The organism is Alteromonas sp. CNT1-28, from assembly GCF_022348345.1.
Classification (GTDB): domain Bacteria; phylum Pseudomonadota; class Gammaproteobacteria; order Enterobacterales; family Alteromonadaceae; genus Alteromonas; species Alteromonas macleodii.
On sequence record NZ_JAKREZ010000023.1, the window covers coordinates 1 to 57,671 of the forward strand.

General features: G+C 42.9%; 49 protein-coding genes (1 of these 49 running past the window's edge). 28 read left to right on the forward strand and 21 right to left on the reverse strand.

From position 1 onward, the window contains the following. Positions 1-141 precede the first annotated feature (141 nt). From secF to MHN02_RS14210, 6 genes are all read right to left on the reverse strand, one after another. A complete protein-coding gene (gene secF, locus MHN02_RS14185) occupies positions 142-1,083 on the reverse strand; it encodes a protein translocase subunit SecF (protein ID WP_014977044.1) in 942 nt (313 codons plus the stop codon). Between the two features lie 9 nt (positions 1,084-1,092). Further along, on the reverse strand, positions 1,093-2,937 hold the full coding sequence (secD, locus tag MHN02_RS14190) for a protein translocase subunit SecD (protein ID WP_239246790.1): 1,845 nt from the start codon (positions 2,935-2,937) through the stop codon (positions 1,093-1,095). 55 nt (positions 2,938-2,992) lie between these two features. Further along, complete coding sequence (gene yajC, locus MHN02_RS14195; protein ID WP_014999069.1) at positions 2,993-3,328, reverse strand: preprotein translocase subunit YajC; 336 nt, start codon at positions 3,326-3,328, stop codon at positions 2,993-2,995. A 24-nt stretch (positions 3,329-3,352) separates the two neighbouring features. After that, positions 3,353-4,465: a tRNA guanosine(34) transglycosylase Tgt gene (tgt, locus tag MHN02_RS14200; RefSeq protein ID WP_014950189.1), complete on the reverse strand. Its 1,113-nt coding sequence runs from the start codon at positions 4,463-4,465 to the stop codon at positions 3,353-3,355. Between the two features lie 172 nt (positions 4,466-4,637). Beyond that, on the reverse strand, positions 4,638-5,684 hold the full coding sequence (gene queA / locus MHN02_RS14205; RefSeq protein WP_239246793.1) for a tRNA preQ1(34) S-adenosylmethionine ribosyltransferase-isomerase QueA: 1,047 nt from the start codon (positions 5,682-5,684) through the stop codon (positions 4,638-4,640). Between the two features lie 434 nt (positions 5,685-6,118). Further along, positions 6,119-6,394: a DUF6471 domain-containing protein gene (locus MHN02_RS14210; protein ID WP_014950191.1), complete on the reverse strand. Its 276-nt coding sequence runs from the start codon at positions 6,392-6,394 to the stop codon at positions 6,119-6,121. Between the two features lie 268 nt (positions 6,395-6,662). Between MHN02_RS14210 and MHN02_RS14215 the strand changes: the two genes are divergently transcribed. From MHN02_RS14215 to MHN02_RS14270, 12 genes are all read left to right on the forward strand, one after another. Continuing rightward, positions 6,663-7,052: a DUF2170 family protein gene (locus MHN02_RS14215; protein WP_014950192.1), complete on the forward strand. Its 390-nt coding sequence runs from the start codon at positions 6,663-6,665 to the stop codon at positions 7,050-7,052. Between the two features lie 23 nt (positions 7,053-7,075). Then, positions 7,076-7,756 (forward strand): PspA/IM30 family protein, encoded by a 681-nt coding sequence (locus tag MHN02_RS14220; RefSeq protein WP_014950193.1) that lies wholly within the window; start codon positions 7,076-7,078, stop codon positions 7,754-7,756. Between the two features lie 148 nt (positions 7,757-7,904). After that, positions 7,905-8,960 (forward strand): potassium channel family protein, encoded by a 1,056-nt coding sequence (locus MHN02_RS14225; protein ID WP_198286191.1) that lies wholly within the window; start codon positions 7,905-7,907, stop codon positions 8,958-8,960. Positions 8,961-8,971: 11 nt separating this feature from the next. Continuing rightward, entirely contained in the window at positions 8,972-9,616 is a 645-nt protein-coding gene (locus MHN02_RS14230) for a YjfK family protein (RefSeq protein WP_014979843.1), read from the forward strand. A 15-nt stretch (positions 9,617-9,631) separates the two neighbouring features. Next, positions 9,632-10,048: a DUF350 domain-containing protein gene (locus MHN02_RS14235; protein WP_014950196.1), complete on the forward strand. Its 417-nt coding sequence runs from the start codon at positions 9,632-9,634 to the stop codon at positions 10,046-10,048. A gap of 10 nt (positions 10,049-10,058) precedes the next feature. Then, positions 10,059-10,727, forward strand: coding sequence for a DUF1190 family protein (locus MHN02_RS14240; protein ID WP_239246796.1), 669 nt, complete (start codon positions 10,059-10,061; stop codon positions 10,725-10,727). Between the two features lie 2 nt (positions 10,728-10,729). After that, a complete protein-coding gene (locus MHN02_RS14245) occupies positions 10,730-11,896 on the forward strand; it encodes a glutathionylspermidine synthase family protein (protein ID WP_239246799.1) in 1,167 nt (388 codons plus the stop codon). 19 nt (positions 11,897-11,915) lie between these two features. Continuing rightward, positions 11,916-12,455 carry a rhomboid family intramembrane serine protease gene (locus tag MHN02_RS14250; RefSeq protein ID WP_014950199.1) on the forward strand — a complete coding sequence of 180 codons (540 nt, stop codon included), beginning with the start codon at positions 11,916-11,918 and terminating at the stop codon, positions 12,453-12,455. 46 nt (positions 12,456-12,501) lie between these two features. Further along, a complete protein-coding gene (locus MHN02_RS14255; RefSeq protein ID WP_014950200.1) occupies positions 12,502-13,203 on the forward strand; it encodes a VC0807 family protein in 702 nt (233 codons plus the stop codon). A gap of 329 nt (positions 13,204-13,532) precedes the next feature. Then, entirely contained in the window at positions 13,533-14,255 is a 723-nt protein-coding gene (locus tag MHN02_RS14260; protein WP_239246802.1) for an ABC transporter ATP-binding protein, read from the forward strand. Between the two features lie 71 nt (positions 14,256-14,326). Then, on the forward strand, positions 14,327-17,251 hold the full coding sequence (locus tag MHN02_RS14265) for an ABC transporter permease (RefSeq protein WP_239246805.1): 2,925 nt from the start codon (positions 14,327-14,329) through the stop codon (positions 17,249-17,251). Continuing rightward, positions 17,248-18,612 carry a lipocalin-like domain-containing protein gene (locus tag MHN02_RS14270; protein ID WP_239246808.1) on the forward strand — a complete coding sequence of 455 codons (1,365 nt, stop codon included), beginning with the start codon at positions 17,248-17,250 and terminating at the stop codon, positions 18,610-18,612. The genes MHN02_RS14265 and MHN02_RS14270 overlap by 4 nt, the downstream gene beginning before the upstream one ends. Positions 18,613-18,652: 40 nt before the next feature. Here the strand turns inward: MHN02_RS14270 and glsB are convergent, their stop codons facing one another. The 3 genes from glsB to MHN02_RS14285 all read right to left on the reverse strand — a co-directional run bounded on the left by glsB (position 18,653) and on the right by MHN02_RS14285 (position 22,338). Then, a complete protein-coding gene (glsB, locus tag MHN02_RS14275; protein WP_039219122.1) occupies positions 18,653-19,561 on the reverse strand; it encodes a glutaminase B in 909 nt (302 codons plus the stop codon). A gap of 102 nt (positions 19,562-19,663) precedes the next feature. Continuing rightward, entirely contained in the window at positions 19,664-21,142 is a 1,479-nt protein-coding gene (locus MHN02_RS14280; RefSeq protein WP_239246811.1) for an alkaline phosphatase, read from the reverse strand. 236 nt (positions 21,143-21,378) lie between these two features. Beyond that, positions 21,379-22,338, reverse strand: coding sequence for a chemotaxis protein CheV (locus MHN02_RS14285; protein ID WP_069944630.1), 960 nt, complete (start codon positions 22,336-22,338; stop codon positions 21,379-21,381). A gap of 437 nt (positions 22,339-22,775) precedes the next feature. Between MHN02_RS14285 and MHN02_RS14290 the strand changes: the two genes are divergently transcribed. The 4 genes from MHN02_RS14290 (at position 22,776) to MHN02_RS14305 (ending at position 29,174) form a co-directional block, all read left to right on the forward strand. Beyond that, positions 22,776-24,371: an isocitrate lyase gene (locus MHN02_RS14290; RefSeq protein WP_014979852.1), complete on the forward strand. Its 1,596-nt coding sequence runs from the start codon at positions 22,776-22,778 to the stop codon at positions 24,369-24,371. 282 nt (positions 24,372-24,653) lie between these two features. Beyond that, entirely contained in the window at positions 24,654-25,598 is a 945-nt protein-coding gene (locus tag MHN02_RS14295) for a LysR family transcriptional regulator (RefSeq protein ID WP_239246814.1), read from the forward strand. Positions 25,599-25,696: 98 nt separating this feature from the next. Continuing rightward, on the forward strand, positions 25,697-27,892 hold the full coding sequence (locus tag MHN02_RS14300; protein ID WP_239246817.1) for a malate synthase G: 2,196 nt from the start codon (positions 25,697-25,699) through the stop codon (positions 27,890-27,892). A gap of 397 nt (positions 27,893-28,289) precedes the next feature. After that, positions 28,290-29,174, forward strand: a complete 885-nt coding sequence (locus MHN02_RS14305; protein ID WP_014979855.1) for a patatin-like phospholipase family protein — start codon at positions 28,290-28,292, stop codon at positions 29,172-29,174. Positions 29,175-29,207: 33 nt separating this feature from the next. On the opposite strand, the gene MHN02_RS14310 is transcribed toward MHN02_RS14305, so the two are convergent. From MHN02_RS14310 to MHN02_RS14330, 5 genes are read right to left on the reverse strand one after another with little or no spacing between them, the layout of a single operon-like run. Continuing rightward, positions 29,208-30,224 (reverse strand): NAD-dependent epimerase, encoded by a 1,017-nt coding sequence (locus tag MHN02_RS14310; RefSeq protein ID WP_239246820.1) that lies wholly within the window; start codon positions 30,222-30,224, stop codon positions 29,208-29,210. Between the two features lie 12 nt (positions 30,225-30,236). Next, positions 30,237-31,337, reverse strand: a complete 1,101-nt coding sequence (locus MHN02_RS14315; RefSeq protein WP_239246823.1) for a nucleotidyltransferase family protein — start codon at positions 31,335-31,337, stop codon at positions 30,237-30,239. Continuing rightward, positions 31,334-32,182 (reverse strand): HprK-related kinase A, encoded by an 849-nt coding sequence (locus MHN02_RS14320; RefSeq protein ID WP_239246826.1) that lies wholly within the window; start codon positions 32,180-32,182, stop codon positions 31,334-31,336. Before MHN02_RS14320 ends, MHN02_RS14315 begins: the two co-directional genes overlap by 4 nt. Beyond that, positions 32,172-32,414 carry a hypothetical protein gene (locus tag MHN02_RS14325; protein WP_239246829.1) on the reverse strand — a complete coding sequence of 81 codons (243 nt, stop codon included), beginning with the start codon at positions 32,412-32,414 and terminating at the stop codon, positions 32,172-32,174. The genes MHN02_RS14320 and MHN02_RS14325 overlap by 11 nt, the downstream gene beginning before the upstream one ends. 17 nt (positions 32,415-32,431) lie before the next feature. Continuing rightward, on the reverse strand, positions 32,432-33,130 hold the full coding sequence (locus MHN02_RS14330) for a hypothetical protein (protein WP_239246832.1): 699 nt from the start codon (positions 33,128-33,130) through the stop codon (positions 32,432-32,434). A 237-nt stretch (positions 33,131-33,367) separates the two neighbouring features. Between MHN02_RS14330 and MHN02_RS14335 the strand changes: the two genes are divergently transcribed. After that, positions 33,368-35,002, forward strand: coding sequence for an FAD-binding protein (locus MHN02_RS14335; protein WP_239246835.1), 1,635 nt, complete (start codon positions 33,368-33,370; stop codon positions 35,000-35,002). Here the strand turns inward: MHN02_RS14335 and MHN02_RS14340 are convergent. Then, on the reverse strand, positions 34,999-35,784 hold the full coding sequence (locus tag MHN02_RS14340) for a serine protease (protein WP_239246837.1): 786 nt from the start codon (positions 35,782-35,784) through the stop codon (positions 34,999-35,001). The two genes, MHN02_RS14335 and MHN02_RS14340, sit on opposite strands and share 4 nt — an antisense overlap. Positions 35,785-35,818: 34 nt before the next feature. Here MHN02_RS14340 and MHN02_RS14345 point away from each other — a divergent pair, with 34 nt between their 5' ends. Both MHN02_RS14345 and MHN02_RS14350 read left to right on the forward strand, forming a co-directional pair. After that, the gene (locus tag MHN02_RS14345; protein ID WP_239246839.1) at positions 35,819-36,580 is read left to right on the forward strand and encodes a YdcF family protein; all 762 of its coding nucleotides are present in this window, start codon (positions 35,819-35,821) and stop codon (positions 36,578-36,580) included. 78 nt (positions 36,581-36,658) lie between these two features. Next, positions 36,659-37,489, forward strand: a complete 831-nt coding sequence (locus MHN02_RS14350) for a PEP-CTERM/exosortase system-associated acyltransferase (protein ID WP_239246842.1) — start codon at positions 36,659-36,661, stop codon at positions 37,487-37,489. A gap of 435 nt (positions 37,490-37,924) precedes the next feature. On the opposite strand, the gene MHN02_RS14355 is transcribed toward MHN02_RS14350, so the two are convergent. Beyond that, on the reverse strand, positions 37,925-38,818 hold the full coding sequence (locus MHN02_RS14355) for a PEP-CTERM sorting domain-containing protein (protein WP_239246845.1): 894 nt from the start codon (positions 38,816-38,818) through the stop codon (positions 37,925-37,927). Positions 38,819-38,955: 137 nt separating this feature from the next. Beyond that, positions 38,956-41,700: a tetratricopeptide repeat protein gene (locus MHN02_RS14360; RefSeq protein ID WP_239246848.1), complete on the reverse strand. Its 2,745-nt coding sequence runs from the start codon at positions 41,698-41,700 to the stop codon at positions 38,956-38,958. Between the two features lie 164 nt (positions 41,701-41,864). On the opposite strand from MHN02_RS14360, the gene MHN02_RS14365 reads away from it, so the two are divergent. Further along, positions 41,865-42,944, forward strand: a complete 1,080-nt coding sequence (locus tag MHN02_RS14365; protein WP_239246851.1) for a GNAT family N-acetyltransferase — start codon at positions 41,865-41,867, stop codon at positions 42,942-42,944. Here the strand turns inward: MHN02_RS14365 and MHN02_RS14370 are convergent. Further along, a complete protein-coding gene (locus MHN02_RS14370) occupies positions 42,922-43,500 on the reverse strand; it encodes an acyltransferase (RefSeq protein ID WP_239246854.1) in 579 nt (192 codons plus the stop codon). The genes MHN02_RS14365 and MHN02_RS14370 overlap by 23 nt on opposite strands. Beyond that, a complete protein-coding gene (locus MHN02_RS14375) occupies positions 43,497-44,708 on the reverse strand; it encodes a TIGR03087 family PEP-CTERM/XrtA system glycosyltransferase (RefSeq protein WP_239246857.1) in 1,212 nt (403 codons plus the stop codon). Before MHN02_RS14375 ends, MHN02_RS14370 begins: the two co-directional genes overlap by 4 nt. Positions 44,709-44,896: 188 nt before the next feature. On the opposite strand from MHN02_RS14375, the gene MHN02_RS14380 reads away from it, so the two are divergent. Genes MHN02_RS14380 through MHN02_RS14415 form a run of 8 tightly spaced genes read left to right on the forward strand, consistent with a single transcriptional unit; the run spans position 44,897 to position 55,628 of the window. Beyond that, positions 44,897-47,434 carry a hypothetical protein gene (locus tag MHN02_RS14380; protein ID WP_239246860.1) on the forward strand — a complete coding sequence of 846 codons (2,538 nt, stop codon included), beginning with the start codon at positions 44,897-44,899 and terminating at the stop codon, positions 47,432-47,434. Next, positions 47,431-48,396, forward strand: coding sequence for a glycosyltransferase family A protein (locus MHN02_RS14385; RefSeq protein WP_239246863.1), 966 nt, complete (start codon positions 47,431-47,433; stop codon positions 48,394-48,396). The genes MHN02_RS14380 and MHN02_RS14385 overlap by 4 nt, the downstream gene beginning before the upstream one ends. A 2-nt stretch (positions 48,397-48,398) precedes the next feature. Further along, on the forward strand, positions 48,399-49,508 hold the full coding sequence (locus MHN02_RS14390; RefSeq protein ID WP_239246866.1) for a glycosyltransferase: 1,110 nt from the start codon (positions 48,399-48,401) through the stop codon (positions 49,506-49,508). Continuing rightward, complete coding sequence (locus tag MHN02_RS14395) at positions 49,501-50,517, forward strand: polysaccharide deacetylase family protein (RefSeq protein WP_039228426.1); 1,017 nt, start codon at positions 49,501-49,503, stop codon at positions 50,515-50,517. The genes MHN02_RS14390 and MHN02_RS14395 overlap by 8 nt, the downstream gene beginning before the upstream one ends. Further along, entirely contained in the window at positions 50,517-51,590 is a 1,074-nt protein-coding gene (locus MHN02_RS14400; protein ID WP_239246869.1) for a GNAT family N-acetyltransferase, read from the forward strand. Before MHN02_RS14395 ends, MHN02_RS14400 begins: the two co-directional genes overlap by 1 nt. Positions 51,591-51,602: 12 nt before the next feature. After that, positions 51,603-53,504 (forward strand): asparagine synthase (glutamine-hydrolyzing), encoded by a 1,902-nt coding sequence (asnB, locus tag MHN02_RS14405; protein ID WP_239246872.1) that lies wholly within the window; start codon positions 51,603-51,605, stop codon positions 53,502-53,504. 5 nt (positions 53,505-53,509) lie between these two features. Then, the gene (locus MHN02_RS14410; RefSeq protein ID WP_239246874.1) at positions 53,510-54,607 is read left to right on the forward strand and encodes a glycosyltransferase; all 1,098 of its coding nucleotides are present in this window, start codon (positions 53,510-53,512) and stop codon (positions 54,605-54,607) included. A gap of 1 nt (position 54,608) precedes the next feature. Continuing rightward, the gene (locus tag MHN02_RS14415; RefSeq protein WP_239246876.1) at positions 54,609-55,628 is read left to right on the forward strand and encodes a sulfotransferase; all 1,020 of its coding nucleotides are present in this window, start codon (positions 54,609-54,611) and stop codon (positions 55,626-55,628) included. Between the two features lie 5 nt (positions 55,629-55,633). Here MHN02_RS14415 and MHN02_RS14420 read toward each other — a convergent pair whose 3' ends face one another. Both MHN02_RS14420 and MHN02_RS14425 read right to left on the reverse strand, forming a co-directional pair. Beyond that, the gene (locus tag MHN02_RS14420; RefSeq protein ID WP_239246878.1) at positions 55,634-56,944 is read right to left on the reverse strand and encodes an O-antigen ligase family protein; all 1,311 of its coding nucleotides are present in this window, start codon (positions 56,942-56,944) and stop codon (positions 55,634-55,636) included. Then, positions 56,937-57,671: the 3' portion of a sulfotransferase gene (locus MHN02_RS14425; RefSeq protein ID WP_239246880.1), read on the reverse strand. Its footprint extends 129 nt past the window's final position; only the last 735 of its 864 coding nucleotides appear in the window; the start codon falls outside the window, past its right edge — the gene reads right to left on this strand; its stop codon occupies positions 56,937-56,939. Before MHN02_RS14425 ends, MHN02_RS14420 begins: the two co-directional genes overlap by 8 nt.

Consider the following 57,671-nt stretch of genomic DNA (forward strand, 5'->3'; position numbering starts at 1 on the left):
AAAACAAAAACGCCTTATTAAAAAATATCGCGATCGCAGCCTTCGGCTGCTAGAAAAAATAAACCCCTCCGAAAAAAGAGGGGTTTATCATCAATCTGCCGCATCGTAGATGCGGTTTTTGTGCGTTTCAAGCGTGTAAAACTAAGGCATAGGATCTAAATCTGCGCCTTCCTTTTCCACTTGTGGTGGCATTAGGTCTTCTTTACTAATACCCAATGCAAGTGCCACTGAACTTGCGATATACACCGATGAATAAGTACCAACCACTACACCGAACAATAAGGCGGTGGCAAATCCGTGAATAAGCGCACCACCCTTGTAAAATAATGCAACCAATACCAACACCGTGGTTAATGAGGTGATGATAGTACGGTTTAGGGTTTGCGTTAGCGAGATGTTGATAATCTCAACAGGCTCACCTTTACGAATTTTGCGGAAGTTCTCACGAATACGGTCACACACAACGATGGTATCGTTAAGTGAATAACCAATTACCGCTAGTACCGCTGCAAGTACCGTAAGGTCAAATTCGATTTGAAGTACTGAAAACAAACCTAGCGTAAGTATAACGTCGTGAGCTAGTGCCGAAACTGACCCTAGAGCGAATCGCCATTCAAATCGCATTGCGACATAAACGAGAATACACAACAGTGCGACTAGCATCGCAAGGCCGCCCTGCTCTGTAAGCTCTTCACCTACGTTAGGACCTACGAACTCGATACGACGCATATCAACCTCAGTACCGTCAGCGCGCAAGGCAGCTAGTACCTGTTCACCAATAGTCACGGCTTTAACGCCATCACGAGGCGCGATGCGGATAAGTACATCTTGGCTGCTGCCAAAATTCTGTACTATGGCATCTTCAAAATTTGCTTCGTTTAGCTGGGCGCGAATGCCTTCTAAATTAGCGGCATCTTCATAGCCAACCTCAATTAGCGTACCGCCAGTGAAGTCTAGCCCCCAGTTAAGGCTATTAACGCCTAGCGACACGAACGAACCTAAAATGAGTACCGTTGATAACACCATCGCAGGAATGCGAAGGCGCATAAAATTGACAGTATCGGATAGTTTTAATAATTGCATGTTACTTCCTTAAATCGCCAATTTCTCTACGCGTCGACCGCCCCATGCTGCGTTAACAATAACGCGCGTAACTAGGATTGCGGTAAACATCGAGGTTGCTATACCAATCATCAGTGTAATCGAGAAGCCTTTAATTGGGCCTGTGCCCACGGCAAAGAGGATTAAGCCTGCAATGAAGGTGGTAATGTTAGCATCTAGAATGGTAGAAAATGCACTGTCGTAACCTTGGTGGATCGCCTGCTGAGGGCTGCGGCCGTCACGTATCTCTTCTCGTATACGCTCAAAGATAAGCACGTTTGCATCTACCGCCATACCAACGGTCAGTACAATACCTGCCATACCCGGTAGCGTTAGCGTTGCACCAGGGATCATCGACATTATGCCCACAATCATAACCAGGTTTGTAATCAGAGCGATGTTCGCTACCACACCAAACGCTTTGTAGTAAATCAACATGAAAACAAGTACCGCTGCCAGACCATACATAATAGCCTGCATGCCCAGCTCAATGTTTTCTTTACCCAAGCTTGGTCCAACCGTACGCTCTTCAACAATTTGAATTGGCGCAATCAGTGCACCTGCGCGAAGTAGCAACGCTAAGTCACGGGCTTCTTTCGGTGAATCAAGACCTGTGATTTGGAACTTGCTACCCAGTTGCGCACGAATAGTCGCAACCGAGATAACTTGCTCGTGTTTTTCAAACACCAGCTTGCCGTCTTTGTTACGTTCGCCAGTCGACTTGTATTCGATAAACACCGTAGCCATTGGTTTACCAATATTGCCACGGGTTGAGCGAGACATCTTATTACCGCCTTCAGAATCCAGCGATATGTTTACATTCGGAAGCCCATATTCATCAACACCGCTATTCGCATCAATAATATGGCTACCGGTAAGCATAATACGCTTTTCAAGCAGCTGAGGAATGCCTTGCTGATCTTCAATCACTTGAGAGCCAGGAGGAACGCGGCCGTTCAATGCATCACGGATGTCGTTCTTCTGGTCCACCATGCGAAATTCTAGTGTTGCTGTGGCATTAAGAATCTCTTTCGCACGGGCGGTGTCTTGAATACCTGGAAGCTGCACAACAATGCGATCAGCACCTTGCTTTTGTACAAGCGGCTCAGCCACACCAAGTTGGTTTACACGATTACGAATAATGGTAATGTTTTGCTTAACCGCGTTGTCGCGAATTTCCTGAAGCTTGCTTTCAGCAAAAATAGCGCGAAGTGTTAAGTCATCCACCTGGTTAAAGGTAAGGTCGCGACTTTGGTTACGCAAAAAGAACTCTGCCTTGTCTAGCGCATCTTCATCACGGAACGTAATGTCGATATGATCGTCAACCTGTTTTACACCGCGATAACGAATGCCTTCTTCACGCAGTGAAGTACGGAAACCACCCTCTGCGTCTTCTAGCGACTTAGCAATCACTTCGGTCATATCCACTTCCATCAAGAAGTGAACACCACCGCGAAGGTCAAGACCTAGCTTCATTGGCGCGCCACCTAGGCCTTCAAGCCATTCTGGCGTGTCGGGGGCAAGGTTCATAGCCACGTAGTAGTCATCACCAAGCGCCTTTTCAAGCGTTTCGCGCGTAACAAGCTGGGTGTCAGAATCCGAAACGCGAACTAATATTTGTTCGTTCTCAAACTCAACACGTTTTGGAGAGATATTCTTTTCTCTTAGCGAGGCTTTTACTTGTTCCACAGTGGCGTCAGTTACCACAGCGTCACGGCCTGCTGAGATTTGTACGGCGTGATCTTCACCGTAAATGTTAGGAAGCGCATAAAGTGCACACATTGCAACCACAATGAGTGCACTCAGTACTTTCCAAATAGAGTTTTTGTTTAGCACTGGATAATCCTTTCGTGCCAGTACCGGGAAGCGTCCCGGCCCCGGCTATTGTTACTTACAGTGACTTCATCGTGCCTTTAGGCAGCACAGCAGTTACTGAAGACTTCTGAACAACGATGTTGTTTGAATCGTTAAGTGCAACTTCAATGAAGTCTTTTTCTTCTGACACTTTAGTGATTTTTCCAACCAAACCACCTTGTGTTAACACTTCATCGCCTTTGCTTAGTGACGATACTAGGTTTTTATGCTCTTTTACACGCTTAGCCTGTGGACGGTAAAGCAAGAAGTAAAAGATTAAACCAAATACAGCTAGCATGATGATCATTTCCATGCCGCCACCTTGCGGCGCACCAGCAGACTGTGCGTAAGCGTTAGAGATAAATAGGCTCATAAAATTCCCCAAATATTATCGTTGTTATAGTGCCGGAACCGGCAACCCTTTTTGTTCATAAAATTCTTGTACAAACTCATCAAGCGTACCTGCGTCAATCGCATCGCGAAGACCCTGCATCACACGCTGATAGTAGCGAAGGTTATGGATGGTGTTTAAGCGCGCACCCAAGATTTCGTTACACTTGTCCAAATGATGTAGATAAGAGCGAGAATAGTTTTTACAAGTGTAGCAATCACAATTCTCATCTAATGGCGAGGTGTCGTTTCTGTGTTTCGCATTGCGAATCTTCACTACGCCTTCAGTCACGAACAGGTGACCGTTTCGGGCGTTGCGCGTGGGCATTACACAGTCAAACATATCGATGCCGCGACGCACAGACTCTACCAAATCTTCAGGTTTACCCACGCCCATTAAATAGCGAGGTTTATCTTCCGGAATTTTAGGCGCGGTATGATCGATAATGCGGATCATATCTTCTTTCGGCTCACCTACTGAAAGACCACCAATGGCGTAACCGTCGAAGCCAATAGCTTCAAGGCCAGCAAGTGAAACGTCGCGCAGACCTTCGTACATACCGCCTTGAATGATACCAAACAGTGCCGCTGGGTTATCGCCATGGGCTTCTTTACTACGTTTGGCCCAACGTAGTGACATTTCCATTGAAACGCGCGCTTCTTGTTCAGTAGCGGGGTACGGCGTGCACTCATCAAAAATCATCACGATGTCAGAGCCCAAATCGCGCTGAACTTCCATCGATTTTTCAGGCGTAAGTAAAATCTTTTCGCCGTTTATCGGAGAGCGGAATGTTACACCTTCTTCAGTAATTTTACGCAAATCACCCAAGCTAAACACTTGGAAGCCGCCCGAATCCGTAAGGATTGGCTTATCCCAATTCATGAAGTCGTGCAGGTCGCCATGCTGGCGAATAATGCCTGTACCAGGACGAAGCATCAGGTGAAACGTGTTTCCAAGACAGATGTGTGCACCGCTGTCTTTTAATTCTTCAGGGGTCATTCCCTTAACAGTACCGTATGTACCTACGGGCATGAACGCAGGGGTTTCAACAACACCGCGTTCAAACACCAAACGACCGCGTCGTGCTCGGCCTTCGGTTTTTAACAACTCAAATTGCATGTGAAAGCATTCCCACTTTGGTGCGCTTTTGCGCTGGGTATAAAAATAAATTGGCGGCGATTATACCAGTAATTCGGCTGAGATCATGCCCCGTATCTATGTTTATCTGTAACTAAGCTAGAAAGGCCTGCAAAATACCGATTTACATGCCTTGTATCGTGGTCGAATGTGTTTAGGCGCGCTCAATAAACATTGAATCACCGTAGCTAAAGAATCGATATTCTTTCTCTATCGCTTCTTGGTAGGCATTCATCACGTTGTCTTTACCGGCAAATGCACTGATTAACATCATTAGCGTGGACTCTGGAAGGTGAAAGTTAGTGAACATTGCGTCTACCACTTTAAACTCAAAACCAGGGTAGATAAAAATCTCAGTATCTTCGTTAAATGGCGCAATAACTTCCTCGTCACCGCGCTCTGCACTTGCCTTTGCCGCTGACTCCAAAGAGCGTACAGAGGTTGTACCCACTGCAATAACACGTTTACCGTTGGCCTTTGTGGTTAGAACTGCGTCAACAACGTCTTGTGGTACTTCGGCGAACTCTGCGTGCATTTTGTGCTCTTGAATATTATCAACGCGCACAGGCTGGAATGTACCCGCGCCAACGTGCAAAGTTACAAAGGCCAAATTCACACCTTTTTCTTTTAACGCAGCCAGTATTGCATCGTCAAAGTGTAGCCCTGCAGTAGGCGCCGCAACCGCGCCCGGCTTTTGATTGTAAACGGTTTGATAGCGCTCTTTGTCTGAACTTTCATCGGGACGGTCGATGTAAGGAGGTAGCGGCATGTGGCCATGGGCTTCTAGCAGCGTTAATACGGTCTCATCGTGGTCAAACTGTAAAATAAATAGCGCATCGTCTCGCCCTGTCACCGTAACATTCACTTTTTCTTCAAGAATAAGCGTAGTTCCAGGTTTAGGTGCCTTGCTCGCGCGAACATGCGCTAACGCTGTATTGTCTGACGTTATACGTTCGATCAGCACTTCAACCTGCCCGCCCGTTTCCTTTTTGCCCAGTAAACGTGCAGGAATAACCCGCGTATTGTTGAACACCAAGAGGTCGCCTGGCTCTACAAATTTCAGCATGTCAGCGAACATCGTGTGCGCTACATTGCCAGTTTTCCCATCTAAATGTAACAAGCGACTCGCTGTACGTTGCTGAGTTGGGTATTTGGCGATAAGTTTTTCGGGTAGCTCGAAGCTAAAATCTGATAGTTTCATAAATACGACTAAATTACGGCATAAAAGTTAGACAAAAGTGGAATATTAAGTGTTATTTAAGTTGCAACTAAAGGCTAATAAAAATAGATTCACAGATGAAGCCAAAGTCAAAATAAAAACAAAAAACATTAATTATCAACAAATTAAAAATTAACGTATATTATAAAATAACTTTATATTGAACACTATACGTACAATTCAATTTATTAAATAGCACTTAACCCCTTAAACGGTTAAGATACCTACAGATAGTGATGATGTTCTCCCATAAACATTCCTTATCATTCGTACCCAGCACTTGCTGGGTATTTTTTTATCTGCTTATTTTCCCTGCCTACCGTCACTCATCGCAACGTAATTGCGAAGCTTCGATTCCTCTGCGCGGCAGGTTAGTTGAATATCGATATCTTATAAACGGCGGTATTTTACGCTGTTTATTGCTGAAGATCAGTTAAGATTTCCTCTAAAAGCGCCGCATCTAATGGACGCGCCTTCAACACGTACAAAATCTGCAGAAGTAAATCGGCGCCCATAATACCTTTATTTACCTTATTTCTAAGGTTATCTGCGCTTTGCTCCACGCCAATCTCTTCCAGCCTTTGGCTTAACGCTTGATATTTTACGCCGCGCACAGACATCTCAGATTTGACAACTCTTGCTACCGTTTGCCGCCACGCATTTTTAGCACCTTGCGTATTTCCAGTGTTCACACAGCCTCCAAAAATCACACAAATGTGATATATATTTTACAAAAACACACTTTTTTACACTTATAGCATGTATTTAATGTTGACGATTATGGCACAACAGGTCTACACTGCAAGTCTAGATATTGGCGAAGATGAAAATAGTCGTTACAGTAACTTCGGTGGTTAATACAGCAAAGTATCTGTTTTTAATAAAGTGCAGTTGTATAACACACCACTTACACGACATTCATTTTCACAACTATCGCTTCAATAATTAAAGGAGAAAGGTATGAGCTGGGAACTGGAAAGCATCGAAGCCTTATTTAAAGAGCATGATGACTTTGTGGTAACACGTGAGGAAAACTGCTTACTTATTGCTAATCAAGACGGCATAGATGCCTGGCTTGCTATCAGCGGAGAGCAGATCTTAGTAGAGAGTCTTTTGTTTGCAGCGTCGGAAGTAAAAGATAAGCCAGCGCTAGATCATGAAATATTGTCTACTCATATGGTGTTCCCTTTGACCACGGTAGGCATTTCAAACATTGGTGGTGAAGAATACTACACTGCCTTTGGAGCGCTAAGTGCCCAGTCAAAAGCCGAAAGTATCGTTATTGAAGTGGAAACCCTGTTTCAGAATGTTGCATCTTTCTTAGATGCCTACGAAACACACCTTAACTAAAATTTACTTCTAAGGAGAAGCGAATGTCAGTGTGGAAAAAATTAGTAACTGCAGTAAAAGGTGGTGCAACCGAAGCTGCTCAATCTGTCGTAGACAGTCAGGCTATTCGAATTCTGGAACAAGAAATTAGAGAAGCCAAAGAAGAATTGCGTAAGTCAGATCATGCACGTACCCAAATTTTGGCAAAGTGCAAACTTTCTCAGCAAAAAGTGGATAGCTTCAATTCATCAATTGCGGAATACGAAGCTCACGCGCGCAAGGCCATCGATAGCGACCGCCAACTCGCGCTAGACTGTGCTCAAAAGGTGTCTGAACTTAAAGAAGAACGAGACCAAGAACAAACATATCTTGATCAGTTCCAGCAGTCAGAAAAGCAACTGGCACAAAATATCCAACAGGCGAAAGCGAATTTACGCCGCTTAGAGCAGCAAGTGGATATGGTAAAAGCCACCGAAAGCGTTCAGAAGGCGCAAGTAGCGGTTTCTTCACGCCACATGGGTGCGAATAGCAAAATGAAAACGGCGACAGAGTCACTGTCACGTATTCAAGATAAGCAAAAGATGCGCAATGCTGAGCTACAAGCTGCAGAAGAGTTAGCAAACAATGAATCGAGCAGCGATCTAGAAAAACGTCTAGCCGAAGCGGGCATTAAAGGGGGTAAAACCTCGGCCGATGACGAGCTAGCGCGAATTCTAGGCAAGTAAGTTAGAAAAATGGGAGCTACGCGCTCCCATTTTTAATTCTTGTTACAATAATTTCCTGCGTAAATTACCGTTAAGTAAAGCGCTAACCTAGACAAATCAAGTACTTCAAGGCAGAGTAAAGGCACGCATAACAAGGGCTGTTTCTTTTATGTCTCCATGGATAAAACTGCGAAAAATCATGCTGCAATATTTTGCAGAATCACGCTGGTACACTATTGTCGGTGCCACCGCCTTTTACGCAGTAACAAGCTATTGGCTACTTTACGCTGCAGACGAGCACGATTTAATTGCCAACGCCGATTTTATTTACTGGCTGGCGGTCACCGCCTCTACAGTGGGCTATGGTGATTTATCTCCCGTCACGCCAGCGGGAAAACTGGTTGTAGCGCTTTACGTCATACCGCTTGGTTTGAGTATCTTCGCCATGGTAATTGGCCGGATTGCAGCTTGGGTTTCATTAACGTGGAAGAAAGGATTGTTGGGTATGAACAGCTTGATGCTAGATGGACATATCTTAGTAATTGGGTGGAATGAGCAGCGTACTATGCTGCTGCTTGATTTAATACTTCAAGAACGCGATGCCATGCCAGAGCGCCCCGATATTGTGCTGTGCGTGAAGGCCGATATCACTAATCCCATGCCTGGCGTGATTGAGTTCGTGAAGGTAGATTCGTTTAACAAAGACGAAGATATGGATCGCGCTTGCGTGTCCACCGCCCGAACTATTCTTATCGATAACCCACAAGACGATGTCACCATGACTACCGCGCTGTATTGTACTAAGCGTAATCCTGATGCACATCAGGTGGCTTATTTTGATGATGATAGCCTAGTCAGCTTACTTCAGGATCACTGCCCTAAAGTGGAGTGTACACCGAGCGTGGCAATAGAAATGTTAGTTAAAGCCGCTTTTGATCCTGGTTCAAGTATGCTTCATCACGACTTGCTGAGTATTGAAGAAGGCCAGGCGCAATTTTCAGTAAAAATCCCAGAAAGTAGCCACGCCATCTCTGTTGCTAAGTTATTTATTAATTTGAAACGTAAACACGATGCCATCTTTATTGGTTATGCGCCAAATGGTCTTGTGAAAGAAATGGTGGTAAACCCACCGTTGGACGTTACGTTAAACCCGGGCGACACTTTGTTTTACATTGCTGAGCGCCGCATTAACGCAATTAACTGGTCTTCCCTAGACGCTGATTAAGAGGCGTAAACATGTTTAGTAAATTATTTAAAAAATCAGAACCTAAAAAACCTAAGTCGCCAGAAATAATGGGGCTTTATTTAGGTGGCTCTTTCGAGTTAGATAACTTGAAACTTTCGCTATTAGAACCGGAGCTCACTATTGAAGGTGCAGCCCGTTCTCAATTAATTCAAGCGGTAGGAGAAGCGCCCTTAGATACAGGTGGCACCCTACTTCGCTTTTACACCGACGACGATGGATTTTTACAGGTAGTCACCGACGGCGGCTTGTCTGAGAATCACATTACCGATGTTAAGCTGTGGCACTTTTATGAAACGAAAACCATTGGTAATACTGCTCAGTGGAACGAATGCTTGAAAAACGTTATCAGCCAGCCCACCTATGAGCTTGACGGTAAGGTTTATACCCGCGTGTGGGGGGCAGTGGGCGATGAGTCACCGCCTGTTGCCGTCACTGAAACTACCTATGAAGAAGATGGTGATGTGAGTACTACTGATCAGTTTATGATGCTGTATGAACGCCCAATCAGTAATGACAGAGTTGAGACCCTGCTTGTTGTGGGTGAAGAAAAGCAAGTAGGTAATAATTTAGATAGATGTTTGGTGATTTCAACGGGGTTTGATGTTGAACCAGCAGATATCACTATAAACGGTTAATAAAAGGGAATAACTATGGATACGATCATGCAATCTTTGGCTGGCCTGGATAACTTTGCGCTTTACTTCGGCTTGTCGATTGTCTTTTTGTTTATCTTCAAATTGGTGTACGCCTTGGTCACACCTCACGATGAATGGAAGCTGGTAAAAGAAGAGAAAAACGTTGCCGCTGCCATCGGCTTTGGTGGCGCTATAATCGGTTTTGCTATCGCTCTTGGCAGCGCAGCTTCAAACTCGGTTGCTGTAGTAGATTTTGCTATTTGGGCGCTTGTTGCTGTGATTGCACAATCCCTAGCGTTTGCCATTTTGCGTTTCAGCTTTATGCCGAAAATCGCTGAGCGCATAAACAATAACGAAGTTTCTGCGGGTGTTATGCTTGCCAGCATGTCTATTGCCGTAGGCTTACTCAATGCCGCTTGCATGACCTATTAAGGGGGCAGCGATGACTGATAAACGAAACACTCAGCTTGATGTTGTTGATAGCGTGCAAGGTGAGAAGCACGCATTAAAACGCACCAAACATATTGACCTTGGTCGCATGCGCAAAGGTTTTAGCGTGAAGCCTTTAGCATTGGGTGTGGCCAGCGTTATTTTAAGTGGTTGTGGCGGCGAAAAAGAAGACGCCACCATTTACACCTCGCTAGAAGACTGTAAGCAGGATTTTCCTGATGCAGTAGAGCGTTGTGAAGCTGCCTACCAGACAGCGGTCGACGAGGCCATGCGCACCAGTCCGCGCTTTAGCTCTGAGTACGACTGCGAACATGAATTTGGCCCTAACCAGTGCCAATATGTGAATAATAGTAGCGGCAGCTTTTTCATGCCGTTCATGGCAGGCTATATGGTGAGCTCTCTGCTATCGCCAAATCGCTATTACTCACAGCCCTTATATACTTCCTATTCATATAATTCACCGTTTCGTTCACGCTGGATAACGGCAGACGGCTATGTGTTCGACGGTGACATTCGCAAAAGAAAATATCGCGTAAACAAAGACGTTTATAAGCCCAAACCTACCGTGAACCGCACAATGAAACGAGGCGGGTTTGGTAGCAGCGTTCGTGCAAAATCGTCTTGGGGTAGCAGCAGCCGTAAAGGCGGCTGGGGCGGATAACTATGTTTAGAATGCCTTGCCAGCCTCGCAAGGGCTGGCAGCAGTTGGCTAACGAGTTTGGTTTTCATTTCCACACCATGTATGGCGAGCCGTATTGGGATGAAAGTGCCTACTACCAATTCACGCTAGCGCAAATTGAAAACGACATTGAAGACCCCACAGCCGAGCTACATCAAATGTGCTTGGCAGTGACCGAAGATGTGGTTAATAGTGAGGAATTACTTACTCGTTTTCGAATTCCAGAGCAACGTTGGGACTTAGTAAGAAACAGCTGGCAGGAAAGAGCCCCCAGTTTGTATTCACGCCTTGACCTTGTCTACAACGGCAAAGGGCCAGCTAAGCTGCTAGAAAATAATGCAGATACGCCCACCAGCTTATATGAGTCTGGTTTCTGGCAGTGGCTGTGGCTTTCACAAAATGTGGATGCCGGCAAACTCGCCTTGCACGCTGATCAGTTCAATAGCTTGCAAGAAAAGTTAGTTCATCGCTTTCGCGAAATAGCATTGCACTACAACATTAATCAACTGCACATGGCGTGTTGTAAAGATACCGTAGAAGACCGCGGAACAGTGCAGTACCTACAAGACTGCGCTACAGAGGCCGGGCTTTTAGCTGACTTCGTTTTTATTGAAGACATTGGGTTAGCGGACACGGGCGTTTTTACCGATCTTCAAGACGCGCCAATTACAGACTGCTTCAAGCTTTATCCTTGGGAGTTTATGCTGCGCGAAGAGTTTGGCGACGTGTTAGAAGATGCCCAAGTTAATTGGATAGAGCCCCCATGGAAATCGATAATTTCCAATAAAGCCTTGCTTCCTCAGCTTTGGAAGAAATTTGAAGGCCACCCTAACCTGCTTCCCGCTTATTTTTCAGATGAAATAAACACACACACACTATCAGGAAAGTGGATTAAAAAGCCTCTGTTTTCTAGGGAAGGCGCGAATGTTTCTATCATTGAAGGTGGAATTGAGAATAGGCTTAGCGATGGTCCTTACGGCGAAGAAGGCTATATTGTTCAAGCATTTGAACCTTTACCCGTTTTTGAAGGTAACCATACACTCATAGGTAGTTGGTTGGTAGATGACATGCCAGCAGGTATTTCAGTAAGAGAAGATGCATCTGCTATTACCCAAGATCTCTCTCGTTACCTTCCTCATATTATTTTGTAATCTACTTTAGGGCCTTTCGATGAAGCCGCTTTCTTTCCAAATTCGCGTTCTGCTGACGCTAGGTGCATTGTTAATCGTAATAGAAGTAGCAAACTTACTTACCGGCAATGCACTTAATCAGTTTGGTGTAGTGCCTCGCACACTGTCAACCTTGCCATACATATTCACAGCCCCTTTCCTTCACGGTACACCCACGCATTTAATGGCTAACTTGGTGCCTCTTTTGCTGTTCATGTGGCTTACTATGCAGTGGGGAAAACGCACATTTCTCATCGCTACGCTAAGCGCACTGCTTATAGGTGGTTTGGGCGTGTGGCTGTTCGGTAGAAGCGCTACGCATATTGGCGCGAGCGGCATGGTATATGGCTACTTCGGCTTCCTCGTGCTGGCAGGGTTTAGAAGTAACAAAGTGCGGTATTTGCTTATTTCATTAGTAGTTGCAGCGCTATACGGAGGAATGCTGGTTGGTGTGCTTCCCACATCCAAATTTATTTCCTTTGAATATCATCTGTTTGGCTTTATTGGTGGCTTATTTGCCGCATGGCACTGGGCACGCTAATTAGTTTACGTATAATTAGCCTCAAGATAAGACGTTGTAATTAGATATGTCAGCAGTACAAGAACCTACACAAAAAAACCAAGGCTTTTTCGGCAACCTCGCGTTTAACATTGTTATTCCTGTGGTGCTAATGAGCTATGCAAGTTCGGAAGATTACCTAGGCCCTGCGTGGAGCATTGTGGCGGCACTCAGCTTTCCTATTGGTTATGGCCTATGGGATTTAAAAGAGTCGGGAAAGGTCAACGGCTTTTCCATTTTAGGCATTATCAGCGTACTACTTACCGGTGGGTTTAGCTTACTTAAACTGCCTGCCGAGTATATTGCGATAAAAGAAGCCGCTATCCCAGGCATTATCGGTATTGCTGTACTGGTAACCCAATACTCTAATAAACCCTTGGTCAAAATGCTTATTTTGAACGACCAAATCATAAACTGGCCACACCTAAATCAAGTTCTTGATGCGAAAGGAAAACAGAGCGAGTTTAAAAAGAAAGTCGCGGTTAGCTCTTACATCGTAGCGAGTTCGTTTTTCCTCTCTTCTGCACTAAATTATATCTTGGCAAAAATGATATTGGTCAGTGAGCCGGGCACTACGGCATACACTGAAGAGCTTGGCCGAATGACTGCGCTTAGCTATCCAGTTATTGTGATACCGAGCATGATTTTACTTATTGCAGCGCTTTGGTATTTATTTGCCCAAATCAAAAAAATTACTGGCGAAGAACTCGATAACTTTATTAATCAGTAAAAAGACGATCGATAAGGGGCTTAACGCCCCTTTAACATGCCCTTCCCTACGACTGAAGCTATTACATATCTTGTAATTTAGGCTACTAAAGCAATTTCCTGAAACGCATAAGAATATTAGCCATCAAATTCCCACACCGCTTTTAACCAAAAAGCGTGGGTATTACGTATACTCTCAAATATAAAAAATAACCCGTTCTATCAGAACATGTCGGCGCTAATTGAAGGCGCACATAGCACCTCTAACTGTGCGCCAGCAGCACTGCGTATTGCATGCATGCTCGCTCCTTCATGTTCACACTAAGACGGTTCAATACAAAACGGCGAATTATGCTGACAATAAAAGACTTAAAGAAATCTTTTTCAAAGACAGAGGCTCCGCTTATCAACAACCTTAACCTTACCGTAAAGACAGGTGAATCGGTGAGTATTCAGGGGGCTTCTGGCTGCGGTAAATCTACCTTGCTGTCGCTTGTTGCTGGGTTTGAGACGCCCGACGGTGGAGATATTTCGGTAAATGGATTGTCGATTGCTAGCAATAGCAAACTCGATAACACATTTAAAGCGAGTGATATCGACAATTTTCGCAAACAGCATTTAGGTATTGTGTTTCAAAGCTTCAATTTATTCGACTGCTTTAATGCGTGGGACAACATTGCCTTTACTGCAAGGCTAAAAGGTAATGTAGATAACGACTACCAATTAGCGTTAATGGAGCAGCTTGGGATATTACCCCTAGCGCAAAAGCCGCTAAGTCAGTTATCTGGTGGTGAACAACAGCGCTGTGCCATTGCTAGAGCACTCGCACATCGCCCCTCGCTTATCTTGGCCGACGAACCCACCGGCAATTTAGACGAAACCACTAGCGAAACCGTGTCAGACTTACTCTTTAAAACTTGTAAAGAGGCCAATACTTCTCTTGTTGTGGTAACTCATAGCCAAGACGTCGCGGTAAAAGCAGACGCCGCTTTGCGACTACATAAAGGGGTATTAGAGAGTGTGAAATATAAAACTAAAGAACAAACCTTATCTTCACCAGTAGCAGCAAGCTAATTACAGGTGAAAAACGTTAGCGATATGCGCCCTGTGAAAAAGACACCGAAAACAGCAAGTAGGAAGATAACGTGCTACCCACTCTACTGTTAGCGCTCTCTAGCTTACTTGCAATGGCAAGGCACAGGCTGTGGGAGCCTTTGCTCATTATGGCCGCAATTATACTGGCCAATGCTGGCTTGGTTACCGTTTTGCTTATAAACGAAGGCGCCACACAAGGTGAACTATTACAGTCGAAGCAAGGGCTTACCTCTGGCAGTATCATCACCCCAGCAGACAGCAGAGCTCGCTTTACACAAAGCGATTATGCCACGCTTCGCAAGCAGGGTTTTACCCAGCTTGTTGCAATAGCTGAACGAGACATCACCCTATCGTGCAATGCCAGCAAGCCCACAACAACTCTCACATTACTCGGTGTTGATACTCAGCCTCTTTTAGGAAGTGCGTTTAGAACAAGAGGTTTTGAAGCGCCTGCCCAAAACGATAGCGCTCTTTCACTTTCCTATTTATCGCAAAATGCCAAGAAATTTAGTGAAATGAAAAACCAGCAGACGCAAGCGGGACGCGAATTGCGCTCAAATTCTGGGGGCGACTTCGCTGTAAATGGGCTTATTCACCCCTTAACGAACGCAAAACTGGCCTGTCACGACACGCTTAATGAAACCGATAGAAAATATGCGCCAAGTCCCTATTGGCCTGCAACGGTAAGCGCGTATGTGAGCAGCTTTGCTCCGCAAAATACAATTTTGATCTCTATCGATGAGTTTTACAGAGGCGGGGTAACGATTGAGAATGATGAACCTGTTAAGCCTATTACTCCTGACAATGCTAAACGCGCGCAAGAGCAACAAGCAAAACAACAGAAAGCTTACGTCCCACTTTCCGGGTTTATTGCACTTTCACCGCTATCACAGCAGCATTTAACCCAAATAGAAACCCTACTTGGAATACCTGTAAAGCAAACCACTAGTAACACAGACAATGACACCGGTTCGTTGCCAGATAGTTTTAGATTAAATCTTTGGGCGATGAGTGGACTGATGGGCGTTGTGGCGCTTTTTATAGTACTAAACGCGCTAAACTTGATGTACCGCACGCGGCTACCCAATATCATTCGTTTACGGCAGCTGGGCATATCTCAGCGAATTTTAAGCATTGCCCTATTCACCGAGTTGCTTATTTACTGCGTAATAAGTATTCCAATTGGCATGTTCATCGGTTTTCAAGCTGCGTCATGGTTGTCACCTGTGATAAACGGTACATTTACGTCGTTGTTTAACGCCGTATTTGTTAACCCAGACGTTAATCTGCTTTTCACCTTCGGCTTCGCATTAACAACGACCTTTATATCGCTAGTTGTTTTTTCGTTAGTTTCTATAGTTAAGCTTTCAAATGCCCTAACCGTAGCGCCTGTCAAAAAAGAAAATGCGTTAGGCCAATTTGCCGTAGGTCTTATCTCATTATGTGCCCTACTACTGTTATTTATCGCTGAGGGGTTCGTATCTTCTACTGCTTCAGCACTTTTCTTTGTTGCACTGTTACTCCTTACCAGCTGCGCGCTTATTCTTCTTTGGTTACCTATTTTCTCTAAGCTACTGACTAGATTTGTACCAAGACAGTGGCCCGTGTTCCACTACGTCATTGCTAATATGCATTTACTGTCTAGCAAAACCCGTCTCGCTGTTTGTGCATTCTTTATAGCGCTAACCGCAAATATTGGTATGAATACCATGACGGACAGCTTTAGAGACGCCACTGAACAATGGTTAACGCAAAGGCTTTACGCGCCTTTCTATCTGTACACCGACGCGCCCCTTAGTCGTATCGAAACGTTATCTACCAAATCGTTACCTCCGCTTGCTTTAACTCCTTTACTTAAGGCCGAGGGAGCTGTTATTGGCTCACGTGCTCAAGAAGAGACACATAAAGAAACACATGAAGTCAGTAACAGCCCGCCCACTTACGTTTCTATCAGTAGCTACCCCGTTCACCAATGTGGTAAAAAGGCGCTTGTCCTCGATGATGTAATAAACAACGACCTCAACACAGTGTGGCGTGAGTTTACAGAAGGGAAAGGGGTATTCATCAATCAGCAATTAGCGTTTGCCCTTAACGCTAAGTTAGGACACACGCTAGATATAGAAAATATTCGTCTTCGTAAAACTGCGAATTCAAGTTCTTCGGCGGTTAATACATCTAACGAGGCGTATAGCTCGCCACAAGATACAACTACTGAACCAACACAAGGCTCACAAAGCAGTTCGTCGAACTCAAACGTATTTACAGCGACGCCTCAATGGAAAGTACTGGGTATTTATCCTGACTACGGTAACCTGAACGGGCAAATATTGGTGCCTCTTCCCTCGTTTAATCGAAACGATGTTCTTATCAGGGATCAACTTTTTTCCGGTGTAGTGGCTATTTACCCAGAGCCGCCTATTGAGACTAACGTGATAGGCGACAACAAACAAAGCACCTATGAAAAGGACATCCTCGAACAGCAGCTAAAATCACAGTTAGGGGAACACCGCGAAATTGCTCTTTATACCCGACAAGCGCTGTTAGATACCTCTATGCAGACCTTTGATCGTACCTTTGTATTAACCGACGGGCTAAATATTACCACCCTATTGGTGGCGGGGGTCGCCTTCGCCGTTTCGCTAACGGTACTAACCATAGGCAGCGCAGCGCAGTTATCTGTATTGCGTGCCCTTGGCATTAGTCAGCTTAAAGTAAAAGCATCTCTGTTTGCGCAATATCTGCTGCTTTGTTTTATCTCAGCCTTGCTCGCCATTCCTTTTGGCGTGTACTTGGCCAATGTCTTTATTCAACAAGTAAACCGGCATGCATTTAACTGGGTGTACCCGTTTTCACTTAATGTACAGGTTATTCTCTCTAGCGTCGGGTTATCGCTGCTTATCGTTTCGCTGGTGCTGTTGTTACCTTTAGGAAAACTTAAGCCGAAAATTGATTTAAGGCAGGAAGTTCAGCTATGACAAACCATTTAGGTAGTGCCAACACCACGTTTTTGCGATTTAAAGCCAACACCTTTTTAGTGCTTATAGCTATTTGTTTCACGTTGAGTGGATGTACTGAAAACCCAAAAGATGAAAACGAAACTCTGGGAACCTCCACGCCAAACGGCTTTTTTGGAAACATGCAGTCGAGTGACGCCTTTACGCCAGTAAAGCGGGGCAATACTGTTGAATTACCGCGCGACCACAAGAGTCATCCCGATTTTCAGTTAGAGTGGTGGTACCTCACGTTTGTGTTAAGTACTGAAGACGGGCAAGAGTTCGGCCTTCAATATACGCTTTTTCGTTTCAATACTGAGCTAAATGCCCCTCCAAGCGTTAAGGCTAATGCTGAAAATAGTGCTGAAGTTAACGCCAACAGCCATATCGCAAAAAACTGGAGCAATGGCCAGCAATGGATGGGACATGCTTCGCTGCACACCGCTGAACAGCATTATTTCGAAGAACGATTTGCAAGCGGCGGTGTAGGTAATGCCTATGTGAATCAACAACCTTTTACAACAGTTATTGACGATTGGGTTTGGAAAGCGGCACAGGCGGAGGTACAAACAGGTGCAGAAAGCAAAGCCATGTTCCCGTCCGTATTAACTTTCGCTTTCGGGCACAGCAGCACGCATCATCCGGTTAGAACACGTGAAAAAATCCCCGCTACCTCTGCAGACAGACTATTAGAATTAAATGACGCGCCGAGCGCTAGCGCCGTCAAAGTCGCGCTTAACCTGAACACCTCTGGGCCTTTTATCAAACAGGGGGACAACGGCTACAGCAAAAAAACACAAGACGAACGCCTTCGCTCCTACTATTACAGCCAGCCGTTCATTAACGCGGAAGGTACGTTAAACATAGAGGGTAATAGCGTAAAAGTTACGGGTAAAGGCTGGTTTGATCACGAATGGACGAGCCACCTAGCCAACAGTGAAGCCATGGGATGGGATTGGTTCTCGCTGCATTTAGACGATGGAAGTAAATTGATGGCGTTTCGCATGCACGCCATGAATGAAAACATGAAAAATAGCAAAAGCAAACACAGCGAAATATTCACAACGGCTAGCTATATAGCGGAAAATGGCACGAAAGAAACTATCGACCAAGCCAACGTATCAATTATGCCAACGGCCTATGAAACAATCAACGAGGGAGAGTCACCTCGCTCTGTTCCCACCGCTTGGTGTATTCAAATACCAGAAAAAGATATCGACCTATCCATTCGCCCGTTCAAGGAAAGCCAATGGAATAACAGCTTATTTCCCTATTATGAAGGGCGAGTGGAAATAAAAGGCTCCCATTCAGGGAGCGGCTTTATGGAATTGACAGGCTACTAAGGCCTGTTGACCTTTGATATGCAGCGAAGCGCAATAGCCTCTAATAAATAGACCAATTAATGCGTTCACTTAGCGATGTCAAAGCCGCCACACCTAGCTGAGAATTACCCACGCTATTAAGCGCTGGCGAAAATACGCATATTGAAAAGCGTCCTGGTACAACAGCCACTATGCCTCCGCCTACGCCACTTTTACCCGGCAGACCCACTTTGAACGCGAAGCTCCCCGCTTCATCATACATACCGCTGGTTGCCAAGAGCGCATTCACCTGCTTAGTTTGATAAGGCGTTAACACCTGCTCATTTGCGCAGGTTGAGAAGCCGGCGTTTGCAAGAAAACTGGTAGACCGAGCTAGGTCTTCACAGCTCATTTCTAACGCACAGTTGTGAAAGTAATTACGAAGTACACCTTCCACTTCATTTTCAAAATTTCCGTAGGCCTTCATCAAATATGCCATTGCCGCATTGCGAGAGCGGTGCTCGTATTCAGACTCCGCCACCACCTTATTTACCACGATATCGCCGTTACAGCTTAAGCGTCTTACGAAATCTCGCATGGCAATATGAGGGGAAGCGAACCGAGACTGAACCATGTCACTGACCACCAGCGCACCGGCATTAATGAAGGGGTTGCGGGGAATACCGTTTTCATATTCCAACTGTACAAGAGAGTTAAACGGCAGGCCGGATGGCTCGCATCCAACTCGCTCCCACATGGTTTCACCGTAGTGATTGATGGCTAAAACAAGATTAAAGACTTTTGAGATACTTTGAATAGAAAAAGGAACACTCGCATCGCCTATCGACGTTATTTGACCGTTTGTGTCGCAAATTGAAATGCCAAACTGCCTTGGATTAACTGTAGCCAACGCAGGGATGTAGTCAGCAACTTTTCCCATGCCCAACATGGGTTCAACTTCATCATAGATATCTTGAAGTAGTGCCAGCATTTCGTTTTTCATAGTTCCCCTTTCCTGCTTACCACAGATAAAAATAAAGCGCCTTGTTATAAAAACGCTGGCGCTTTAATTTCTATACAAACAATGTAGCGATTAGTTACAGCGCCAATCTTCCTTAAAGTCACACAAGCCATCATCATCTTCGTCTGACGTAAGCTCAATGTTGGTCGATACCTTTTCTGATACTTTATTTGAATCGGAATCGATTATTACTGGCTGTTTTTTATCGATAAAACTGAAGATTGTTTTTGCAATATCCGTGTTATCAATTTGCCCCATAAGCGATTGATAACCAGCACCAAAAGCAAATACTTCAACATCTACACCAGTGTGACCGCCTGTTGTCCACCCCGTGTTTGTTTTGGTGTCTAAGAAGGTTTTTACTGCCATGAAGCGAGTTTCATCATCTTGGTTTGATACGCTATCTAGCGTGGCAAGCTCTTCTTCACTCAACGACAAGCCAAGCTTCTGCGCCACAAATTCGCCAGGGTTCTCTTCATTTGCCATCTCTAAAGCAATTGTCATTACTGAGGCTGACATTGACTTAAGATGTTCAGGGCTCCAGCGGTAGTCGCCGTTTGCGCCAATGGTTAAGCCACCTGTACTGTGATCTGCAGTCAAAATAACAAGAGTGTCTGGGTTGGCTTTCACATAGTCGCGCAAGTACTCCATAGTTAACGCAAGGTCGTGCATCTCAGCCATGGCAGACGCGATATCGTTTGCGTGACCCGCCCAATCTACTTGGCTCGCTTCAACAAGAAGAAAGAATCCGTTGTCGTTTTCTAAGTGTTTAATTGCATGTTGAGTTAAATACTCAAGGCGATTTTTTCGCTTGTCGTCCAGTACCGCAGGCAGCGCTACCGGAGCAAACAGACCGAGAACATTACTTCCCGCAGGCACTGAAGCCAGACGGTTATATGAATCGGCATATTCGTAGCCAGCATCAATAAATTGCGCCAAGATATCTCTGTCGTCGCGTTCAAAGTAAGACGTTCCACCGCCTAGCATCACGTCAGCGACAAACTTACCGTCCACGCGAACATCAAAGAAATCTTCAGCTATTTCGTTGTAGTTCTTACGGCTTTCGTTATGCGCAATGTATGACGCAGGTGTCGCATGAACAATTTGAGAGGTTACTGCCAAACCAGTACGCATGCCTTTACTCTTCGCATGGTGCATAACAGAGTTTACTGGTTGTTTATTTACATCAACACCAATTGCACCGTTGTACGACTTAACGCCTGTAGCAAGCGCTGTTGCAGCAGCGGCTGAATCGGTAACATAACCCGATACACGAGCGGGGTATGTCGACGCGTTACCCACCAAAATGTCGTCAAATACAACTGTCTCGACTTCCGGAGTTGACGGATCATCTACATAATTACGATAAGCGGTGGTGTAGGCAGGCCCCATACCGTCGGCAACAACCATAATGATATTTTTGGGCACGCCTTTACTTTGCGTACCGGTTGCACTTGCTGATTCGGTTATAGATTCTGTGATACCACAACCCGCAAGAACAGCAATAGACGCACAACTTAGTAGTGATGTGCGAACAAATTGTTTAATCATTTAAACTTCCCTGAGTAAGTAAGGTATCTACCGGCCTGGTTACCCGAAGATACAACAACAATAAAGAAACTATCGCGAATGATTCTTTGGTGATCATAAAGGTGTTAGCAAAGCGATAAGATGTAATAGTGTAAAGCAGGCTGGCAAGATGCTCAAAGCTTTTGGACAAAATAACGCAAGCATGAGATGACCAGATGGTCATCTCATTAAATTAGCAACTTTTAAGAAGGAAGCGACTACTTATTTTGTGATGAGAGGTATTCGCGCATGCGCTGTTGCGCCACGTCTACGAGCATGTCGGGCTGGAACTTAGAGATAAACCTGTCACATCCCACCTTTTCTACCATGGCGTCGTTGAAGCTTCCGCTTAATGATGTGTTGAGTGCTATAAATAAGTTGCTCATACGCGGGTCGTTACGCACTTCTGAAGTAAGTCGATAGCCGTCCATTTCTGGCATTTCTGCGTCGGTGAACATAAGCAGAATTTCGTCGGTAGGATTTTTACCTTCATCGGCCCACTTCTTCAGCAGCGCTAACGCTTCAGCGCCGTTTTTACGTTCGATGATTGTTATACCTAGCTGCTCTAACGTATCTTTAATCTGTTTTCTTGCTGTGCTTGAGTCATCTACTATCAACACTTTCTTGCCTAAGAAGTGGTTAACAATGTCTTTATCTAGCACTTCTTCAGAGATAGATGTGTCGTAATCGATGATTTCCGCGAGTACTTTTTCAACATCGATGATTTCTACCAGCTCTTGTTTACCCTCAACATTCACCTGAGTTATGGCGGTTAAATAATTGGATTTTCCAATGCCGCTAGGGGGTGGCTGAATGGTTCCCCACGATGTATTCACTATGTTTTTCACTTCACCAATAATGAAGCCCTGCACGCTTCTGTTATATTCAGTGATAATGACATTCTTCGCAGTTGCTTGTGTAGCTGCACCACGCATTTTGATTGCCTGACGCAAGTCTATAATTGGAATGGAGCTTCCTCGGTAGTTCATCACGCCTTTCAGGTTGTGATGTGAACCCGGCATTATATTGAGCTTGGGTACGTTTATAACTTCTTTAATTTTAAAGACGTTCATGGCAAAAATGTGTCGCGTTCCCAGTTGAAACATCAAAAGCTCAAGCCTGTTCTCGCCAACAAGCTTGGTTCTTTGGTCAACTGACGACAATACACTACTACTCATAACACCCACTTTTCATATTATATATCAACAAGCTAAAACAAAAGCGCCCTCGTATCGGACAAGATTATCTAGCGTGAAGCTTTACGCCTAAATTTACCTTGCTCACACCGGCAAAGCTATTACCCTTTTAGCTAATAGACAGACGAAATAGTCAACACCAGCAAGCGTTTGCAACCTACGTAAGTTATTTTTTACCGACCACTTCTTGCCCCACTGCTGCCCCATTGCCTCAAAACCACCAAATATAGGTGTTAAAGATTTACAGTATCTAGACTTCTCTCGGCGCTAGCTATTCACAAAATAAATGACCGCAATGCAAAATATATATTTCTATTATTCCAAATCCGGCACTAGGATGAAATGGAATCAACGGGAACGCCCTACAGCGTAAACATAAACAACGTTAAGTATTTTAATTATAGTCGGGAGAGACGCTCATGTCGCAATATCAACAAGACATTGATAACTTCGCCACATTAAAGGCAGCACAAAACGGAACTTGGGAAGGTATCAACCCAGAATTCGCTGCACGCATGAAGGTTCAAAACCGTTTTAAAACAGGTTTAGACATTGCTCGCTACACTGCAAGCATTATGCGCAAAGACATGGCTGAATACGACGCAGATTCGTCTCAGTACACACAGTCACTAGGCTGCTGGCATGGCTTCGTAGGCCAACAAAAAATGCTTTCAGTTAAAAAGCATCAAGGCACAACTAACAAAAGCTACCTTTACCTTTCAGGCTGGATGGTAGCAGCACTTCGCTCTGAATTTGGTCCTCTTCCTGACCAATCAATGCATGAAAAAACATCAGTGTCTGCGCTTATCGAAGAACTTTATACTTTCCTTCGCCAAGCAGATGCGCGAGAATTGGGCGACCTTTTCCACAAGCTAGACGACGCTAAGAAAAACGGTGGTGATGTAGCTGCGATTCAAGCTGAAATCGACAATTACGAAACTCACGTAGTTCCAATTATTGCTGATATCGATGCGGGCTTTGGTAACGAAGAAGCAACCTACCTACTAGCAAAGCAAATGATTGAAGCAGGTGCATGCTGTATCCAAATTGAGAACCAAGTATCGGACGCGAAGCAATGTGGTCACCAAGACGGTAAAGTAACCGTGCCACACGAAGACTTCCTAGCGAAAATCAATGCAGTACGCTATGCATTCCTTGAACTAGGTGTTGATGAAGGTGTAATTGTTGCACGTACTGACTCACTAGGTGCTGGTCTTACCCAGAAGATCCCAGTATCTACATCAGAAGGCGACTTAGCTGCTCAGTACAATGCGTTCCTTAAAACTACCGAAGTTGCAGGGGCTGAAGACCTAAGTGAAGGTGACCTAGTTCTTAAGCAAGGTGGCAAACTGGTTAAGCCTGAGCGTCTACCAAACGGCTTGTTCCGCTTCAAAGACAACACAGGTTTTGACCGTGTAGTACTTGACTGCGTAACGTCACTTAAGCACGGCGCTGACTTGCTTTGGATTGAAACTGAAAAGCCTCACGTTGGCCAAATTGCTGAAATGGTTAACGCTATTCGCGAACAAGTACCAAACGCAAAGCTGGTTTATAACAACTCTCCATCATTCAACTGGACGCTTAACTTCCGTCAGCAAGTATTTGATGCTTGGAGTGAAGAAGGTAAAGACGTTTCTGGCTACGACCGCGCGAAACTTATGTCTGCCGACTATGATGACAGCGAGCTAGCAGCTGCGGCCGACGAGAAGATTAAGAGCTTCCAGGCTGACGCAGCACGCGAAGCGGGTATCTTCCACCACCTTATCACGCTACCGACTTATCACACTGCAGCACTGTCTACTGACAACCTTGCAAAAGGTTACTTCGGTGAAGAAGGTATGCTTGCTTATGTACGCGGTGTTCAGCGTCAAGAAATTCGCCAAGGTCTAGCGTGTGTTAAGCACCAAGCGATGGCAGGTTCTGACCTAGGTGATACACACAAAGAGTACTTCTCTGGTGAAGGTGCACTTAAAGCGTCCGGTGAAGATAACACCATGAACCAGTTTGACGTATAACGTAAACAGGCAATGAGTTAAACGGAAAGCATCCCAACCTTTCCTACAGGGCACCTTCGGGTGCCCTTTTTTGTGCGCGTCATTCACTTCACTTATGCTTTTTGCATAAAACAAAAAAAGCCATATTTTTCTAAACTTCATAAAAAAACAATATACCAACTATATTTCAATACCTTATAGGTATAACGGCGGCCAATTTAAGACTAAACGCTTATCTGACATTGAAATAAAAAAGCTTTATAATAGCTATGTTTAATTAGGTTTAAAAAGAGCATTAGAATAATGAATATAGCGAAGGTCGACCTGAATTTATTGGTTTATTTAGATGTGCTGTTGCGCGAAGGAAGTGTAACGAAAGCTGCAAACCAGCTAAGCATTACTCAGCCAGCAATGAGTAACGGCCTGAAGCGCCTTCGCGATCTATTTAAAGATCCGCTTTTAGTTCGTACCAGCGATGGGATGACCCCCACCAAGCGCGCGCTTGAACTACAACCCATTATTCGCGATGTGCTTAGTCGATTGGAAAGCTCTATTCAACCCGAGACTGATTTCGATCCGTTAACCAGCGACAGAACCTTCCGCATTATGACCAGTGACTATGCAGAGAGCACCTTGTTACTTGAACTTGTTGGAAGACTGGCGGATTTAGCGCCCAATATTACGCTTGACCTTATTACGCCGAGTGACGTGACGTTTCACGATGTCGAGCAAGGTAAAGTGGATATGGCAATTAACCGCTTCGATGAACTGCCTTTGTCATTTCATCAAAAAGTTATCTGGTATGACACCTTTAGTTGCGTAATGAGTTCCGACCATCCGCTAGTAGAAAAATGCAACCTAGAAGGCTATTTGACTGCCCAGCATATTTGGGTGAGTAAAACTGGGTTTGGCGTGGGTGTAGGTATTGATCCAAATGAAGTACAAAAATTGGGTTGGGTTGACGCAGAGCTTACAAAAATTGGCAAACAGCGTGCTATTCGCGTATTTACTCGTCATTACCATGCAGCGCTTCAGATTGCGAAAAAGCAAAAACTTATTGCTACCTTACCAAGCAAAGCGGCGCGTTTGTTCAAACACGACCCAGATGTGGTGATTAAAGAGCCGCCTTTCGACATACCACCTATTGCGCTAAAAATGGCGTGGAGTGCCCTACTTCACCACGACGCAGGTCACATTTGGTTGCGCCGCTTAATCAGCGATGTAGCTAGCGAAATGAATGCGGGCTAAACATTCACAAAATATATGGCAGAAATACAAACCATAAATTAAAAAACTATCTCTATACACACTACACTGGGTGAACAGACAAATGTATAGAGGTAGTTATGCAAGGATATATTACTAGAGGCCGACTACAGGTTGCCGAACAACTCGATAACTTTATTAATGAACAGGCACTTCCTGGCACAGGCGTAAATAAAGACACCTTTTGGCAAGGTGCAGAAACCCTCTTCGAAAAATTCATTCCTCAAAATCGCGCACTATTAGAAAAGCGAGAACAGCTTCAGCGCGCTATCGACGATTATCATAAAGCTGGTAACCCGGTAAACGGAAACGAATATACCGACTTCCTAAAAAGCATTGGTTACCTTGTTGAGCAGCCGTCACAAGTAAGTGCACAAACACAAAATGTAGACGCCGAAATAGCAACAATGGCAGGCCCTCAGCTAGTCGTGCCAATCAACAACGCTCGCTATGCACTTAACGCGGTAAATGCCCGTTGGGGAAGCCTTTACGACGCACTATACGGCACTGATGTTATCAGCAATGAAGGTGGAGCAGAAGCGGGAAAAAGCTACAACCCCGTACGCGGCGCCAAAGTAGTTGCGAAAGCGAAAGACTATCTAGATAGCATGATACCGCTTGCAAAAGGCAGCCACGCTGACGTTACTGAGTATAAGATTGAATCGGGTAAATTAGCGATCACTCTTGTCGACGGCGATGAAACCACCTTAGCAAACACAGAGCAATGGCAAGGATACCAAGGTGACATTAGCGCACCGTCAAGCCTGCTATTTGCACACAACGGTCTGCATTTTGAAATTCAACTAGACCCGACTCACCCTATTGGCGAGAGCGATGCCGCAAACGTAAAAGACGTATTGGTTGAAGCCGCATTAACCACCATAATGGACTGCGAAGATTCCGTTGCTGCTGTTGACGCTGAAGACAAAACCTTGGTGTATAGCAACTGGTTAGGCTTAATGAAAGGCTCGCTAAGCATTGAAATGACAAAGGGCGGCAAGCAGCTTGTTCGCGCTATGCATGACGATAGAAGCTACCAGCCGTCTAAACACGCTTCACAAGACAAGCTAAAAGAAGGCGAACTAGTACTTTCTGGTCGAAGCCTTATGTTCGTTAGAAACGTGGGCCACCTTATGACTAACAATGCCATGCTCTTTGACGGCGAAGAAGTGCCAGAGGGGATCATGGACGGTTTAGTCACTTCACTTATCGCAAAGCATGATCTTTTAGGAAACAGCAAATTTAAAAACAGCCGCGAAGGCAGTATTTATATTGTTAAACCTAAAATGCACGGGCCAGAAGAAGTTGCATTCTCTAACGCATTGTTTGGTGCTATCGAAGCGATTATCGATGTTCCAGCTAACACCCTTAAAATGGGCATAATGGATGAAGAGCGCCGTACGAGTATCAATTTACAAGCATGTATTGCCGAGGCTACTTCACGCGTTGTGTTCATTAACACGGGTTTCTTAGACAGAACCGGTGATGAAATTCATACCTCAATGCTTGCCGGCCCTTTTGCAGAAAAAGCCTCGCTCAAGTCTATGGCGTGGATTAAGGCTTATGAAACTGCAAACGTTGCAGTAGGCCTTCGCTGCGGCCTTTCTGGCAAAGCGCAAATTGGTAAGGGCATGTGGCCAATACCTGACGAAATGCAAAATATGATGACTGCCAAAATAGGTCACCCTAAGGCTGGCGCTAATACTGCTTGGGTTCCCTCACCTACTGCAGCAACACTGCACGCGCTTCATTACCACGATGTAAATGTGTTTGACGTTCAAAAGTCGCTAGATGAAAACTTTAGTGGCCTTGCTGACATACTTACCATTCCATTGTTAGAAGATGCTTCTACTTTGACACGTGAAAGTATTAAGCGTGAAATCGACAATAACGTTCAGGGCATTTTAGGCTACGTTGTACGCTGGGTTCACCAAGGCGTAGGCTGCTCGAAAGTTCCTGACATCAACAATGTAGGCTTGATGGAAGACCGCGCAACGCTGCGAATTTCATCGCAGCATATCGCTAACTGGCTAGAGCACGGCATTGTAAGTGTAGATCAGGTAAAAGAGTCTTTAGCTCGTATGGCTGTCTTAGTAGATGAGCAAAATGCGGGGGACCCTGAGTATATCCCTATGGCACCTGATTTAGGCAGCTCAATTGGCTTCTTAGCCGCAAGCGATCTAATCTTCAAAGGTAAAGAGCAGCCTAGCGGTTACACAGAACCTTTACTGCACGCCCGTCGCCGCGAAATGAAGGCAAAACTTGCGGCGAGCTAGCACAAAATATGAGGGCTAAAAATTGGAAACTAAGAGCTATATTCCATACGGAAAAATACCAAAGAATTAGCTAGCTAGTTTCAAGCCTCATCAGACGCATTTGAATAAGGCTCACTCTGTTAGTAAACAGCAGTGAGCCTTTTTATTTATTGCTGGCGTATTACTAATGCGTTTGCATTTATTGTCGCGACACGTGAAATCACTTCGCAAACACACTCAAAAGCGAACTGTGTAGTGATATGGCAACACTTTAGACTAAAGATATCGCTTATCTCCCCCTTGATACTTTGCTGATAATGCATGAGTAAACTACGCTTTTATGGTGTGGGGCGCAGCGTTTGTTATTCCGTTGGAACTAAACACTTAGCGCAAAGCCTCCTTAGTTTGGAGTATGCACATGCAGATAGCCTCGGCAGCAATACCGAATAATTTATTACAGGCGAACGTCACGCAAATTGTGCCCATCTTTTCAGGTGGAGGAACAAGATTGAGCGCCCATATCGGCATCATTAAAGCGCTGCAGGACATGAACGTAGGCTTCGACACCTTAGTGGGTGTATCGGGTGGCTCGATTATCGCTTCGCTTTATGCCAAAGGTTACACTGTGGAGCAAATGCGAGAACTCGCACTGGTTACTGATTTCAAGCAATTCACTGAATTTTCACTCGTTAGATTACTCCGGGAAGGCGGACTTTCTTCTGGCGACGTATTTCAACGATGGATTGACGAACAGTTGGAAGGCGCAGTGTTTGCCGACCTCCCACTCAACCTGCATATTCTCGCTACCGACGTAAACGGCGGCGGACCAGTTTTGTTCAACAAGCAAACCTCTCCAGATATGAAAGTGTCAGAAGCAGTGCGGTACTCTATGTCGATACCGCTCATCTTCTCGTTCAAACCCTTTAAAGAGCACCTGCTAGTAGACGGCGCTATATTGTCTGAAGATGCGCTGTTTGAAGATTGGCGAGGCGATGGCACGCCATCAGTATGCTTCAGACTGCAAAGCACCGAACAAAAACGCAAGGCCATTAAAAAGAACTTACTTCAACTGCCCCAATACATCAGCATGCTTATTCGCACGTTTATGACGGCAATATCCAGGGAGTACGTCAATGCGAAGTATTGGCACAATACGGTGGTGGTGAATACCGGGGAGATTTCCGCGGTAGATTTTTCGCTTACACCTGAAATTAAGAACACACTTTTTGAGCTCGGTTATGCAACCACGAAAGAGTTCTTGCCCAAAAAGTGTGCGGAATTTATGAGAAGCAGTGCACTTTAACGGTTTCAGAAAGTAATTATAAGTCGCAAGCGCTTACACTTTATAAAAGTCGCGATACCAGTCGACAAACGCTTTTACGCCTGTTTCAATATCGGTAGATGGCTGGTATCCAGTATCTTCAACGAGCGACGACACATCAGCATAGGTGTCAGGCACATCGCCTGGCTGCATAGGAAGAAGTTCTTTCTTCGCCTCAATACCCAATGCACTCTCAAGGGTTTCAATAAACTTCAAAAGGTGCACTGGTGTTTGCGCACCAATATTGTACACCTTATAGGGCGCCTTACTCGTACTTGGATCTGGATTGCCGCCGTCCCAATTCTCGTTAGGTTTAGCCACATTATCCAATGAGCGAATTACGCCTTCAACGATATCATCGATATAAGTGAAGTCACGACGGTGGTTACCATAGTTGTAAACCTGTATTGTTTTGCCTTCCAAAATAGCTTTAGTGAACTTGAAAAGCGCCATGTCTGGACGGCCCCAAGGCCCGTAAACAGTGAAAAAGCGCAGCCCCGTTGTAGGCAAGTTATACAGGTGACTATAAGTATGAGCCATTAGCTCGTTAGCTTTTTTAGAAGCCGCATACAAGCTAACTTGATGATCTACGTTATGCTGTTCTGAAAACGGCATAGTCTCATTCGCTCCGTAGACTGAGCTAGACGACGCGTACACCAAATGCTCGACTTTATTATGGCGACATCCTTCTAGAATATTCACAAAGCCAACAATATTTGAGTCGACGTAAGCGTTAGGATTTTCAAGTGAATAACGCACACCAGCTTGAGCAGCCAAATGCACCACTCTATCAAATTTGTGCTCTTCAAAAAGCGCAGCCATTTTGTCGCGCTCTTCTACCCCCATCTCGATAAATGAAAATAAATCAGCAGCAGTAGATGATTTAATCTCGTCTAGACGAGCATGCTTTAAATTCACATCGTAATAATCGTTAATGTTGTCAATCCCGACAACTTGGTCACCACGATTGATAAGGTATTGCGATACAGCTGCACCAATGAAACCAGCTGCTCCGGTGACTAAGATTTTCATTCGATTTCCTTTTTATTCGAAGTGGTAGCGACCATAAACGGTTTTAATAACTCCACGATAAACTTTTACACTAATATGAGGTATCAGGATTTTTAAGGGCATTTTTTTAAAATGGCCCCGTATCATCATAACTAAAGACGAAAATTTCGTTAAAAACGAATCTAACTTGGGATGGCGTGGAATTGCCATATTCACAACAATTAGATTGAAGAAAATAGATTCAATTTTCGAAAGCTTTGTATCGTTACCATCAAGATTTGTTCCAAATTTTTCTTTAAAGCTGCAAAAGTTGAGCTCAACTAACCTAACCGCATAAATTGCTTCCGTACGGAATCCGAGAGCTGTTGCGAATGATAAGAATTTTTCTAAATGTTCTTTATCATTCAGTGAGCAGAACAAGCATTTTAAATCCCAGAGATCTCTGAAAGGTTTTTCGTAATCCTCGTTAAAGAAAAAGTGAATAATGCAGTGTAACAATCGCCACTCTAAAGAGAGAGTTTGGCTTACACCGTCTACTCTTGCACTTTCTGCAAGTACACTTTCTATGGGTATCGATTTACCAGTGATCGGAGGAATGAGTGTGTGGTGGACATCTAATGTCGTACCTGAGGTTATGTGCCTGAAAGGTGGAAGTTCGTGTGACCATTTTCGATAATATTGCTCATCGTAATTATCTAACCTCTTTTCTCTCCACCCGTTACTTTTAAGAATACTCTCAACTTCATGAAGACATTTTTTATCGACCAAAATGTCTATATCTGACATCAATCTACCATGTGAGTTCTCGTCACTTGCGAGGATGTACGCTGCACCTTTTAAGAATATGGGGTTCACTTCTGCGTTAGATAAGAGCTTTTTCAAGCTATAGCTCTCATTCCGGACTTGCAGTGCTTGCCTTTGAGCATATATAGAAGACGAATCAAGGTGCTTTAGCGCAAAGTGCGAGCGGAGCGCAATATTATTTACAGACAAAATGTTGGCTAGAGTAGCTGTCATATCGTTGAAGCGGAGCACTCTTAAAATGTCCTGCCATTTGTCATCATCGAGGTCTAGCGCAAGTCGAGGACTTTCGAAAAGGCTAATAATTTCTTGAGGAGTAATATTGAGCTTCATCTAATTATCTTATGTAGGGTAGACTCAATATCGTCAAAATCAGAATAGGTTATTGCATACGCTTCGGCATCGCTCGCAATAGTACATAATTTCTTGAACGCGATATCTCCCAGAATACTATAGTTGAAACTATTTCTGATCAAAATCGATAAGGCTTGCGTCATGTTAAGACTAAGGATTTCAACTTCTGAATTTTTTCTGTATTTTGGCGTAACGACACCAGCAATCTTTGCCGGCTGTAAAGAGTTAAAATGTAGTCTATTCATCGTTTTGACGTGCGCTACATCTCCCTTTTGTGTCCCTTTAGTCACGCAAGAATACATCGCATTTGGAAAAGCTGAGCGGATAATATCAATAGAGTTATTTTTTAATGATGCAGGCCTAAAGAGCGGCGAAACAAAGCCACTAGCTATATCGATAACTGCAAATTCATCTGAGAACAAATTCCAAGACTTTAATCCTAAATAGGCCGAAAGTGTGCTTTTCCCCGAGCCTTGGGAAGCAGGGAAAACAATAGCTTTTCCATTCTTCTCTACAACGGACGCATGAATCAAAATTTTACTGTGATCATAGCTTCCGATACACCAATTCATTGCCCATTCAACGGATGGCAGACACTTGTCATAAGCGACTGGATTAAAAATTCGCTGCCCATCTAGCATAAAGACTTTCTGACGTCGAAAAAACCTTCTTATAAAACTGCTAGTTTCTAAATCAATAGTAAAGTCTATGCTTCCATTAACTTCTGATCGATGTTCACTTTCATAGAGCTTGTACAGCTCTCTCTTTACATAATTAGGCAAGTTAAAAAATTGAAAGTTAAAGTCACCGATATCAACTATCAAGAAGTTGCCTCTTTAAATATCCATTTGATGACAATGCTTCGAGTATTACACTTACTGTGTCATCTTCCGAAGAGCGCTGAAAACTCTTCACCCAATCAACTTGGCCTTCCAAGAAGACTAAACATGAAAGATCAGGGTGAGTAAAAAAGCTTGTTTCGCCTGTTGTTAATTCAAAAAAAGCGATGCCAGAAAAATCTGGCATCGCGTAATGAATATATTGCTCTTTTAACATTTATCGCAATTTAGCAATTAACAGTTTAACGAAGTTATGCCAACCGGTATTTTCGATGTGTCACCTGAAGCAATACCTGATGAAGAATCTGACCAATATTGATTACCGATTTCAGTGGACAACGCGCTATCAAGAGGTTTCGACCAGCGAGGTGACGACATTTTATTTTCCAAACCATGTTCTACACACATCGAGCCCCAGAAATCTTCCACAAGAAGCTCTGCTGAAGAGTTTAATATTTTGTCCCAATCGGCTAGTCCGAAATAGATGTTCAGATACATCGCAGCCAAATCCATTTTACTATCACCCTTGTCATCTTTGTCAAAAACTTCAGCAATATTAAAACTAATTTGTTCCACCGTAGAGCCATCTCCGAATGTCACTTGGGTGGTTGATAAAAAATGTGCCATACCTTTGACGTAACTATTCAGAGTAGAGTTCGAATGGTGTGAGCCAAAGATTTTTTTAATTTTCTTTTTTGCTTTCCAATGACTACTACAAGCAGATGATTTTGTTAATTTTTTCCAGGTACCAGGGGACCAGCCGCCGGTAATCTCAGGAACGGAACAAGTAACATTTATGACTTTCGAGCCACCAGATATACCAGAAGCGTTACACGCCCCCCAAACTGAAGTAGATGGAAGAACAGTGATACCCGCGACCGCTCCTGTGGTCTTAATAAATTTGCGTCGACTATTGTTAGCTTGATTGTTCACAAATTACTCCAAAAATTCAGTGACTTCTGCTTATTTCAATACAGGGAAGCAAGAATCGCTCCATAAAAAAAGCGCTTATTATTTAGCTGGTTACATCCGCACTGTGTCATTATTGTTAAAAAAGCTGACACAAGTTTACTCTGTACACTTTTACAAAACTAACACGCAAATCATAATACATTTGCTTTCAGCAAAGCTATACTTACTCCACATAATTATAATCTTACAGGTTCATCAGTGCTAATTGAAGAGTTAAAAAGTCTTGTTAAAGAAAATGCCGACGTACTTCCTTACTCAGAATCAAATACTTCGGGAACTGAAGGCTTCAAGAGGGATGTGGCTTGTATAGTCCGGCCCATCACATTGGGTGTCATTCAAGAACTCATCAAGTTTGCAGGCAGCGTAGTTAATACTCCGAACCAGTTTTCATTGTACCCGATTAGTTCTGGGAAAAATTGGGGTTATGGCTCGTCTATGCCGAGTACAGTTGAAGAAAAAGTGGTGCTTCTAGACCTTTGTGCACTAAACGACATTACCTATTTCGACGAAGAAAATGGTGTCATTTCTATTCAGCCTGGCGTTACTCAAAGCGCTCTATTTGAATACTTGTCCTCCAAACAAACTTCATACATGGTTCCGGTTACGGGCGCTGGTCCAACGACAAGTATTTTAAGTAACGCTCTCGAGCGTGGCTATGGTATTACGCCGATCGCTGACCACTTCACCTCAGTGATGTCGATAAAAGGATTTTTGGCAGATGGAAGCTTCTACCAGTCCTCTCTCCAATGCATGAGCGATATGGCCAATGGTGATAATAGTGAATGTTATGTAGATAAAACATTTAAATGGAAACACGGCCCTTATCTCGACGGAATTTTCACTCAATCTGGAAACATGATTGTAACCGAAATAACCCTTTCATTAGCTCGTGTAAAGCCTGCGTTTGACTCTTTTTATATGCGCTTTTTCGATAAAGAAAGTTTCAATAACGCTTATGCGGTTGTGAAAGAAATTTTCCACAATTTAGAAGGCGTTGTAGGCTCAATAAATTTGATGGATAAAAGGCGTGTCGCCGCGATGGTCGCAGACAACCCCCAAGGCTGTGGTAGCCATAAAGTAATGACAGATGAACAAGTAGACGCAATTTCTAAACATTACGATGTACCTGAATGGACATTAGTAGGAACGGTCTACGGCACACATTCGGTAGCAAAGGCTGCAAAAAGTGATATCAAAAAAATTGCAAAAGGAAAAGCCGACCAAGTTCTGTTCTCTAGCGACCTATTGGTTAGATTAGGTCAAGTTGTCACTAGAAGGCTTAGCCTTCCGATATTAGATAGTGCAAGAGAGCAACTTGAAAAGCTCTCTGCGGGTATGGAGGTCATGCAAGGCAAGCCCAGTCAGGTTGCTTTACCTCTGGCTTATTGGCGCAACCCTAGAGTTCGACCAGATAAGTCACGATTGATGAACCCCGCAAAAGACGGTTGTGGTCTGCTTTGGTACGCCCCTCTCGTACCAGCTAAAGTAAGCTCAATGAAAGCTTTTATTGAAATGGTTCGAAGTATTACCCCCAAATATAATATTGAACCCATGATAACCTTTACAAACCTTAGTGGGATTTCGACTGACAGCACTATCCCAATAGTGTTTGATTTAGAAAATCCGAAAGCAGTAGAAGATGCACACGCATGCTTACAGGCATTGTTTGATGAGGGCTTGAAACAGGGGTTCATCCCTTACCGATTAAACATTCAACAGCAATTAGAACTAGATGCTAACAGTACGTTTTGGAAAACGGCCGGGAAAATCGCTCACGCATTGGATCCTGCTGGCATTATAAGTCCAGACAGATACAACCCTTATAAACCCTAATACTTTACGTCATTTTTATTAAGTATTGCCATAACGTGTTTAACTGGGATTGCGTAACTAATTCCACTTGGAGATGAAAGAGCTGCTTCTTTGCCCTGGCTTACAAAGACTTTGTTAATCACACCCACCAAATGCCCTGTCTCTATATTATAAACAGGGCTACCTGAATTACCTGGAAATGCTGTGGCGTCGAGTTGATATACGAGTTCAGGCTTTTTTAGTCTCTTGAGCATTGAGACTGTCAACTGATCTGCATTCCTCGCAGGTATCGCATCAGGCGTAATAGCTGAGATTAGTCCCTTATGCGTAGCTGGATAAAGTCCAATTGCAGCACCTAAGGGAAACCCAGTAAAAGCAATTTCATTGCCTGGCTTCAATAAAGTTTCACTTCCCATTTTTAATGGCTTTAGTTCGTTACTGATCTTCAATAGCGCTAAATCATGAACAGGATCGATATCGATAATTTCTGCTTTTTGAGCAGAGACGTCTCGACCTTCACCGTGAATAGCAACATAGTGTTGCACAATTTGGGGATCTAGAATTTTTGAAACCACATGATAGTTGGTTATGACCCATCTACCATTGCCAACTACAAAGCCAGTACCAAGAACTTGATTGCCATCACTTTCCAGTGGTGTATACAAACCGATAGCAACGACAGAATCCGTTGTCTCAGACACTATATCAACAAATGAGTAACCTGTATTCGCACTTAAAAAAGGTGAAAAAAATAGAGATGTAAAAACCAGTAATACGTTGGAATAGTTCGATAAATAGGACATGATTGACGAATCTCTTTTTTTACAAGGTAGCAACATGGAATTGTTAAAGCATATAGTGCTTTTCTTTATATCTCCATTAAACTTAGCTATTTCATTCTTCGCAATTGGAATGCTTCTATCACGAAGAAAACCATACTTCGGCAAGACTTTTAAATTAATGTCACTCGCCACCTTTTTCCTTTTCTCTCAACCATATGTGAGTGACTTACTTCTCTACCCTCTAGAGCACAAGCATCACTACCCGAACACACAATCCGACGGAAACAAACCAGACTATATTTTAGTTCTTGCATGTTACTATAGCACTTTTGGAAACGTCCCTGATACGAGTAGATGGACTGAATGCTCATTGCAGCGAAACATAGAGGCTTTAAAGCTTCATAGAAAGTCAGGTGCTCCAATTTTAATAACCGGAGGCAACTTTCTTCACGATTCAAACGTTAATTATTCTGAAAAAGCCAGAGAGTTTTTCGAAGAATTGGGCGTTAGTAAAGATAAGATAATTATCACCAAGTTAGGCACTGATACAGAAGAAGAGGTTTTGTCGGCCCTTCCCTATATCGCTGGCGCAAAAACCTGGGTAGTATCGTCAGCAACACATATTTTTCGTTTAGAAAACTTGTTTAGCTTTTACAACTGTGTAGGTGAATTTTTTCCAGTCAACCACCATTCTAAAGGACTTCTAACCCCATACCTTGCATTTCCTTCCGCCTCAGCGCTATCAAAAAGCGAACTCGCTTTTTATGAATACCTAGCTCTTATGAAGCAAAAGCTAATTTCCAATACAGTGAATTAGTATTACGCACAAAGTCTATGTAATTTAATGTTAAAACTCTGCTAGACTGAATAAAAAGTATCGGATATCGCTTCATCTATGGTTAAAAGTAAAAAGCAAACCCTGCTCGAGAAGTTAGGGACTATAGTTGGTGAGAAAAGTAAAATTGGAAAGCTGATTTCAGGGTATAGGAAGCTGGAAGAGGCTAATTACATTTCAAGTCATTTTTCGGCATATTTGGCGCCAGTTGTTGCGAGTTCTAAAGAGTTGAAAAATGATGTTTTTACTATAAGACATGAAGTGTACTGTGAAGAGCTTGGATTTGAGCCAATAAAAGAGAATGGTTTAGAGTTTGACGAATTCGACAGCTTTTCACTTCACTGCTTAATACAGCACCATAAAAGTAAGCATTTTGCGGGCACTGTAAGAATGGTGAGGCCCATGGAGCCCGATGAACAACTTCCAATAGAAAAGTATTGCCTAAACTCCATCACGCGAAAAGATTTAGACCCATCTCAGTTTGACCGCAAAGATATTTGTGAAATATCGCGATTAGCTGTTCCTAAAGAGTTTCGTCGACGTGTAATGGATAAATTCGCAGGGGCTGGAGTGGCAGTTATCAACGAGCACACATACTCTGAAAAAGAAGTTCGCTGCTTTCCGTTTATTGCAGTTGGCCTTTACCTCGCTGCAGCAGCGCTCGCAATCGAAGAAGATATCAAACACGCTTATGTAATGATGGAGCCGCGTCTAGCGCGAAGTATGAAGTTCATTGGTATTAAGTTCGAACAAATTGGCCCAGTAGTCGAATATCACGGTAAACGCGCACCTTATTATATTAATCAAAACTTGCTTAGAAAGAGCCTTCGCCCTGGCTTTGCAAAGATGCTTGCAGATATATTGAATTCAATAGAAAAGCAAGATTTTTGATTTGGGGGGTGTCCACTTCCCATAAATTGAGACAAACTTAATTGGAGTTTTCTGCGGTGATTAATGCAGGAGACACTTTGAAAAAATCACGCTATCAGCAGTGCTGACCCACCATAGTTGAAAATCCAAATACGGTGATATAGAAGAGTCTGGCTTCAAACGATTGAACAAGCTTTAAGCAGAAAATGCCAGATTTATTGAATCTGAGGCGCAGAGCTAAACAAGTACTACCCAAACGAATAGCCAAGTCGTATACGTGTTAAAGCAGTTAACGGCTGAACATGGACTAGCAACTCAGCTGCGTATGGACAGCCGCATCTAAGCTTTAGAATGAAAACACCTAATTAAGTGCATACCGAAAAAAGCCAGTGAACTGAGTCACTGGCTTTTGAAAAACCGTCAACATATTTTCGGACGGGACAGCTAAATCTGATATTACTTGCGACGGCGAAGGAAACCCATACCTACAAGCGCTAGACCAAAAACACCTAAAGTTGCAGGCGCTGGTACAACATTAGTGCTCAAATTACCTGCGTTACCTTGCGCAATTGTAATAATGTCACCGTTAACCGCTTGGAAAGTTGAAGATAGGCTGAACGCGACAGCATCAAAGAAATCAGTTAAGCCTTCTTGAGTTACCTTGTTACTAACAATATTGCCGTTTGCAATACCTTCACCTGGTGCTGGGTCAGCAATATCTATACCAGCAACCAATTCACCATCTAAGAGACCACCGTAACTTAGGTTTTGAACAGTAATTTCTGGAGAATATTCAAGTTCGCTAAACGAGCCAGACATGAAAAGTGTGTCGTTAATTTCATCAATAAAACCCGCTGCCCCAGCAGTTAGGCTCATACGGTCTGTAGATGCAAAGTCGCCAGGAAGAGAGCCTGAATACGCATCGATGATGTAAAGATCAAAAAACGAACCATCTGGGTCCAATGTCAAAGACTGCTGAGGTTGACCTGTGAAAGGGTTTATGATTGTAGTTTCAACAACCGACAAGCCGCCAAAGTTAAATGCCAGTGTACAAGATGGGCATAAAAACTCGCCTGCACTTCCTGAACTTAGCGTACCGAAACCCGTAAGTTGAAGACCAACAAAATCAGTGAAATCACCAGTATATGCTGTTCCCAAATTAACCAAATTACCCGATTGGTCTTGGAAATACTGTAGGAAGTTAAGGGTAGTAACTACGTTACCTGTACCGTTAACTGCACTTGGCTCTACTGGCTCTGGAACCGAAACACCACCTGGAAGTAGAATCGGATCGGCCGCTACTGTAAATGACATTGCTAACGTTGCTGCTACTGCTAATTTCTTAAACATGATGTTCTCCATTGTTTAACCGCTTTTCGGTTTTCCTTGAACTTGCTAGTTGCGTGCCAATTTTTAAGGAATTGATTTGATTGACTTTTTTCTCATGGAAAAATTTAACACTGTAATCTTGTAAAAAAACCAGACACTTAATTAAGTAGGCTTAACAACGAAGACTTCCTATCCGTAAGACCTTTATCAACAGTCTTAGTCTGCTCAAGAATTTTTCGAGCCTCCTCAATTTTGTTGAGTCTGATCTTTGCCTCAGCCAGATTTAAAAGTGAACCCGCAAAGACTCTAGCCCCCATCTCAAGCCCTTTCTCAAAAGTACTCTCTAACTTTTTATATTGATGAGTCGCAAGGTATATACTGCTGGCGGTCGACAGCACATTTCCATTTTTGTATCCATTTTCTAGCTTTAGAGCATCTTGGATATATTTTTCTGCCATCTCAAAACTCTCTGCCTCAAAATATAACCAGGCTAAATTGTTAAAAACGACAACATCTTTTACACCGCTATCTATAAGTGCCTTATATTGGTTTATAGCTTCGGTAGCGTTCACTGAAATTAAGGCATCAGCATAGTAACGCTTTAGGATAGAATCTGATGGGGTCAACTCTAGTGAGGATTTGAGGTAGTCTAATGCCTCGCTTTCTTTTCCCATAGCTTTTAATGCCGCCAACCTGTTGCTAAGCAATTTTGCACTGGGCGCTAACTGATAAGCTTTTTCAAATAACTCCAAGGCTTTGGCAAAATTATCATTCTGAAGTTCTAGACGAGCCATTGAATTCCAATAGCCTGATGAGGATACGAAATCCTGTTCATTAATGCCACTTAGAAGGACTTTTGCATTGGTCGAATTGCCTACTGCCAATTCAAAATGAGAACGAAGCAATTTTGCATCAGCACTATTGGCAAATTTTTGATGTGCTTTTCTCGAGACAGTTAACGCGGAGCCGATATTCTTTTCCAGCTCAAGAATATTGCATAATTGGACATACGCCTCTAATGGCGCATCAAACGAATTGATCCAATCATTTAAATCATTTTTGGCCTGACTAAAATCACCGACCCTAAGATTGATACTTGAGCGTGATAGGTAGAAAAAGTCATCTTTATTTTCTTTCGTTATACGATTAAGCTCTTTCAACGCTGCTCTGTAATCACCTTTATCAATTAAAGACGATAAGTAAAGTTTCCAGCCACTCTCTGCAGGTTTGTTTTCATATAACCTTGAAAAGTACTGAATGTTACTGTCCGTATCACCGATTTCGCGGTTTAAAACATATAGAATAGGCTCAAACTCAGATTGTTCATTGAATGACTCTATAAAGTTTTTCACCTCATTTCTCGCATTCTCATATTCATTTTTCTGAAGGTGAAAGGCGACAGATAGAACTACTGGAACTCTATGGTCAGATTTGATGGTTCTCAAAAGTTTTGCCGCTTCTAGTGATTCATCGAGCTTTCCTTGTTTAAATAGCGATTGCGCTAAAACTGAAAGCAAAGCCGTATTGTTCGGTTCGCTTTTTAACCCCTCTTTAGCGACCTTCTCTGCTTGCTCAAGCTCGTTACTTCTGAAGTGAGCGAAAGCTAAAAGATATGTAGCATCGGCTGGTTGATTGTTGAGCCGAAGATTTTCCGTAAGTTGAGATTTAACAATTTCTTCGTTTCCGAATTTTAGATTCCAATAAGCGCTTTCAGCACTGGTAAGCTCTTCGCTTTCATTGACTTTACTAAGAATACTCTCTTTAAGCTCAGCCATTAAACCGCTGTAACTGGCGCCTGAGAAAGTTTCAGCAAGAGCTTTCTTTTCATCAAATGAGAACTTTTCTACATCATAGTCCCCGAGGTCGATATCGTAACCAAGCTTAGCTCTTGTAAGCATTTCTATTTGTTGAATTTGCCCAGTCTTTCTATAGGAGTTAGGTAACTTTTCTAGAGCACGAAAAGCCGCTTCAAACGCCCCCTCTTTAAAAGAGGCAACGGCATATACATAATTCAATCGGCTTGACTCAAGACGCTCTTTAATTGCTGCTTCAGCATGTTTCTTTGCACTACTGTAATCCGCTTTAGCTAGTGCAACTTCTGCGTCCAATAAAGAAATTACGGGGTGACTATTAACCTTAGTTTTTAGATTTGTGAGTTCTTTCGCTGCATGTTCTATTTCATTTGAAAGGACGAGGCTATTTATTAAATAAACTTCAACCTTAAAAGTTGAAGGTTTTACATATAGATATGACTCAAAATTTTTGGAGGCTTCTTGAAAATCGCGCTTTAAGAAGGCTAGCCTCCCCTTCAAAAGCAGGGCGCTAGGCTGAAGTGAGTCTTGATTTATTTTATTGATAAGAGCGTAAGCATCTTCATATTTACCTTTCGAGGCCAGTCGATAAGACTCAAATGTAGTCACTAAAACAACGTCAGATACCTTGTTTCTAACCATTGTGTTTGCGTTTGCAGACTCGCCTAACTCAATGTAACTCAACGCAATGTTTAAGGCTGTTTTTTCATCAACTTTATCTACAAGTGTTTCATGCAAATCTGCTAATAGTATAACCCCTTCGAAATCAAATTGGTTGAATAAGCTATTTATCATGCCCTCTAACGCTTTACTACTTTCAGAGTCAAGCTCTAATGCTTTTGAATATTCTTTTTCTGCTGTGGCATAATCACCAAGAATCATATATAGGTCAGCAACTTTGCGACGCAAATCGCTATCACTCGGCTGCATTGATATCGCACTTTTATACTCTAAAACTGCTTCTCTAAAGTCACCTCTTGCAGTTAAGGTTTCTGCTTCGGTAATGATTTCTTCAACAGCTTTTGGCGAACAAGCTAAAAGACCGGTTATGGTTATCGCTAAAAAGCACTTCCTACGAATATCTTTGCGCATGCCTACTGTCCTCAATCCTGAATTTTTTTGTTTGAATATGAAACATATTAACCATTCCCAGACTAAATTAATATACAATCCAGTGCTTGTTGTTAAGGAAGTCTAGGACAAAGGTAGGTTCTTACGATTACCAGTCCGCGAATTAACTATTTCGGAGTCTTAAATTGGAAACTGCTAGTATCTTTAGTCCTTCATCTGTTGATTGCCTAGTAGAAAAAGTGTCTAACATTTTCAATGAATCTGACCCTAGTAGCTTTTTTCTTGATAAACAATGGATAACTTCTTGGCTTAGTGTTCTGGATGAACTTCCTGATATTTACATTTTCAAAAATGACGATGAAATTATTGGATTTTCCCTCCTTTCCAGAAAAAAAGCGCTAACGTTTCCACCACTGTACGAAGGCTTTTTAAATCAAAAAGGTCAATCCCATTTTGACCAAGTATGGATCGAATATAATGGGATAATATGCAGGAAAGAAAAGATCTACGAATGCATTTCTGCACTGTTGACAGCTTTTTTCAAAAATAAGCGCAATCAACGCTTAACTGTTTCGATGACTACAGATTTCGAGTGTTGGCAAAATGCGATTTCAGAAGCAGGCTATATTTCTGAGAATACTGAAGTTTTAGGCTACAAATCTGATTTAACACTCTGGCTAAATGAGCTCGAAAAGTTTGAGTTTATTTCAAAGAACACTCATTCTCAATTAAAGCGTTCTATCAACACCATAGAGAAAAATTTAGGGAAAATTTCTTTTTCTTTTGCTTCAAAAGATAATATTTTGAATTACTTTTTCGAATTGGGGGCGCTTCACAAAAAACGTTGGAATGACTCTGAAGAGGGAAGCGGATTTGATAACCAGTTTTTTGTTCAACATCATGTAAACTTTTTGACAAGAAATAGCCAGAACATTGATCTTGTAAAAGTAAGCGCAGGCAAAGAAACTCTGGGCTATGTTTATAATATAAAGTTTGAGAAGACGGTATACTTCTACTGTTCAGGCCTTAACTATGACATCACTCATAAACACATTAAGCCAGGGTATACAATCCATCACGAATTAATGAAACACTATCGAAAACTGGGCTATCTCTGGTATGACTTTTTAGGAGGTTACGCACGCTATAAGGATAGTTTGAGTAGCGCCAAGTATCAGTTCAAAACACTTACCATTTATCGCTCTAGCAGGCAGTTAAAACTAACTAGAATTGTGAAAAAACTTATATCTTTTTTAACACTTTAGCAGGGTTCCCACCTACTATAACCCCCGCAGGCACATCATCAATAACTACAGAACCTGCTGCTACCACACTTCCTCTGCCAATATTTGCCATAACCAGTGCACCGTTGCCCAACCAACAGTTCTCTCCTACAGAGACTTTGGTGAAAACGCCGCCCTGATCTTTTATCGGCTTTTCTGGGTCAGAAAAATTATGTTGTCCTTTGCCACTCATGATGTGCACACCGCTTCCCAACAAAGTATTTTTCCCAATAGCGCATTTACCAATGTTACATTGCGGACCTATGTACACTCCCTCGTCAATCTCAGTATCTTGTTGTGAAAACAACGTGGCGAAACCGATGAGAACGTTTGGCGCACACGAGGTCATGACAAACCGATAAAAGCCCGAACGTAAATAACACCCTAGTTTACCGGGTATAAGCGATAGCAGCTGGCTAAAAGACGAAAGCAGCGAGTCTTTGTTTACCACAATAGACAGCATTAAATACAAAAGCGTGAAAGGAAACATTACAAGTGCACAAAGGGCAAAAAAACTCTTCTTAATTATTGATTTCATATTCTTGCCATTGCCACCATCAACGGGCTCAATTGTTGTTCCCAGCTATATTCGCTAACTATTGCTTGGTAGCTACGTTGTGCTTTATGTTGTGATAGCTCAAAGTTTTCAATACTCTCAACGCATGCAGCTACAAAGCTGTCTACATCATCTACTATCCACATGTTGTCAGCGTTGGCAAACGAGATCCCTTCAGCTCCCATAGACGTGGTTATTATCGGTAGTTTACATGCTGCCGCTTGAAGGACTTTGTTCTGCACGCCCCTTGCCAACCTAAATGGCGCAACAAACGCATGAGCTTGGTGAAAATAAGGCAATATATCATCGACAAAGCCCGTGACATCTATACCATCGCGGCCTGACAACGCTTTTATTTCTTCAACAGGGTTCATACCACCCACAGTAAACTTTGCATTCGGCGCTTTTTCTCGAATGAGTGGCCAACAGTTTTTAACAAACCAAAGTACCGCGTCTACGTTTGGCTTGTAGTCCATCACGCCCGTGAACAAGAAATGCGGTGCAGTGCTTATTGCTACCGCGCAAGGCTGGGCTTTCGCTGGATAAAACGCATCGAAGTCTAATCCGTTTCCAAGTACGGTTATCGCTTTCGATGAGTCTACTGAAGAATTAAATAGCTGCGCCTCTTCGCTTGCAATCAAAAAGCACTCATCAAACCGTTGGTTTGTTTTAGCCTCAAGCTTTTTTATACCCTTGCTTTCACGCTGGTATACGCAGCGCATTAAGAAAGAAGAAGAATCTGCGTATTGCGCCCACTTATCTGAATCAACGTCCATAAAGTCCATAAACAAGCGACAATGGGTAGTGTTGTAATAAGGCGAGTTGAAGATGTAATAGCTTAAACTCGACGCGGTTAACAGCAGCGCATCCTCACCCTCTTTCAGCTTTTCATCAATAACATGTTGAAGTGTTTTTGAGTAAAACGCTCCAACACTTATGGGCAAACCTTGCAGTAAGGCCGAAGCATAACGCGTGAATTTACTATCTAACTGGTAAGAGTTAACCGAAATTCCAAGATGCTTGGCTAACGCTTCGGCATTTTTCTTATCTTCTGCAGTTTCTATGAGAGAAAAAACTTCGACTTCGTACCCTAAGCGATTTAGAAATTCAATTTGATGATATGTTCTAAGTTTTTCGCCCTTATTTGGGGGATACGGTACTCGTTGCGACAACACGCAAACTTTCGACATCAGCGCCTTCCAAGCTATCTTTAGTATTTTTATTTGTCCTATTATCATACTACTTCGAAGCAAATATAAGGTCAAAGTAACAAATTAGTGATGAAGGCTACACAAGTGGCAATTCCATTGGCATACTAGAGTCATTATGCATATGTTCATCAAGAACATTGCTCACGGAAGAAATAAAGAAAGCAGTAATGACACAAACGGTTGGAACTATCCAGATTGCCTCTTTAGCCAAAGAGACGTGCGGACATTTTAAAACAGGAATACCTTGCCCTAAGGGAATGTGGCCCGCCGTCACTCAATTTCGGCTTGCCGCAAACGGAATACTACTAACTGATGCTTTTATCAAAACCTCGCAGCTATGGCCAGATGGTTCAATAAAGTGGTTATTATGTGAAGGTTTGATTGATTTACAGCGCCATTCGGTAAGCGATGAAATAGTTCTGACGTTAGAAGCGGTGGAGAGCGACTCACCATCGAACAAGCTTGTTTCACCTGTAAACAATAACGATGAGGCGCTTTCACTGTCTCTGGGCAGTGGCAAAACATTTACAATTAACAAAGCCAAGCCTTTTCAGTTTGTAACCAACAAGCACTTATCCAGCTCTTTCGATATTGTTGATATTACTCCTCAATCGATAACCCCTATTGCATTCTCTTATGCTCTTCATTGCAATAACAACGAATACAGCGCATTAACCGTTGAACAAAAATACGAGATTAGGCTTGGCAGCGATAAAAAGCTGATTGTTGAAACAGAAGCGTCAATCTTCCTTAGTACCGGAACGGTTTGTGCTCATTTAACAATGCGAAACCCAAGCGCAGCGTCACACCCAAATGGGAAGTGGGACCTGGGAGACCCAAACAGTATTTATTTAAAAGAATGCTGTATCTCGTTTAAAGGTAAATCGCTAGAGTCTACGCTGACGCTAAATTCTGATGTCTTTAGTTCATCTGAACATGAAGAGCTGACACTTCATCAGGCTTCCAGTGGTTTTGAAAACTGGCAAAGTCCAGTTCATGTAAATAAAGACAACGTTAACTCGCTTCCGTTTCGCGGTTTTAAACTTTACCAACAAGACCACTTATTGCTTTCGGGTGACCAAGCAAAACCGCAAATTAAGATTTCAAACAGCGGTAGCACTTTTAGTATTCATGTTGATAAGTTTTGGCAAAATTTTCCTTCTTCAGCACATTTAACAGCAGACAGTTTGAGCGTTAGCTTGTTAGGTTCAAGGCATAGTGAATGTACTGAACTTCAGCCTGGTGAACAAAAAACACGATGCATTTCAATCGCACCTTTTGACATACAATCGCTGCAGGTAGTCATTGATAGCGCTTGGTTAAAAAACGCATCTGTTTTGCCTTTTCTCCCTTCTAAATCATGTGAGTTTGACTCACTTATAAAAAATGGCATTGAAGGTTCGTCTTCTTTTTATCAAAAGCGGCTCGATATCGACGAGTTTGGCTGGCGACATTTTGGTGAGCTGTATGCGGATCACGAAAAGGCACTCGCATCTGACGAGCCCTTTTTCGTGTCACACTATAACAACCAATACGACCCCATATTTGGAATGCTGATACAGTGGTTGTTAAGCGGCGATGCTCGATGGTTTGAACTAGCCGACGACCTTGCCAAGCATGTTGCAGATATTGATGTTTATCACACCAGTGACGATAAGCCTGAGTATAGCGGCGGAATGTTTTGGCATACCGACCATTATGTTCAGGCATATACGGCTTCTCATAGAACGTATTCTAAACATCAGCCGTCTGGTGTTTACGATGACCATGCTGGAGGCGGCGGTCCGGGTGGGCAACATTGTTATACTAATGGCCTCACTTTGCATTATTTGCTTACTGGCTACACGCCGTCTCGAGACGCCGCATTATCCATAACGCAATGGGTAACCAATTATTATGAAGGCGACGGTACGTTTGTAGGCGCCCTGCTCGCGCTAAAAAATAGCGATGTTCCTGGTGTTAAAAATGTAAAAACAGGAAAGTACCCTCTAGACAGAGGTACGGGTAACTACCTGCAAGCAAGGCTAGATAGATACGAACTACAAGGTTGTGATAGTGATATTGAAGCCGCGTCCTATATTATAGCGAATACGGTCTCCCCCACCGATGACTTCGACCAGTTGCAATTGGAAAATGTCGAAGCAACGTGGTTTTATACTGTATTCCTACAAGCAGTTTGCCGATTTATATCACTTAAAGAACAGCGCTGTGAATGTGACTCGAGCTATCAATACGCAGTAGACTCACTTACTCACTATGCCAATTGGATGGCAGTAAACGAATATGCTTATCTGGACAAGCCTGACATTCTTGAGTTTCCGAATCAAACGTGGAGTGGGCAAGACCTAAGAAAACTATGCGTACTGCATTTTGCATCTAACTATTTAACCGAAGCCCAACGTGCACTTGCTGAGCAAAAAGCCGAGCAACTAGCTGATACAATTTATCAACGCCTTAGTACGAGCACAGAAACGGGTACCACGCGCGTACTTTGTTTAATGATGCAAAACGGTCATTACTCTGGTTTTAAGCAGGCTGCTCGCCCTCTTTCATCGACTTCTACACAAAAAGGTCAGGCCTTAACAGAGAAATCCAATTCATTGAGTTTTCTTTTGTCCAACCTTATCGATTTATCTCCGTCAAGAGAGAGAAAACAGCTAGTGAAACGTTTTCCACAACTTCAAAAATGGTTAGGTAAACCATGAGTATTAATACGTCTTTTATCATTCCTCATAAGGGGCGTGAAGACATGCTCATTGAAACACTAACAAGTATTGCGGGCCTAACAACACCTAAAGAACAATACGAAGTTGTTTTGGTAAGTCAGAATAAAGAAATTTCAAATACGCTCAGCGCATTTAACGAAACAGTAAATTTGCGAGTTGTATATAACGACGAAAATAACACGATTTCACATTCTAGGAATCTGGGCGCCGGCTTGGCGACAGGTGAATACTTGGCATTTTTAGACGCAGATGTTGCACTTGCTTCGAATTGGCTAGACGTGATGATTGATACTCTCAAAACACGAGACAATACGGCTCTAGTCAGCGCCATGCAGGTAAACAGCCCTAACGCGCCGCCTTTAGAGATAATAAGAACGGCGTTAAGCAATGCTGAACTTGATGTGCCTGTCAGTTTTCTACCTGGCCGCAACTTATTTCTTTTAAAGGAAACATTTGAAGCAGCAGGTAAGTTTCCTGAACACCTTCTTACTTGTGAAGATTATTTCTTTACCGATAAGGTTAGTAAATTAGGTGAGTTGTTTTATACCTCACAAACCCAGTATATTCACATTGGCGAAGACAAAGCTTACGCACCGATGTATAAAAAAGAAATATGGCGTGGCCAGTCCAATATTGCATCTTTAAAAGGAAGGCGTATTCCGCTCAGAGAGTGGCCAAGTTTTGTTGTTCCTTTTGCATTTACAGGTGGTCTTTTACTGGCTTTTCTCGCGATAATATTCTCGCAACCTATTGTCGCTATAGTTATGTTAGTAGGCGCTTTACTGCCTTTTACAGCGTACACGTGGCGACTAAAAAGGCTTGTTAAGCAGCAAGTAACTTGGTGGCATTGTTCACTTTTTTATCTGCTTTATTTTCCGGCTAGAGCACTTGGAACATTAATAGGAGTACGCGGCGCTGTTAGTACCAGCTCGCATAAATAACAATGAAAGTTTTACAGTTTATTTGTTCAACCGGTTTCTACGGTGCAGAAAGATGGGTGTTAGCGTTATCAAAGCATTTGCCAGATAGTGTTTCGAGTGAACTTGCTGTTACCTTAGAGCCGGGTACAGAAGAGCTAGAGCTAGTAAAGCAGTTCAAAGCGATAGGAAAAACTCACCACATTCCTATGCAGGGTCGTTTTGACCTGCGTGCCGTTTCGAAATTGGCGGATTTAATTCAAGAACAAGATATCGATATTATCCATACTCACGGCTATAAGTCAGATATTTTGGGCGTAATGGCGGCTAGGAAAGCAGGTATTCCGTGTGTTGTAACACCCCACGGCTTTGAAAATGCTGCTGACTTGAAACTCCGTCTCTTTATTTGGTTAGGGTGTCAGTCGATGCGCTTTGCCGACAAAGTTGTTCCACTTTCTAAGCAACTAATGAGTGATGTGGAGAAGTTTAATATATCGCCTGACAAGCTTGAGTATATCCAAAATGGCGTAGACTTGTCTGAAGTAGAAGCCGTTAGACAAACAAAAACAGACAAGCCAAAAGAAAAGAAGACCATTGGCTTTGTGGGCCAAATGATCAGCCGGAAAAATATAAAAGCCATTTTAGACTGCTTCGAGTCTTTATATAAAAAGCGTCAAGATATTGAATTAGTACTGCTGGGTGACGGCGAAGACCGCCCCAGCTTAGAGGCGTATTCAAAAACACTGGCTAGTGCCAGCGACATTCATTTTTTAGGCTTTAGAAATGACAGGCTACAGCTGCTGCGCGACTTTGACTTGTTCGTAATGACGTCGACGCTTGAAGGCATCCCTCGCTGCTTAATGGAAGCATGCGCCATGGAAATTCCGGTGTCTGCTTATGGCATTGCGGGTATCGACCAGCTAATAACACACAACGAGTCTGGTTTATTGGCTCCTCTTCACAACAGCAAGCAGCTTGAGAAAGATTGGGAGAGACTGCTAGATGACAAAGCGCTCGCCACCTCACTAGCTCAAAACTCAAAGTCGTTTGTAGAAGCCAATTTCTCTGCTAAGAGAATGGCTGATGAATACCTTGAATTATTCGAAGGAATCCTGAAAGAGAGTGTAAATGCATAAACAGGACGTGTTATTTGTTTTAACTATTGATACTGAAGAAGAATGGCAGTGGGACGAAGAGTTTCCGCAGCATAACTGTTCAGTTGAAAACGTTGAAAAGCTTCCTGCATTTCAAACTTTCTGTGAAAGTCTTGGTATCCGTCCTACGTATTTTGTTGATTACGCCGTTGCAAGCAATAATCTTGGCAGTCAAACTCTGCGAACCTTTGCTAAGTCTAACAGCGCGGAAATTGGAGCACACCTACACCCTTGGTGTAACCCTCCCTATTTCGGTAAGACAACCGAAGCGGAATCTCACGTAATAAACCTTCCTTTAGAGCAAGTAGAGCAAAAACTCGATGCACTAAACGCCCTTTTACACGACGAAATAGGCGTTCGCCCACAGTCCTTTAGAAGCGGGCGATGGGGCGTAAGTGCCAAAATGCTTAGATTACTTGCATCAAGAGGCTATGTAGTAGATTCAAGCGTTTATCCTTTTTACAGGAACGACTATTTTAGCTGCCTAGGTGCACCAGAATCGCCTTATTGGCCTTCGTTTGACAACGCACTGGCTCCTGGAGAGCAGCGTCAGCTGCTTGAGGTCCCTGTTACCGCAGGGTTTAATATTCAAAACTTCTCTCTTGGTGAACGCATTCATAATCGACTATCTAAACCGCCCTTTAATTGGGTTAAATCTGTCGGTCTGCTTTGGCACAGTAAACTTTTAAGAAAGATTTATTTGAGTCCAGAGCTTACCGAAATCGAAGACATGCTTGCGTTAGTCGACCAAAGCATTCAAAAAAAACAACCCGTTATTCATATGTACTTACACAGCTCTAGTTTAATCGACGGAGCAACGGGCCTTTTAGATGGGCCAAATGCATTTGAAACAATATGCCAGCGCATTGAGGTTGTTACGCAACACTTAGCGAAAAATGCCAATGTTAAATTTTGTACTATCTCAGAAGCCAAGGTGCATTTAAGTAACCGCAGCGCTTCAAGCGGTGTTATTAAAGGTGAGCAAAATTAATGACGGCACAACAAAATACAAAGTTACGAATAGCGTCAGCCAGCGACAAACCTTTGTGGGATGCCTATGTATCACAACACAAAAATGCTTCCGCTTATCACAAGTTTGCGTGGCTTGAAGCGGTAAAGGCCGCTTACGGTCATTCAATGCTTGGCGTTATTGCCACATGTGCTAATACGGGGCAAGTTGTTGGTGTTTTCCCTGCTGTTTTAATGAATATACCTTTGCTGGGCAAGCAAATATGTTCTTTACCTTATTGCGATGTAGGCTATGGCTTAGCCGACAACGAAAAGGTGTTAAATGACATGCATGCGCTTCTTGCTGCGCAGATGCGAAACGTAACAGGAAAAAAATTGGAAGTTAGAGGTATAGAACAATCACCTTTAGACAAAATCCAGTTTGAGAACAAAAAAGTACGTATGCTTTTGCCACTGCCTGAGTCAAGTGAAATACTGTTATCAAGTTTCAAATCTAAATTACGCAGCCAAATAAGGAAGGCGGAAAAAAATGGGCTTACCTTTGAGTTGGGCACATCGAACGTCCTAGTAAGTGATTTCTACAACGTATATGCTCAAAACATGAGAGATCTCGGCTCTCCTGTTCATGCCGAAAAATGGTTTAAGGCAATTATAAAAAGTTACGGCCAAAGTAGTTTAATTAGCGTGGTTTATCACGATGGCCAGCCTATTGGTGGTGGCGTTATCATAAAATCGGGTGACAACGCTTCTATTCCATGGGCCTCAACACTTCGTGACTTCAATCGCCTTGCTCCTAATATGTTGTTGTATTGGTCTTTGCTTTCCCATTGCGCCGACAATGGCGTGAAAGTTTTTGACTTTGGCCGCTCAACCTTTGAAGAAGGTACATATAAATTTAAAAAACAATGGGGCGCAGAACCTCAACTGCTTAACTGGCAGAGTTTTGATAAAAATAATGAGTTGATAGACGCTAAAAGCGACGCTAAGTCAGGCTCAAGCAGGGTAAGAGAAATAGCCGAAAACATTTGGCGTGAACTTCCCTTAAAATTTACCATTGTAACTGGGTCAATTCTTCGACCTTATATCAGTTTGTAGGGATAACCATTCATGTGTGGCATTGCAGGATTTAGCCTTTTTAATTTCAACGAAGGCGGTGAAACTTCATTAGAGGCTATGCACAAGGCTATTCATCACAGAGGCCCAGATGCCAGCGGCATGTATATCGATGAACATATCGGCCTTTGTCATAGGCGGCTGAGTATTCTTGATCTCTCAGAAGCAGGCAATCAGCCCATGTACTCGAAAGAGGGTGACTTGGTTATTGTTTTTAATGGCGAGATCTACAACTTCCTTGAATTGCGAGCCGAGCTTGAAAACGACGGTGTTACATTTAAAAGCCATACAGATACCGAAGTTATTTTAGAGCTATATGCACGCGAAGGAACCAAGTGTTTAGATAAACTAAACGGAATGTTTGCCTTTGCTCTGTGGGACAAAAACAAGCAAGAACTGTTTATTGCACGAGATCGATTGGGTAAAAAACCCCTTTACTATTTTAATGATAATGGTCGATTTGCGTTTGGCTCTGAGATTAAAGCTATATTAGCGCTGGAGAACATTCCAAGAGAAATTCGCTTAGACGCCGTATATGACTTCTTTGCGTATCAATACGTTCCCGACCCAAAGAGTATTTTTAAGCACATTCACAAGTTACCACCTGCTCATTATTTAATTCTTAATAAAGACGGTTTCAGCATTCATGAATATTGGGATTTGAGCTTTAAAAACACCACAAGTGCCAGTGAAGATGCCAATAAAGCGCAGTTAAAGACCTTACTTGAAAAAGTCACTAAACAAAGAATGATCAGTGATGTTCCGCTTGGCGCTTTCTTAAGCGGCGGTGTGGATAGCTCGGGTGTTGTCGCTATGATGGCACAAGCCAGCGAAACTCCAGTAAAAACCTGTACCATAGGATTTGATGATAAAGCATTTAACGAAGCTGATTTCGCTCGTGAAATAGCTGAAAAATACGAAACAGAGCACCATGAATTTACCGTTCACCAAAACGTTAGCGACAGACTAGAACATATCGTGAGCTTTTTTGATGAACCTTTTGCTGACCCCTCGTTAGTGCCGACCTTCTTCGTTTCGGAACTGGCAAGAAAGGCTGTAACCGTTGCGCTCGCGGGGGACGGCGGCGATGAGATGTTCGCTGGCTACGAAAAGTACTCGATAGACGATGTCGAAAACAAGCTAAGAAGCAAATTCCCCGAAGCGGTCCGAAAATCTGTTTTTCCACACTTAGCGAAATTAGCTGGAAAAGTACCAGGCACGGTCGGAAAAAAAGCCAAATCGTTACTTACGAGCTTGTCTCACAAGCCTGCTATGGGCTTTTACTTCACCAACAGTATGATGACTGACGAAATGTGGCAAAGCTTAGTTAAGCCTGAAGTTGCACAGCAGCTCGCCGATTACCACCCTAGTCAATATACCTTAGACATGTATAACAAAGCCGACGGTCCGGACCATTTAAGCAAAATTCTTTACACAGACATCAAGACCTACATGACAGGCGACATCTTGGTAAAAGTCGACCGCATGAGTATGGCAAACTCGTTAGAAGTAAGGGCGCCCATTCTCGATTACCAAGTTGCAGAGTTCGCCGCTACCCTACCCTCTTCACAGAAATATCGCGACGGAGAGAAAAAATACTTACTTAAAGAAGTCTTTAAGCCCTTTATCCCCGATTCACTGTTGTATAGAAAGAAAATGGGCTTTAGCACGCCGCTGGATGAGTGGTTTAGAGGTGAATTGAAATCACTGTCCGAATCTCAAATCATTGATTCACAGCGTGGGCTTAACGACGTATTCGATAGCGGTGTTATAAAGAAACTTTGGGAAGAACATCAAACGCGTAAAGCTGACCACGGCATAGTACTGTGGAGCATGTTGATGTATCAAATGTGGTTTAAACGTTATGCCTTAACACAAGAGGTTACGCAGCAATGAGGGTCATGCACGTAACTTTTGACATGCGCATTGGTGGAACTGAAATGGTGATTAAAAACATCATTGAGGGAAATATTGATGCGAATATCGAAATGTCGATTTATTGCATTGAAGCGCCACTGGGCCCTTGGGGCGAAGACTTAAAAGCATCTGGCACGCCAATAGCGGTTGAAGAACGTCAACCCGGCTTTGACAGATCGCTAATTAGTAAAATAAGAAAACATATCAAAGACAACGATATCGATATTTTGCATTGTCATCAGTATACGCCCTGGGTATACGGTGCCCTTGCGGCGGCTTTTACTAAAACCAAAGTTATCTTCACTGAGCACGGCAGGTTCTATCCAGATTCTTCAAGCTGGAAGCGAAAGCTAGTAAATCCTATTCTAAATAAGTTTACGTCAGCTGTTACGGCAATATCAGAAGCAACAAGAGATGCTTTGATTGAGTTTGAGTGCATAAAGAAGTCTGATATTGATGTCGTTTACAATGGCATTAAACCTCTCGAACCTTCGACTGGAGAGCTTTCAGCACTAAAAATATCACTTGGCCTGCCAGAAAACGCCTTAGTCTTCGGTACCGTGGCGCGATTAGACCCAATTAAAAATCAAAGCTTGCTTATAGAGGCATTCGCAGAAGCCGAAAAGTACATAGCAGAAGCCTATCTTTTAATAGTCGGGGATGGCGAGCTAATGACGTCGTTAAATGCGCAGGTTGAGCGCCTAGGGTTACAACACAAGGTTATCTTCACAGGCTACAAGGCCAACCCTACTAATTACCTTGCGATAATGGATGTTTTTTTACTCCCTTCTTTAAGCGAGGGAACATCAATGACGCTACTGGAAGCAATGTCTATCGGTAAGCCTTGCGTAGTGACAAACGCTGGGGGTAACCCTGAAATAGTTGCCCATTCAAAAACAGGGCTAGTGACTGCAAACAACAATCAAGAAGAATTAAAAGAAGCGCTGATTACCATTAGCGAGTCCGAGAAAATGAGAGCCTCATTCTCTGAGAGTTCAATTGCACGCTTTTATGAACTTTTCCATGTAAATAAAATGATGGCACAATATTCGAAAATCTATAAAAAAGTGTTGGAAAACTAGAATGCATCCAATTAAAAATGCGGTAATTCAGCTATTTGGGAAGTTTTACTGGCACGACAAAATACAATCTAAAGTTAAACAAGACATTGCTGAGACGACCCTATCAATTCCAGGCGATATAAAAAATATTGCAAGCGAGTACAAAGTTTCTGGCAATGATAAAGTGAGTACTAGGCAACGAGACGACATCATTTTTATTACCAGTAGATTTCGCTCTGGCTCTACTCTTCTTTGGAACCTTTTTCGCGAGGTTGGCGGTTGCACCAGCTATTACGAGCCCTTTAACGAGCGGCAATGGTTTAATAAGGCGTTACGAGGCGACGACGTAGATTCTAGTCATAGAGGAGTCGACGATTACTGGGCTGAATATGACGGACTAGAACGCTTATCCGATTTTTACAAAGAAGATTGGATTCACGCTAATCTGTATATGACGGAAAAGTCTTACGATATTAACATGCTCAATTATATTGATACGCTTATTGAGCATACTGACGAGCGTCCTGTGCTGCAGTTCAACCGCATCGACTTTAGATTGGGCTGGCTGCGTGCAAACTATCCAAATGCAACCGTTTTACATCTTTATCGACATCCAAGAGAACAATGGTGCTCCTTCCTCATCAACAAGGATGAAGTTACAAAAGACAATGTAACCGAAACCTATAAAGATGGGTTCTATCTTGATGTATGGTGCAAAGACTTAGCTCCTTACTTCCCCATGTTAGATGTAAAACAAACACCGCATCCATATCGACGATTTTACTTTTTGTGGAAACTGAGCTGGTTGTGGGGTAAGCGCTTCGCGCACCATTCGATAAGTTTCGAGGACCTAGTTACAAACACCGAGCTAACAATAAGCGAGCTAATGTCGAAAGTAAATATCTACGAAAATACCGATAAATTACATCAGATTATCTCCGCGCCTAAACTCGATAACTGGAAAAGTTTTGCAAATGACGAATGGTTTCTAGCACATGAACATTTTTGCGAAGACGCCTTATTTGCATTTTTTAGCCACTAATTGATTCATATTGGTTCTCTATCTTTCTCCTCGTTTTTAAGAACGTATATTTGATAGGCCACTGCTGTAAATAAAATACACCAATGCAAAATTTCTGCTCGCATTCTATTTAGGAAAGTCATGGCGACCAAAAACGAAATAAGCGCTGATTGTATAGCGACGACTTTGTAATACTCTTTTAATTGCGAATTAGCGCGTAGTTTGTGCTTACAAAGTTGAGTGGTTTTAAAGCAATAGTAAACAATTAAAATCAATAACAAGAGTCCTATATATCCAGTCTCACTAAGCGCTTCAAACCATGTGCTATGAACTGTTCTATTTCGACTTTTTCCTGTGTCAATATGCTCTGGTACGTAGCTTGCCCCAAATTGATTAAATCCCCTGTATCCCTTTCCTAAAGGATAGTCTTTCGCCATATCCCATGCGGCGCCCCAAAATACCATACGAGTAGCACCAGTCTCTCTTTCTGTTGATACACTTGATTCGGTTTTTAGAGTGTACATTCTTTCTATAAATGTATCGTCAGCAAGGTAGACTACTCCAGATATCCCGACTAACACTATACCCAGCGCAGCCATTCGTTGATTTTTTTTCTTCACACGAGAAAAAAACATGTGTGTCATAAAGAACCCTACTCCCGCTAGGACAGAAAGCATAGCTCCTCTACTATTAATTAGAACTAAAGCATTTGTGATGAAGGCGCCAGTTATTACCATCAAGAACTTTAACTTTTTGTTAGACGAAGCCCAAAAGTAATAAAGGCAAATAACTATACTTGGAGCTATAGCAGCTGCTAAGCCATTGGCGTCAGGAGAGTCTATAGTACCAACTTTTTCAACCCTACCGCCGTTGTTTCTACCTACCTGAAAAACATAGAAACTTATGTACCATGCGCCGTATACATACCCCAATAGGATGTAATTAAGTGTCTTTTCTGTATTACATAACTTAAATGCTACTGAAATCGTTACCACCATTTTGAGGTAAAAAACCCAAGATGCATAGTGCAGTGACTGAATAGGCGACCAAAAATATGTGATTCCATAAAGCAACATCAGAAACCAAACTAGCTTTAATTGGGGAACCTTCCAAATGCTGTTATTAACTTTCTTCCAGTTTAATAGCAGCAGAATTAGCATACAGATTACGGTGTAATAAGAATAGCTAAGTTCCGGTATCGAGTTCCCCCACCAGCGTTTTTCAGGATTATAAAAATAAACAGCTTGGTAGGTTATAAAAGCAAAAACCGGGGCATATCTAAACGCAGCGATCAATCCAGAAATGTAAGAACCAAAGAATAGAAGGATGCTAAGCATTTTGTTTTCTTTCTTTTCCCTTCAGTTTTCTTTTCAGTTTCCAGAGCTGATATTGAATCTGTATCTCGCCAACAACCTTTTGGTGCAACTGATAGTAGAAACGCATAAGAGGACTGAGCTTTAACTGAGCGTACGATTCTATATAGCCAAGTGTTTGGAGTGTTTTGCCACACGTAGAGATAACAATATCTATTTCAGACTTACTCAGCTCAGTCTTCCATTTTTCAGTTATTTGTCTACTAGGCGCTTTTGAAGTGTTTATATTCTGCTTGTTTGATTCTAGGTCGGCCTTCTTCTCGTGATAAGCTAACATTTTATGGTCAAAAGGAATCTCCAAAAAGCTGCAAATCCTCTGAAGTTCGTTCTCCATGTCCAAAATTAGATCTTCATATAAAAGAGTAAAAACGTTGTTTGGGTATTTTTTTGCAAACTCTAGCTGAAGATTGACCTCTTTATTCCATCTTATAGCTCCTGTATACGCGTTTGTCCCCAAACCCCATTTATTATTTATGTACGAGTTAACTACCCCTCTGGCATCACGTATAATGAGAATAAATTTACTTTCTGGTATAAAGCTCTCTAATTCATTCAAATACTCAGTCAGCTGAGGATCTTTTAGTCCCCATACTTCTAGCTTTCTTTCTTTGATAAACGTTTTTACGCTTTTACCAAAACGCTTTTCAAATAAGTTATCCATATTGCGATAGAATTTATCTAAACTAAATTC

What these genes read in the sequence shown, in the direction of transcription:
- secF (WP_014977044.1), bottom strand. Translation starts at nt 1,083, where the DNA reads ATGCAATTATTAAAACTATCCGATACTGTCAATTTTATGCGCCTTCGC.
- yajC (WP_014999069.1), bottom strand. Translation starts at nt 3,328, where the DNA reads ATGAGCCTATTTATCTCTAACGCTTACGCACAGTCTGCTGGTGCGCCG.
- tgt (WP_014950189.1), bottom strand. Translation starts at nt 4,465, where the DNA reads ATGCAATTTGAGTTGTTAAAAACCGAAGGCCGAGCACGACGCGGTCGT.
- queA (WP_239246793.1), bottom strand. Translation starts at nt 5,684, where the DNA reads ATGAAACTATCAGATTTTAGCTTCGAGCTACCCGAAAAACTTATCGCC.
- MHN02_RS14215 (WP_014950192.1), top strand. Translation starts at nt 6,663, where the DNA reads ATGAGCTGGGAACTGGAAAGCATCGAAGCCTTATTTAAAGAGCATGAT.
- MHN02_RS14220 (WP_014950193.1), top strand. Translation starts at nt 7,076, where the DNA reads ATGTCAGTGTGGAAAAAATTAGTAACTGCAGTAAAAGGTGGTGCAACC.
- MHN02_RS14225 (WP_198286191.1), top strand. Translation starts at nt 7,905, where the DNA reads ATGTCTCCATGGATAAAACTGCGAAAAATCATGCTGCAATATTTTGCA.
- MHN02_RS14230 (WP_014979843.1), top strand. Translation starts at nt 8,972, where the DNA reads ATGTTTAGTAAATTATTTAAAAAATCAGAACCTAAAAAACCTAAGTCG.
- MHN02_RS14235 (WP_014950196.1), top strand. Translation starts at nt 9,632, where the DNA reads ATGGATACGATCATGCAATCTTTGGCTGGCCTGGATAACTTTGCGCTT.
- MHN02_RS14240 (WP_239246796.1), top strand. Translation starts at nt 10,059, where the DNA reads ATGACTGATAAACGAAACACTCAGCTTGATGTTGTTGATAGCGTGCAA.
- MHN02_RS14245 (WP_239246799.1), top strand. Translation starts at nt 10,730, where the DNA reads ATGTTTAGAATGCCTTGCCAGCCTCGCAAGGGCTGGCAGCAGTTGGCT.
- MHN02_RS14250 (WP_014950199.1), top strand. Translation starts at nt 11,916, where the DNA reads ATGAAGCCGCTTTCTTTCCAAATTCGCGTTCTGCTGACGCTAGGTGCA.
- MHN02_RS14255 (WP_014950200.1), top strand. Translation starts at nt 12,502, where the DNA reads ATGTCAGCAGTACAAGAACCTACACAAAAAAACCAAGGCTTTTTCGGC.
- MHN02_RS14260 (WP_239246802.1), top strand. Translation starts at nt 13,533, where the DNA reads ATGCTGACAATAAAAGACTTAAAGAAATCTTTTTCAAAGACAGAGGCT.
- MHN02_RS14270 (WP_239246808.1), top strand. Translation starts at nt 17,248, where the DNA reads ATGACAAACCATTTAGGTAGTGCCAACACCACGTTTTTGCGATTTAAA.
- glsB (WP_039219122.1), bottom strand. Translation starts at nt 19,561, where the DNA reads ATGCTGGCACTACTTCAAGATATCTATGATGAAGTTGAACCCATGTTG.
- MHN02_RS14280 (WP_239246811.1), bottom strand. Translation starts at nt 21,142, where the DNA reads ATGATTAAACAATTTGTTCGCACATCACTACTAAGTTGTGCGTCTATT.
- MHN02_RS14285 (WP_069944630.1), bottom strand. Translation starts at nt 22,338, where the DNA reads ATGAGTAGTAGTGTATTGTCGTCAGTTGACCAAAGAACCAAGCTTGTT.
- MHN02_RS14290 (WP_014979852.1), top strand. Translation starts at nt 22,776, where the DNA reads ATGTCGCAATATCAACAAGACATTGATAACTTCGCCACATTAAAGGCA.
- MHN02_RS14295 (WP_239246814.1), top strand. Translation starts at nt 24,654, where the DNA reads ATGAATATAGCGAAGGTCGACCTGAATTTATTGGTTTATTTAGATGTG.
- MHN02_RS14300 (WP_239246817.1), top strand. Translation starts at nt 25,697, where the DNA reads ATGCAAGGATATATTACTAGAGGCCGACTACAGGTTGCCGAACAACTC.
- MHN02_RS14305 (WP_014979855.1), top strand. Translation starts at nt 28,290, where the DNA reads ATGCAGATAGCCTCGGCAGCAATACCGAATAATTTATTACAGGCGAAC.
- MHN02_RS14310 (WP_239246820.1), bottom strand. Translation starts at nt 30,224, where the DNA reads ATGAAAATCTTAGTCACCGGAGCAGCTGGTTTCATTGGTGCAGCTGTA.
- MHN02_RS14315 (WP_239246823.1), bottom strand. Translation starts at nt 31,337, where the DNA reads ATGAAGCTCAATATTACTCCTCAAGAAATTATTAGCCTTTTCGAAAGT.
- MHN02_RS14325 (WP_239246829.1), bottom strand. Translation starts at nt 32,414, where the DNA reads ATGTTAAAAGAGCAATATATTCATTACGCGATGCCAGATTTTTCTGGC.
- MHN02_RS14340 (WP_239246837.1), bottom strand. Translation starts at nt 35,784, where the DNA reads ATGTCCTATTTATCGAACTATTCCAACGTATTACTGGTTTTTACATCT.
- MHN02_RS14345 (WP_239246839.1), top strand. Translation starts at nt 35,819, where the DNA reads ATGGAATTGTTAAAGCATATAGTGCTTTTCTTTATATCTCCATTAAAC.
- MHN02_RS14350 (WP_239246842.1), top strand. Translation starts at nt 36,659, where the DNA reads ATGGTTAAAAGTAAAAAGCAAACCCTGCTCGAGAAGTTAGGGACTATA.
- MHN02_RS14355 (WP_239246845.1), bottom strand. Translation starts at nt 38,818, where the DNA reads ATGTTTAAGAAATTAGCAGTAGCAGCAACGTTAGCAATGTCATTTACA.
- MHN02_RS14360 (WP_239246848.1), bottom strand. Translation starts at nt 41,700, where the DNA reads ATGCGCAAAGATATTCGTAGGAAGTGCTTTTTAGCGATAACCATAACC.
- MHN02_RS14370 (WP_239246854.1), bottom strand. Translation starts at nt 43,500, where the DNA reads ATGAAATCAATAATTAAGAAGAGTTTTTTTGCCCTTTGTGCACTTGTA.
- MHN02_RS14375 (WP_239246857.1), bottom strand. Translation starts at nt 44,708, where the DNA reads ATGTCGAAAGTTTGCGTGTTGTCGCAACGAGTACCGTATCCCCCAAAT.
- MHN02_RS14380 (WP_239246860.1), top strand. Translation starts at nt 44,897, where the DNA reads ATGACACAAACGGTTGGAACTATCCAGATTGCCTCTTTAGCCAAAGAG.
- MHN02_RS14385 (WP_239246863.1), top strand. Translation starts at nt 47,431, where the DNA reads ATGAGTATTAATACGTCTTTTATCATTCCTCATAAGGGGCGTGAAGAC.
- MHN02_RS14390 (WP_239246866.1), top strand. Translation starts at nt 48,399, where the DNA reads ATGAAAGTTTTACAGTTTATTTGTTCAACCGGTTTCTACGGTGCAGAA.
- MHN02_RS14395 (WP_039228426.1), top strand. Translation starts at nt 49,501, where the DNA reads ATGCATAAACAGGACGTGTTATTTGTTTTAACTATTGATACTGAAGAA.
- MHN02_RS14400 (WP_239246869.1), top strand. Translation starts at nt 50,517, where the DNA reads ATGACGGCACAACAAAATACAAAGTTACGAATAGCGTCAGCCAGCGAC.
- asnB (WP_239246872.1), top strand. Translation starts at nt 51,603, where the DNA reads ATGTGTGGCATTGCAGGATTTAGCCTTTTTAATTTCAACGAAGGCGGT.
- MHN02_RS14410 (WP_239246874.1), top strand. Translation starts at nt 53,510, where the DNA reads ATGCACGTAACTTTTGACATGCGCATTGGTGGAACTGAAATGGTGATT.
- MHN02_RS14415 (WP_239246876.1), top strand. Translation starts at nt 54,609, where the DNA reads ATGCATCCAATTAAAAATGCGGTAATTCAGCTATTTGGGAAGTTTTAC.
- MHN02_RS14420 (WP_239246878.1), bottom strand. Translation starts at nt 56,944, where the DNA reads ATGCTTAGCATCCTTCTATTCTTTGGTTCTTACATTTCTGGATTGATC.